Below are 55,879 nucleotides of genomic sequence, written 5' to 3'. Positions count from 1 at the left end.
ACCACCCGCAACCGGCGTGCCAGCGATGAGTCGGGGAGGTCGTAGCGGTCGTGCCAGGTCTTCCAGTCCATGGCGGGACCGTACGTTCGCAAGGCCCGCCCGACCACCGGATATCGCCCGGACGATCACCACCGGACATGGCCCGGCCGATCAACGCCGACGATGGCAGAATGCCCGCCATGACTGATGCCGTGAAGGGCCCCGCGAGCTATTTCCCGTCGATCGAGAAGAAGTACGGCCGCCCGATAGCGGAGTGGCAGGAACTCATCCGTTCCTCTCCCCTGACCAAGCACATGGAGATCGTCAACTGGCTCAAGTCCGAACACGGTCTGGGGCACGGACACGCCAACGCCCTGGTCGCGCACACGCTCGCCGAGGACAAGGGCGCCTGACCGCGGGCACCCGTCAGGGCTGCGACCGCTCGGCCTCCACGAGGATGTTCTCCCTTCCCCAGGCGCCGAGCGGCGCCAGTGCCTCGTTGAGCCCGACCCCCAGCGGGGTCAGTGAGTACTCGACGCGCGGCGGCACCTCCGCATGCACCTCGCGGTGCACGATGCCGTCCTCCTCCAGCTCCCGCAGATGTGACGTGAGCACCTTCTCCGTCACCCCGGGCACCATCCTGCGCAGCTCGCCGAAGCGGCACACCCGCTCGTTGAGCGCCCAGAGGATCAGCACCTTCCACTTGCCGCCGATCACGTCCATCGCGGCGTCGATCCCGCAGACGTACGCCCCCGGCCTCCGTACGGTCCCCATGGTCCAGCCCTCCCACCTGCTCGCTCACCCGGCGGTAACCACCCACTTCGAAGTGCGTACTTGATCACTTCCGGGCCTGCGACAAGCCTAATCGGCATGACCGACAACACCTTTGAGAAGTCGCCGCTCACTCTCCTCGGGCTCGGTGCCATGGGTACCGCGCTCGCCCGCGCCTGGCTGGCCGCCGGGTATCCGCTCACCGTCTGGAACCGCAGCCCCGGCCGTGCCGTGCCACTCGCCGCCGAAGGCGCAACCGTCGCCGGGACCGCTGCCGAGGCGGTGGCGGCGAGCGGGCTCGTCGTCGTGTGCCTGCTCGACGACGCCTCGGTCGACGAGACCCTGACCGGCGTCGACCTGGCCGGAAAGGATCTGGTCGACCTCACCACGTCCACCCCCGCCCAGGCCCGCGCCCGCGCCGCCTGGGCCCGCGAGCGCGGGGCCCGCTTCCTGGACGGCGGGATCATGGCGGTCCCGCCGATGATCGGCGCCCCGGGGTCCGGCGCATACGTCTTCTACAGCGGCTCCCGCGCCCTCTTCGACGCCCACCACGACGTCCTGGCCGTGCCGGCCGGCACCTCCTACGTGGGCGAGGACGCCGGATTCGCCGCTCTGCACGACGTGGCGCTGCTGAGTGCGATGTACGGGATGTTCGCCGGGATCTCCCACGCGTTCGCCCTGATCCGCAAGGAGGACATCGACCCGACGACTCTCGCCCCGCTGCTCGCCGACTGGCTCGTCGCCATGACGTCCTCCGTGCACGCGTCCGCCGCCCAGCTGGCCGACGGCGACTACGCACGGGGCGTCGTGTCCAACCTCGCCATGCAGGTCGCGGGCAGTGCCACGCTGCTGCGCACGGCGAAGGATCAGGGGGTCAGCAGCGAGCTGCTGACCCCCTATCTGGCCCTGATGGAACGCCTTCTCGCGGACGGGCGGGGCAACGAGAGCACGACGGGCGTGGTGGACCTGCTGGTCCGCTGACGCGCCCGTGTGCGTACGGTCGGCGCATGACATCCGACCACGCGGCCGATCACGGCCGACGCCCCGGCCCCGGCCTCGATCTCGACGCCTACCTCGCCCGCATCGGCTGGAGCGGGGAGCGTCGGCCGACGGCGGAGGTACTGCGCTCCGTGCACCGTGCCCACGCGCTGGGCATCCCGTTCGAGAACCTGGACCCGGTCCTGGGCAGGGCGCCCTCGCTCGCGCTCGCGGACCTGGAGGCGAAGCTCCTTCGGGGCGGGCGCGGCGGGTACTGCTACGAGCAGAACACCCTGCTGGCCGCCGCGCTGACCACGCTCGGGTTCGAGATCACCCTGCTCTGCGCACGCGTGGTGCTGGGCGCCGGGCCCGGGGACGTACGGCCGCGGACCCACATGCTGATGCTGGCACGGGTGCCGGGCGGCCCGACCCCGTATCTGGCCGATGTCGGCTTCGGCGCCACCGGCTCGCTGCTGGAGCCGATCCCCCTGGTCGCGGGCGCGGAGCTGCACGACACCCCGCGCCGCCACCGGCTCGTGAACACCCCGCACGACGGGCCGCTGGAGCAGTGGGAGCTCCAGGCGCACACCGTCGGCCAGGGGTGGGAGAGCCAGTACGCCTTCACCCTGGAGCCCTTCGAGGCACCGGACTACGAGGTCATCAACTGGCACATCGCGACCAACCCGCGCTCCCCGTTCCAGCACCAGGTGTACGTCCAGCGCACCACCCCGGACGCCCATCTGTCGCTGACCGGCCGCACGCTCACGGTCACGGCGCACGACGGCACCCGCGAGGAGCGGCTGCTGGCGGACGGCGACGAGGTGCTCCACGTGCTGGCGGTCGACTTCGGTATCCGGCTGCCCCCGGGCACGCGGCTGCCCGAGTGACGTCACGGGGCGCACGACCGCCCCCGGTGGCGCGAGGAGCCGAGAGCGGGCCCCTCCGGGGGCGCGCCTCCCACCCGGGCCGGGGCGCACGCGCTCTCCGCGACGCCCACCCCTCGAACACTTCCGCTCACGTGGCGCATCTCACCCGTCCGTCTCCGTCACGTCCCCGTTCCGGCCCTTTCCAAGCCCCGCCCCCGTCCCCCACCGGCTTTCTCACGGTCCGGGGACGGCGGACGCATGGCTATGGAAGTCCGGCGACGACGCGCCGCGCACCCGGGTGGGGCAACCGGGGGCGGAAGGCCGGGCGGCGCGCGAAACACGGTCGTAAGCTCCCAGACATGCAGGTCATCCAGTCCACGAAGCTCGCCAATGTCTGTTACGAAATCCGGGGCCCCGTGCTGGAGGAGGCGATGCGGCTGGAAGCAGCCGGTCACCGCATCCTCAAGCTGAACACCGGCAACCCTGCCGCGTTCGGGTTCGAGTGCCCGCCCGAGATCCTCGAAGACATACTGCGCAACCTCGCCGGGGCGCACGGTTACGGCGACGCGAAGGGGCTGCTGTCCGCGCGGCGGGCGGTGATGCAGCACTACCAGACCAAGGGGATCGACCTCGACGTCGAGGACATCTACCTGGGCAACGGCGTCTCCGAGCTGATCCAGATGTCGATGCAGGCGCTGCTCGACGACGGCGACGAGGTCCTCGTACCGGCTCCGGACTATCCGCTGTGGACCGCGGCGGTGTCGCTGGCCGGCGGTACGGCCGTGCACTACCGGTGCGACGAGCAGGCCGACTGGATGCCGGACCTCGCCGACATCGAGCGGAGGATCACCGACCGCACCAAGGCGATCGTGATCATCAATCCGAACAACCCGACGGGTGCGGTCTACGACGACGAGATGCTGCGCGGGCTGACGGAGATCGCCCGGCGCCACAACCTGGTCGTCTGCTCCGACGAGATCTACGACCGGATCCTGTACGACGGAGCGACCCACACCCCGACCGCGACGATCGCCCCCGACCTGATGGTGCTCACCTTCAACGGGCTCTCCAAGAACTACCGGGTGGCCGGGTACCGGTCCGGTTGGCTGGCGGTCTGCGGCCCCAAGGCGCACGCCTCCTCGTACATCGAGGGGCTGACGATCCTCGCCAACATGCGGCTCTGCGCCAATATGCCGTCGCAGCACGCCGTGGCCACCGCCCTCGGCGGCCGGCAGTCGATCGACGAGCTGGTGCTGCCGGGCGGCCGCATCCTGGAGCAGCGCGATGCCGCGTACGACCTGCTGACCTCCATTCCGGGTGTGACCTGCGTGAAGCCGAAGGGGGCGCTGTATCTCTTCCCGCGTCTCGACCCCAAGGTCTACAAGATCAAGGACGACCGGCAGATGGTCCTCGACCTGCTGCGGGCGGAGAAGATCATGGTCGTGCACGGCACCGGGTTCAACTGGCCGGAGCCCGATCACTTCCGCGTCGTGACGCTGCCCTCGACCGAGGATCTGACGGACGCGGTGACCCGGATCGCGCACTTCCTGGACGGGTACGGACAGCCGTGACGGGTGGCCGGTCGTTCCCTGATTCATCTCGGAATCGATTGCGGACAACTTTAGACTGAATCCAAGCTAGGATGGTCCCACAGCAACACCAGGAGGCCATCCATGTACGAACCGATCCGCACCAAATCGGTCCACACACCGGCCGACCACGCCGACGACTTCCCGCACCGTTCCCGCGAGGAAGAGCTGGACATCCAGCTCGCCGGACACCTGGCCGCGCTTCTCGCGGTCACCGACGAGCTGGACCTCGGCGCGGCGGGCGACCGCATCGCCGAGCAGGTCGCCAGGCTGCGCGGCGCGCCGCCCGCCCGGCACGCCGGTCGAACCGACGCACCCGCGCTCACGCTCCACCGCCGTGCGCACGCCCTCGCGGGCCGGGCACTGGTGGTGGCCGCGTCCCGTGCCGACACGGCCGTCGCGATCCTCGCGGCCGAGCGCATGGACGCGCACACGGCGGCGGTCGACGCCGCCACCGCCGCCCCGTCGCGCCTGGTCGGCGCCCTCTGACGGCCCCGGTCCACGGGCCGTCGAGGCGCGTGGGCCGGGTGCCACCCATCCGTGCCCCGGAGGCAGGACACCGGAGCGACCCGCTCCCGTCCCGCCTCCGTTGCGTACTGGGATGATTGCTTCACCTCCCGTCCACCCAACTCCGCCTGGAATGTGGGTTTCCGCGAGCAGGCTTCGCGTGTGAGACGCATCGTGGGAATCGTCCTGGCGGTGCTGCTGATCGGCGGAGTGGCAGTAGCCGTCGCAGTGGGCCGCGACACCGGGGACACGAGCACGGCAACGAAGACCGTGCGTGGAGTGATCGGATCGGAGAAGGCCGAGTTCTTCGCCGATCCCGACGTGGTGAAGGCCCTCGCCGCCAAGGGCTTCACGGTCAAGGCGGAGACATCCGGGTCCTGGGCCATGGATCGACTCCCCCTCAAGGGCTATGACTTCGCCTTCCCCGGCTCGCAGGCCCCGGCCGACGAGCTGCGGCGCAGGTTCTTTGTCGAGGGCGGGCCGCTCAGGCCGTTCTACTCGCCACTGGTCGTCGTCGCGCACCGCGGCGCCGCTCAGGTGCTGGCGGACAACGGACTCGCGACGCTGAACGGAAAGGCCGGCGGGAAGCTGCTCATGGGCCCGTACCTCGAGGCCGCGCGGGCGGACCGGTCCTGGCAGCAGCTCAAGGGAGCCGGAAAGCATGCCGAGTTGACCGGGACGGTCTTCATCACCAGCACCGACCCCGTCTCGTCCAACTCCGGCGCGCTCTACCTCGCCGCGGCCTCGTACGTCGCCGACGGCGGCCGGGTCGCCGCGGACGAGGCCGCGATCGACCGCACCGCACCCCTGCTGAAGAAACTGATCCAGGTGCAGGGCGCGCAACAGACCAGCAGCGACGCCCCGTTCAGGGACTTCATCAGCGGCGTCGGAAATCCGCTGGTCCTGGTGTACGAGTCGCAGGTCGCCTCGCTGCTGATGCAGAAGCAGGAGGCCGGGGACCTGGTTCTCCTCTACCCCGACACGACCGTCTCCAGCGATCACACCCTCGTCCCGCTGACCGGCTCCGGCCGGCGCCTGGGCGAGCTGCTCTCCACCGACCCGGAGCTGCGCAGGCTCGCCGTGCGGCACGGGTTCCGGCCCCAGGGTGCCGCGGCCGAGTTCACCGCCGCCACCAAGGGCCACACCGACTGCATCGACCAACAGCTGACCGGGGTCCGTCAGGCGCCCGTGCCCACCGCCACGGTGTTGCGCGCGATGGCCCAACGGATCCGCGGCTGATGATCCACGCCTCCCGGGAGATCCCACCCATGACCCAAGAGCCCCAGCCGACCGCCCTCACCCCGCCCGACGGGGCAGCCCCGCCGCTCGTCCTCACCCCGCCGGAGCCGGTCGCCCCGGTCCGCGCCGAGCAGGCCGCCGGCCTCGTACCGGTCGACGATTCGGTACGGGCGGAGATGACCCGCCGCGCCACCGAGTACATCGGCGGCCTCGCCGGGCTCGACGCCCGGTCGCCCGAGTTCTCCACCCGGATCGGGGAGATCACTTCCCTGGGGCAGACCGACATCCGCGGTGCCGCCCAGCAGTCCAACCGGATGCTGGACCGCACCGTCCGCTCGCTGTCCGGTTCCGCGGAGGGGGACGCGCAGACCCGGGTCGGCGCCTCCCTCGTCGAGCTGCGCCGCACGGTCGAGGACCTCGACCCGCGCGACACCCCGGGCCGCGGCGCCCGTCGGCTCCTGGCCAGGCTCCCGGGCGGCAACAAGCTCCGCGACCACGTCGCCAAGTACGCGTCCGCCCAGTCCACCCTGAACAGGATCGTGGGCTCGCTGCGCGGCGGGCAGGACGAGCTGCGCCGGGACAACGCCGCCCTGCACACCGAGCGCACCCGGCTCTGGGAGACCATGGGCAAGCTCCAGGAGTACGTGGTCCTCACCGAGGCACTGGACGGCGCCGTCGAGCAGCGCATCGCGGCGACCGCCGCCACCGACCCGGTGCAGGCGGACGCGCTGCGGGCCGATGTGCTCTTCCCCGTGCGGCAGAAGCACCAGGACCTCCTGACCCAGCTCGCGGTCTGCGCGCAGGGGTACCTCGCGATGGACGTCGTGCGCCGGAACAACGACGAACTCATCAGGGGCGTCGACCGGGCCGCGACCACCACCGTCTCCGCCCTGCGGATCGCCGTGATGCTGGCATCGGCGCTGGAGAGCCAGCGCAAGGTGACCGAACAGGTGCAGGTGCTGCGCTCCACGACCGAGGACCTGATCCGCGGGAACGCGGAGATGCTCGCCGGCCAGAGCGGCGAGATCCAGCGCATCGCCGCCGATCCGGCGGTGGGCGCGGAGACTCTGCGTACCGCGTTCCAGCAGATCTACCGGACGCTCGACGCCATCGACACGTACAAGGTGCAGGCGACCGAGTCGATGGCGGCGACCGTGGAGTCGCTGACCGCGGAACTCCAGCAGGCCGGCGCCCACTTGGAGCGCAGCCGGTCCGCCGGCGCCCTTGAGGGCGGGAGTCTCGGATGACGGGCCGTCCCCGGCGGCGGCTGAGACGGCTGCGGCGCCGGATCACGCGCTCGCTCGCCTCGCTGCTGGCCGTCGCCGCACTCGTCCCGCTCGCCGCCTGCTCCGCGTCGGACGGCGGCCCGACGAAGGACGACGGCGCCCCGCGCCCCGGTACGCTGCGCGTCCTCGCGTCCAGCGAACTCTCTGACATGAAGCCGCTGTGGGAGCAGGCGCGGAAGGCGACCGGGATCACCGTGCGGCCCACCTGGACCGGCACGCTCGACGCCGTCGAACTGCTCGCGTCCGGCAAGGCCGACGGCGCCTACGACGCGGTGTGGCTGTCGTCGAACGACTCTCTGCGGCTGCACCCGGACGCGGCCCGGCGCATCACGTCGGAGACCCCGCTGATGGCTTCGCCGGTCGCCCTCGGGGTCCGCCCGGCCGCCGTGGAGCGACTGGGCTGGAAGGATTCGGACGTCACCTGGTCGCAGGTGCACCGGGCGGTCGCCGAGGGCCGGCTGACCTACGGAATGACCGACCCGGTCCGTTCCAACTCCGGTTTCTCCGCGCTGGTTTCGGTCGCCTCCGGACTCTCGGGCGCACAGTCCGCCCTGACCGACGCCGATGTGCGCGGGGCGAGCGGGAAGCTGAAGGAGTTCTTCGCGGGGCAGCGGCTGACCTCCGGCTCCTCGGGCTGGCTGGCCACCGCGTACGCCCGGCGCGGCACGGTCGACGCCCTGATCAACTACGAGTCGGTGCTGCTCTCGCTCAACCGCGACCGTGGCACCGGGCTGACCGTGATCCGTCCCCGCGACGGGGTGGTGACCGCCGACTACCCGCTCAGCGCACTGTCCGACGCCGGACCGGAGGCGAAGGATTCGGTGCGCGCGCTGGCGGCCTACTTCCGCACCCCGGCCGTTCAGCGGCAGGTGACCCGGCAGACGTTCCGCCGGCCGGTCGTGCCCTCGGTACGGCCCGCCGCGCCGCTCGCCGCCGAGGCACGCCGTGAACTTCCCTTCCCCGGCTCGCGGTCGGTCGCCGACGGGCTGCTCCACTCCTACGAGAACAAGCTCCGCCGGCCCTCGCGCACCGTGTACGTCCTGGACACCTCCGGCTCGATGGAGGGGGAGCGGCTGCGGCGGCTGAAGGCGGCGCTGACCGGACTGACCGGGGACTTCCGGGAGCGGGAGGAGGTCACGCTGCTGCCGTTCGGCTCGTCCGTGAAGCAGGTCCGCACGCACACGGTCGACCCGGCCGATCCGCAGCGGGGCCTGGCGGCGATCAGGGCGGACACCGCCGCGCTGACGGCCGGCGGCGAGACGGCGATCTATTCGAGTCTGCGGTCGGCCTACGAGCAGCTCGGCGACGGCACGGAGTCCGCGTTCACCTCGGTGGTACTGATGACGGACGGCGAGAACACGGCGGGTGCCACGGCCGACGGCTTCGCCTCCTACTACCGGTCGCTGCCCGCCGCTCGGCAGGCCACTGCGGTCTTCCCGGTCGTCTTCGGCGACTCGGACCGCGGCGAGCTGGACCGGATCGCCACGCTGACCGGCGGCCGGCTCTTCGACGCGACGAAGGACCAGGGGCCGGGCTCCCTGGACGGGGCGTTCGAGGAGATCCGTGGCTACCAGTAGGACGCGGGGCAGGTCCGCCGGCAGGGTCCTGGCCTATGTCGAATCGCGGAAGAACCTGACCGGGAGCGCCTGCGGGATCGTCGGCCTCGCCCTGACCTTCACCGGGCTCGCGGGGGCGTACTGGCCGGTGGTGGTGGTCGGGCTGTACGGAGCGGGCGCGCTGATCGCACCCCCCGAGCGCCCGCCCGCTCCGGACTTCCCCGATCCTTCGTCCCGGCTGGACGCGCTGCGGGACGACTTCGGGACCCTGCGGGCGTATCTGGACGAGGTGGAGCTGCCGCCCGCCGCGGCCGGCCGGCTCACCGAACTGACGGAGCTGCTGGCGGGGTTGCTCGCCCCCGGCTGGGTCTCCCAGACCCTGGCCACCGATCCGGAGGGCGTCCACGCCCTGTCGCGCGCCGTGCACCAGGACATCCCGGAGTCGGTCGACACGTTCGTACGGACCCGCTGGTGGACGCGGATCGCGCCCGGCACGGAACCGCCGGAGCGTCATCTGGAGCGGCAGCTGGCGCTGTTGCACCGGGAGGCGGAGGTGTTGGCGACGACGCTGCGGGAGGCGGAGGCGCGACGGCAGCAGACCCACACCCGGTATCTGGAGGACCGGGGGCACAACGGGTAGCGCGGTGGGGCGGCGGCCCGGGTGACGAACCGGGCCGCCGTTCGCGCGAGCGGGACGGCGCCAGCGTCGCCGCGATGCGTCCATGGTGCCGGGTCTCGTTCAACTGAGTCCCCCACAGGCCCGGTTGGCCCTCCGGCCTCGGCGAGACCGGAGGCGATGTGAGGGGACATCGAAGCGTTGTGGAGATGGTGCGCGCAAGGATACGGCGATGCCTGGACGTTCTTTATAAAAGGGGCGGGAAAAGGCGGCCCCCGGAACCGTGAGGGGATTCCGGGGGCCGTGCCGCGGCGGGTCGTCGACCCCACAGGTCAGGGCGGATGTCCAAGGACCCGGCCGCGGGGTGCGTGGGGGCGCACCCGCGCGGGGTGCGCCCGCAGGCGTCAGCCCAGGCGCTGGACCAGCGCGCGGTACTCGTCCCACAGTTCCTTCGGCGCGTGGTCGCCGAAGGTGTTGAGGTGCTCGGGGATCAGCGCCGCCTCCTCGCGCCAGACCTCCTTGTCGACGTCGAGCAGGAAGTCCAGGTCCGCATCGGAGAGGTCCAGGCCCTTGGTGTCCAGGGCGCCCTTGGCGGGCAGGACACCGATCGGGGTCTCGACGCCCTCGGCCCTGCCGTTCAGGCGCTCGACGATCCACTTCAGGACGCGGCTGTTCTCACCGAAGCCGGGCCACACGAACTTGCCCGCGTCGTTCTTGCGGAACCAGTTCACGTAGTAGATCTTCGGGAGCTTCGACTGGTCCGCCTTGTCCGCGCCGACCTTGACCCAGTGGGCCATGTAGTCGCCCATGTTGTAGCCGCAGAACGGCAGCATGGCGAACGGGTCGCGGCGCAGCTCGCCGACCTTGCCCTCGGCGGCGGCGGTCTTCTCGGAGGCCACGTTGGCGCCGAGGAAGACGCCGTGCTGCCAGTTGAAGGACTCGGTGACCAGCGGTACGGCCGAGGCGCGGCGACCGCCGAAGAGGATGGCCGAGATCGGCACGCCCTTCGGGTCCTCCCACTCGGGCGCGATGATCGGGCACTGGCCCGCCGGGACGGTGAAGCGGGCGTTGGGGTGGGCGGCCGGGGTCTCGGACGCCGGCGTCCAGTCGTTGCCCTTCCAGTCGGTGAGGTGGGCCGGAGCGGTCTCCGTCATGCCCTCCCACCAGACGTCGCCGTCGTCGGTGAGTGCGACGTTGGTGAAGACGGAGTTGCCCCACATGGTCTTCATCGCGTTGGCGTTGGTGTGCTCGCCGGTACCGGGCGCGACGCCGAAGAATCCGGCCTCGGGGTTGATCGCGTAGAGACGGCCGTCCTCGCCGAACCGCATCCAGGCGATGTCGTCACCGATCGTCTCGACGGTCCAGCCGGGGATCGTCGGCTCCAGCATGGCGAGGTTGGTCTTGCCGCAGGCGCTCGGGAACGCGGCGGCGATGTACGTCGGGGCCGCGGCCTCGTCCTGCGGCGGCGTGAGCTTGAGGATCAGCATGTGCTCGGCGAGCCAGCCCTCGTCGCGCGCCATGACGGAGGCGATGCGCAGCGCGTAGCACTTCTTGCCGAGCAGGGCGTTGCCGCCGTAGCCGGAGCCGTACGACCAGATCTCGCGGTCCTCGGGGAAGTGCGAGATGTACTTGGTGCTGTTGCACGGCCACGGAACGTCCTCCTGGCCCTCTTCCAGGGGCGCGCCCAGCGTGTGCACGGCCTTGACGAAGAATCCGTCGGTGCCCAGCTCGTCGAGGACGGCCTGTCCCATGCGCGTCATGGTGCGCATCGAGACGGCGACGTAGGCGGAGTCGGTGATCTCGACCCCGATCGCGGAGAGCGGGGAGCCGACCGGGCCCATGCAGAACGGCACGACGTACATCGTGCGACCGCGCATGGAGCCGCGGAACACCCCGTTCTCACCCGTGAAGACGGCCCGCATCTCGGCGGGGTCCTTCCAGTGGTTCGTCGGACCCGCGTCCTCCTCCTTCTCGGAGCAGATGAACGTGCGGTCCTCGACGCGGGCGACATCGCTCGGGTCGGACGCGGCGTAGTACGAGTTCGGGCGCTTCGTCTCGTCCAGCTTCGTGAACGTGCCCTTGGCCACGAGCTCCCCGCACAGGCGCTCGTACTCGGCCTCGGAGCCGTCGCACCAGACCACCCGGTCCGGCTGGGTGATGGCTGCGATCTCGTTCACCCAGGCAACGAGTTCCTGGTGGTGGGTGGGGGCAGTGGGGGGAGCCGCGATGTCGCGCGCCACGATCGCTCCTTGATGAGGGTGTCTGTTTGGTAGTTGCCCCGTGGGGGCTGCGACCCGGATGCTTCGACCCCTTCGAATCTCGTTGGCGCTCATCCGGTGCCGACCGCACTCATTTGATCATCCGACCGTTTCGCCCATATGTCCAGGGGGCCGCACACGTGAGCATCACCACTCGCGACCGCTACCTACGGTCCCGTAGGTACGATGCGGGAATGACTGCTGCCGCCGCCGCGCCCGAGCCCGCCGGGCTGGAATCAGCCGAGTCCGACACCGCCCCGCCGAAACCACGGATGCGTGGCTGGCTGCACGCCGGGATGTTCCCCGCCGTGATCGTCGCGGGGATCGCGCTGATCGCGCTGACGGACAGCGTCCGCGGCCGGATCGCCTGCGGCATCTACGTCCTGACCGCGTGCCTGCTGTTCGGCGTGAGCGCCCTCTACCACCGCGGCACCTGGGGCCCGCGCGGCGAGGCGGTGCTCCGCCGGCTCGACCACGCCAACATCTTCCTGATCATCGCGGGCACCTATACGCCGCTGACCCTTCTCCTGCTCCCCGAGGCGACCGGGACGCCGCTCCTGTGGGCGGTCTGGGCCGCGGCGGCCGCGGGCATCGCCTTCCGGGTGTTCTGGGTCGGCGCGCCGCGCTGGCTCTACACGCCCTGCTACATAGCGATGGGCTGGGCCGCGGTGTTCTTCCTGCCGGACTTCATGCGGACCGGCGGGATCGCGGTGCTGGTGCTGGTCGTCGTCGGCGGACTGCTCTACAGCGCGGGCGGCGTCATCTACGGCATCAAGCGGCCCAATCCGTCACCGCGATGGTTCGGCTTCCACGAGGTCTTCCACTCGCTGACCCTGGCGGCCTTCGTCGTGCACTACGTCGGCATCTCGCTGGTGGCCTACAACCACAGCTGAGCACCCCTCCACCCCTCCCCCGCAATGGCCGTGGCTCGAAAGCCGCGGCCATTCGCCATGCCGGGACCCCGACGCGTCGCGCACATTGACACCCGCAATCTTTTGAGAGTTACTTTCATTTGACTTTGACTCTCGAAGGAGCGTTCCCATGAAACGACGCTGGTGGGCCCTGGGCGCGCTGGTCGCGAGCATGCTCGTCCTCGGATTCGACATGACGATCCTCAATGTGGCGCTGCCGACCATGGCCGGACAGCTCGGCGCCACCACCGGTGAGCAGCAGTGGATGGCCGACGCCTATGTCGTCGTCTTCGCCGCGCTGATGCTCCCTGCCGGACTGCTCGGGGACAGGTTCGGCCGTCGCCGGATGCTCATCACGGGCCTCGGCATCTTTCTGATCGGCTCGCTCATCGGCTCGCTGGCCGACGCCGTACCGGCCGTCGTGACCGCCCGCTGTGTGATGGGCATCGGCGCGGCGCTCGTCATGCCGCTCGCGCTGGCCGTGCTGCCCTCGCTGTTCGGCCGGCGCGAGGACCGGGTCAGGGCCGTCGGCATCGTCTCGGCCGCCTCCGCGCTGGGGCTGCCGCTCGGTCCGATCCTCGGCGGCTGGCTGCTGGACCACTTCTGGTGGGGCTCGATCTTCCTGGTCAACATCCCGATGGTGGCGATCGGCATCGCTGCCTGCCTGTTCCTGCTCCCGGAGACCAGCGACCCGGCTTCCCCGAAGGTCGATGCCGTCTCCACCGCCCTGGCCGCGACCGGTCTCGGCACGCTGATCTACGCGATCATCGAGGCACCCGGGCGCGGCTGGGGCGACCCGCTGGTGCTGGGCATGCCGGCCGCCGGTGTCGTGCTGATCGCCGCGCTCGTCGTTCGGGAACGCGGCGCCGGGCGCCCGATGCTCGACATGTCCCTGCTGCGGCAGCGGCCGTTCCTGCTGAGCACGCTCGCGGCGACCCTGGTGATGTTCGTGATGTCGGGGCTGATGTTCATCCTGCCCGGCTACCTCCAGGCGGTCCTGGGCCACGACGCCTTCGGCACGGGGGTGCGGATGCTGCCGATGATGGGCGGGCTGATGGTCGCCGCGAAGACGGGCGCCCCCGTCACCCGGCGGTTCGGGGCGCGCGCCACGATGACGGCGGGCCTGGTCGTGCTCGCCTTCGCCGCGCTCCTCGGCAGCCGCACGACGGTCGACAGCGGCTACGGCTTCACGGCACTGTGGCTCTCCGTCGCGGGGGTCGGCTTCGGCTTCGCCGTCGTTCCCGCGATGGACGCCGCGCTGGCCTCCCTGCCCGCGGACCGTGCGGGCAGCGGATCGGGGCTGCTGATGACCGTACGGCAGACGGGCAGCGCCCTCGGGATCGCGCTGCTCGGCAGCCTGCTCGCCGGTGCGTACAGCGGCCGGCTCGACACCACCGGCGTACCGGCCACCGCGGCGGACACGGCCGGGGAATCGGTCGTCGCCGCCCATGCCGTCGCGGCGAAGCTCGGCGCGCAGCGGCTGGCCGACTCCGCGGACGCGGCGTATCTCCACGGCATGAGCGTGGTGCTGCTCGTCGTCGCTGCCACGTCCCTGGTGTCGTCGCTGCTGGTCGGGGCGTTCCTGACGAACCTTCCCACCGAGTCCCGGGAGGGGACGGACGTGGCCCCCGCGCCCGTCGATGCCTGACAATGGCGACCATGGCCGCCACCTCTCGTACCCCTTCCGTTTCCGCCCCCGGGACGCCTCCCGCGATGGGGCTGCGCGAGCGGAAGAAGCTCAAGACCAGGATCGCGATCCGCCGGGCGACGTACCGGCTGATCTCCGAGCAGGGGTACGACGCGACGACGATCGAGCAGATCGCCGAGGCGGCCGAGGTGTCACCGAGCACCGTCTTCCGGTACTTCGCGACCAAGGAGGACATCGTCCTCACCGACGAGTACGACCCGATCATGGAGGCCGAGCTGCGCAACCGGCCGGCCGACGAACCCCCGCTGGAGTCGCTGCGGTTCATCATGGCCGAGTCGCTGACGGCGTTCCTCGCGAGCGAGAATGAGGAACTGCGGCAGCGCACCCGGCTGATGGTGGAGGTCCCCGCCATCCGGGCGCGGATGACGGAGACCATGTCGGACATGGCGAAGGTGCTGGCCCGGGTGCTCGCCGAGCGCAGCGGCCGCAGCCCCGACGACCTGGAGGTCAGGGTGTTCGTCGCGGCGGTGCTGGGGGCGCTGCGCGAGGTGGCGCTGTACTGGGGCGAGCACGGTCAGGAGGGCGACCTGATCGCGATGATCAACCAGGCGCTGGACACGCTCGAAGGCGGGCTGACGCTGTAGCCGGGGCTTCGCCCTCGGTCCCCTCCTCGCCCCGTTCCCCCGGACCGCTCCGTCCTCAGTCCTCCGCCGGGACGGCCCTCAGGCTCCGTGCCAGTTCCCGCGGGTCCGTGGTCGGGGCGTCGCAGACGAAGTGCCTGCACACGTACGCCGTCGGTGCCCCGCCCACCAGCGGCCGGTCCGCCAGCAGCGGGAACTCCGTCCCTGCCGTCTCCCCCGCCGCCACCACCGCGCCGGGCGCCCGCCCCAGCAGCGCCGTACGGTGCAGTTCGCCGCCGACCGGCCCGGCGACCGCGACCTCGCGCGGCCCGTCGAGCAGCGCCTCGGCGACCGCCAGCCCCCAGCCGATGAATCGGGGAACGCGCGGGCCGAGCGCCTTCACCACACCCAACGCCCCTTCCGCGGCGGCGCGATGGGCCTCCGAGCCGGTGTGCGCGGCGTACGAGAGCAGCGCACCGGCCGCCGCGGTCCAGCCCGCAGGGGTCGCACTGTCGGTGGGGTCCTGCGGGCGGCGGATCAGCCGCTCGGCGTCGTCCGCCGTGTCGTACAGCTGCCCGCCCTCACCGGTGAAGTGCTGGAGCACGATGTCCAGCAGGAACCCGGCGAACTCCAGCCAGACGCCCTCGCCGGTGACCGCGGCCAGGGCGAGAAAACCCTCCGCGACATCGCCGTAGTCCTCCAGGACCCCGGCGTGCCCGCCGGACCGCCCGTCCTTCGAGGTACGGGACAGCCGGGCGACGTCGCCCATGTGGACCCGGACCAGCAGATCCGCCGCCTCGGTCGCGCGTTCGACCAGATCGGGGCGGTCGAAGTACGCCCCCGTCTCGGCGAGCGCGGCGATCGCCAGACCGTTCCAGGCGGCGACCACCTTGTCGTCCCGCCCGGGGCGGGGACGCAGCTCACGGGCGGCCAGCAGCCTGGCCCGCACATCGGCGGCCCGGTCCGCGTCCACCGCGGCGCCGGTCCGTGCGAGCCGCAGGACCGAGGCGCCCTCCTCGAACGTGCCCTCCCGCGTGACACCGAAGTACTCGGCGGCGAAGGCCGCGTCCTGTTCGCCCAGGACCTCCCTCAACTGCTCGGGCGTCCACACGTAGTACGCGCCCTCGACATGCCGGCCGGCTCCGTCCTCGCTGTCGGCGTCGAGCGCGGAGGCGAAACCGCCCTCCGCCGTGCGCAGCTCGCGCACCATGAAGTCGGCGGTCTCCAGGGCGACCCGGCGGGCGAGTTCCGAGCCCGTCGACCGCCACAGGTGGGCGTAGGCCCGGCAGAGCAAGGCGTTGTCGTAGAGCATCTTCTCGAAGTGCGGAACAACCCATTCCCGGTCCACCGAGTAGCGGGCGAAGCCGCCGCCGAGCTGGTCGTACATCCCTCCCATGGCCATGGCCGCGCAGGTGTCGGCGGCCATGTCGAGGGCGCCCTCCGCCCCGGTGCGGGCATGGTGGCGCAGCAGGAACTCGATGATCATGGACTGCGGGAACTTGGGCGCACCGCCGAACCCGCCGTGCTTCTCGTCGTACTCCCGGGTGAGCCCGAGGAGCGCCTGCGCCAGCTCCGGTTCGCCCGGCAGCCCTTCGCCGCCGTGGGCGAGGGAACGCTCGGTCAGGTCGTGGACGATGCGTCCGGCGACCTCGGTGACCTCGTCGGGGCGCTCGGTCCAGGCCGTGGCGACGCCTTCGAGCACCTGGTGGAAGGAGGGCATGCCGTGGCGCGGCTCGGGCGGGAAGTACGTACCGAAGTAGAAGGGTTCCGCGTCGGCGGTCAGGAACACGGTCATCGGCCAGCCGCCCTGGCCGGTCGCGGCCTGCACGGCCTCCATGTACACCGCGTCGACGTCGGGCCGCTCCTCGCGGTCGACCTTCACCGGGACGAAGTGCTCGTTCAGATAGGCCGCGACCCGGTCGTCCTCGAACGATTCGTGCGCCATCACATGGCACCAGTGGCAGCTCGCGTATCCGACGCTGAGCAGCACCGGCACGTTCCGCCTGCGTGCCTCCTCGAACGCCTCGGGCGACCAGGGCCACCAGTCGACAGGATTGTCGGCGTGCTGGAGGAGGTACGGGGACGTGGTCTGCGCGAGTCGGTTGGGCATACCTCCATCCTTCCGCACCCGACTCCGTCCCGCTCATGCGCCACAGTGGCAGCACGGAAACAGGGGTGGGGAAGTGCCGGCTCGGCGCTCGCACGGCCGCCCCGGGGTGGGCCGTGGTGGCGCGGCCGGCACTCGGTGATCACGGACGGCGGGAACTCGGGCGCACTCGCGAAGGGACGGCTGACCGGCGAGACCGAGCCGGTCGGGCAGCTGCCCCCGGGCCGGCTCCGGGCCACGTGGGGAGGCGGGCCCGGAGATCAGTGGTTCAGGAGGTGCCCAGGTCGATGACTCGGATGTTGTCGTGCTGGACCACGCGAGTCGCAGGATCGCCCGCTTCTGTCGAGGAAGCGGGGCGGTACAGGCCCCACTTGATGTAGCCGAAGGTCGTGGGGTTCTCCGGGTGGAAGGTGTTGACGGCGGTGTACGTCTTCTTGAGCGTGAAGCCCGACTCCCCCGGGAGCTGGGCGGACACCTTGTAGTACCCGGTCCTGTCCTCGGCCCAGCGGACGTCGATGCGGAACCGCATCCACTTGTTGATGGAGTCGCGGAAGTCCTCGACCACCGGCGCCTGCAGGTTGAGGAGCGGGGAGCGGAACGCGATCTCGTTGCGCTTCGCCATCATGTAGAACGACGGCTTGTTCCCGCCCGCGTGCTTGCCCTGGAAGATGATGTCGCCGGCGCTGCCCTTGCCGGTCTCCCAGTCCTTGAGCATGACGCTGAACTCGTAGCGGTGCACGTCACCCACGTGGATGAGCGACTTCTGCAGTTCGTTGTCGGCGCTCTCGCTGCGCGGTGCCCCGTCGGAGACGTAGTCCGCGTCGTTCAGCGTCACCTTGTGCGAGATCGAGCGTGAGCTCCGGTCGCCGCCGCTCTCGACCTCGGAGGCGTCGGGAGCCTTGGCGTGAGTCGTGGTCAGGCCCGGGATGCCGGAGTCGAGGGTGCCGGACTCGTAGGTGACGTCGAGCAGTTCAAACGCCCCGGGCGGCAGGGCCGGCTTCTCCTTGCGGGCGCCGGTGTCATTGGGCCGAGCGTCCTGCTGGAGTGCCGTTTCGAAACGGTGCCCGGCCTCCGGCGCCGCGGAGGCGGTCGTGGCGTATCCGGTGCCGACGATCGTGGCCGTGCAGACGGCGATGCAGATCCTCTTGTGCGCATTCTTCATGGAAGCTCCCTGGGATCGGTGGGAGGAAGAGCCGAACATCCTGTGGGGGACGAGCAAGGTGTGTTCACGGGCCGGGTGGATCTCGTTCACTGCGCGACCCGTCGTACGGAGGGAAGGCACCTCTCCTTTCTCCTTCTTCGGGGACACGGGCGGGCGCACGCGCCCGCCCGCAGCGTCAGTACGTCAGTACCGGTGGTGGTCGGTGATCTGGACGAGGTTGCGGCCTCGCATGGTGTAGAGACGGCCGTGCTCGTCATGGGCGATGTGCGAGCCGCTGTACCAGGCGCCGTCGATGTCGGGGACGACGACGGAGACGGCGAAGGTCCTGGGGTGGAAGCGGAAGACGGAGCGAAGCCATCGGCCTGGTCGAACGCGCCCACGAACACGGCCTCACCGTCCCCGACGACCTCGCCGTCATCACCTACGACGACGAAGTGGCCGCAGCCGCCGACCCTCCCCTGACCGCCGTACGCCCGCAGAAGCACCGGCTCGGTGTCCTGGCCGCCGAAATGGCCCTGGCCCGCGCCGGCGATCCGGTGGAACGCCCCGTCCACCGCGTCCAGTTGTGGCCCACCCTGATCGTCCGCGCATCCTGCGGAGGCACCGCGCCCGTCTCCGCCCCGACGAACCGGTGACCGCCGCGGGCACTGCGTCCTCTCCGCGGTTCCCGGGCGCGCGGTGAACGTCCTTCCCGCCTCGGGCTGTACGGGACGTGATGTCGCCGAAGGGCAGCGCGACCACACGTTCAGGACCGGTACCCGTGGCAGCTCGCGCATCCGACGCCGAGCAGCACCGGCACGTTCCACCTGCGTGCCTCCTCGAACGCCTCGGGCGACCGGGGCCACCGGTCGACAGGTGGTCGGCATGGCGGAGGAGGTACGGGGAAGCCTCACGGTCCAGGCGATTCGGCATACCCACATACTCTTTCGGGCCCGGTGGATCGCCTCGTTCTCTCGCGCTGACGCGCCGTACGCAGGAGACTGAGCGGCGCTGCCGGCCGAGGCAGCTGCAATCGTCGTATCCGGAGGGGGACGCACATGCGGGACAGCCATCGGGCGGAAGCCGAACGGCTGTTGGTACGCGCCGTTGAGGAAGAGGTACGGCGATCGGGCGGGCGGGCCGACGCAGGAACGCTGATGTCGCGCGGACGGGCAGCGCTCGATTCCCTGGCGGCGGGCGCGGACGACGAGTACGCCGCGTATCTGCGGGCGCTGGACGCGGCGGAGGCCGGAAAGCAGCCGCTGTCACGGCTGTTCAGCCGGGCGACCCTGGGAACTCCCCTGCTGGTCACCGGAGTTGCCGCGGTCGCCGCCGTCGGCGCGGACGTCGCGTTCGGCACGGCGACGGGACCGGCCCTCGGCGCGGGCGCCGTCGTCGCGGTCGCGGGGGCCACGGCGACGGTCGCCAAGGTCACCGCCTCGCACTGGCCCGCCGCCCATCGGCGGGCGGGTGCGCTCGGGCAGCCCGGTGGTGCCGAACAGCTGCGGCTGCAGTGGCTGGCGGCGCTGGAGGTACGGGGCATCCGCCCCTTCCTCGACCAGCAGCGGATGCTCAGCCCCTCGTCCCGCACACCGGCGAAGAAGGTCCCCGCGCAGTCGCGGACCGCCCCGCAGCTGCGGGGCGGGGACCGGAGCGCCGCCGCCCGCATGCGCGCGGTCCTGGAGCAGTCGTTCGGCCATCTCCCTGCTGCGGAGGGGCCGTTCGCCGGGCGGCGGACCGAGCTGGCACAGATCGCGCAGTGGGTGCGCGAGGCCCGCGCGTCGACGGAGACCAAACCGACCGTCGTGGTCCTGCACGGCGCGCCCGGCGCCGGACGCACCACGCTCGCGGTACGGGCGGCGCGCAGCCTGAAGGACCAGTTCCGGGGCGCCTGTGTGGTGGACCTGCGCGGCAATGTGGCCGGGGAGGCGCCGCTGCCCACCCGGGACGCGCTGCTGCATCTGCTGAACCGGCTGGGCGCGCCCCGCGAGCAGCTGCTGTTCCGTGAGAGGGCCTCCGCCGAACAGCAGGTGCGGCGGCTGAGCGAGCTGTACCACCAGCACCTGACCGGCACCCCGGTGACGATCGTCCTCGACGACGCCGGCGACGCGGCCCAGGTCAGCACCCTGGTCCCCGAGCGCTCCGACAGCCTCGTCCTCGTCACCTCGCACGAACCCCTGGAGCTGCCCGCGGACATCCCGGCCCGGGTCCATCAGCTGCCGGTCGGCGCGCTGGACGCGGCGGGCGCGGAGGAGCTGCTGCGCGAGGCGGCCGGGGCGGAGGAAGCGGGCCCGTACGACTCCCGGTCGACGGACACCGTCGCCGAGCTGTGCGGCGGGCTGCCGCTGGCGCTGCGCATAGCGGGCTCCTCGCTCGGGCCGCGCACCCGCAGCGCCCTCGCCGCCGATCTCGCCGCGTACGGGCCGGTCGCGCCGGTCGAGCGCGCGCTGTGGCTGCGCTACACCGACCAGTCCGAACAGGCGCGGCGGCTGCTGCGCCGGCTCGCGCTGGCCGGGCGGGCGAGCCTCGGCGCCGCGGCGGCGGCCGCGCTGCTCTCGACCGACGAGCAGGAGGCCGAGCGGCTGCTGACGGACCTGGCCGGAGCCGGGCTCCTGGACCATGTACGGGGCTCGCGCTACCGGCTGCACGACCTCGTACGGGGCTTCGCCCTGGCCCGGCTGCGGGACGAGGAGGAGGCGGCGGACCGGACCGCGGCCCAGGAGCGGCTGATCCGGAACTACGCGGACCTGGCCGGTGCCGTGATCCGCATGGTGGACGGCAAGATGTCGACCCGGGCCGGACAGTTCGGTTCGCACGGGTTCGGTTCGCTGGACTCGGCGCTGCGCTGGCTGGACGACGAGTCGAGCTTCATCACCTCGGCGCTGCGGCACGCGGAGGGCGTCGACCAGGCGGCCGTACTGGATCTGCTGGGCGCACTGTGCGACTACTGCCTGCTGCGCGGCGACCTCTACCGACTGGGCGAGATCAGCGAGTTGACACAGGCCGTGGACAAGGGGCTGCTGGAGCGGTCCGTGCAGTGGCGCACCGGCATCGCGGCCCGTCAGCTCGGCGAGCTGGACAAGGCGCGCACCACGCTGTCGTCGGTGGTCGGGCTGTACCGCGAGGCGCAGAACGAGGCGGGCACGGCGCTGGCACTCTGCTCGCTCGGCATCACCCTGCACCACCAGGGCAATCTGACCGAGGCGGCGGCCCGGCTGCGGGAGGCGATCGAGCTCCAGTCCTCCGACGAGCAGGCCGCGGACCGGGCCTGGTCGCTGCATGCCCTGGCCGCCGTCGAACGTGACCGGGCCCGCCTGGCGGAGGCGCTGACCCTCCTGGACTCCGCGCTGATCCTGCACCGGGAGGGCGAGTCGCTGCACGGCGAGGCATGGACGCAGTTCCAGCTGGGCCAGACCCTGCTGCGGATGGGCGACGTGGACCGGGCGAAGGACGCCCTGCGCACGGCCCTGGATCTCTACAGCCGCACCCGTGACGAGCGCGGCGAGGCCTGGGCGCTGACCCAGCTGGCCCGAGCCCGGCTGCTCGACGGCGACCCGGTCTCGGCGGCCGAGGAGCTCCAACTGGCCCTGGCCCGCCACCGCGACAACGAGGACGCGCGCGGCGAGGCGTGGACGCTGTACTACCTGGGCCAGGCCCTGGAGGAGAACGGCGACACCGACCAGGCGGTGCGGCAGCTGGAGCGGGCGCGCACCATGTTCTCCCGGATGCGGGACGTGTACGGGCTGGCGTGCGCCCGGCACCACTCGGGCCGGGTCACCCGCGACCAGCTCGCCGCCCGGACCGGGAACCTGCGCAATTCCGGCTTCGCCCGCCAGCTCCTGATGGACGCCCGCGCGGACTTCCGGCGCATCGGGGTCGCCCACGGCGAGGCCTGGACCTGTCTGGAGCTGGTCCTGATCGACGCGGGCAACAACCGCGCCGCCCAGGCGCTGGAGCTGTGCGGCGAGGCGGCGGAGCTGTTCGACTCCTACGGCGACGCGCGGGGCGGGGACTGGGCCCGCTTCCTGCGCTGCACGCTGCTGCCCTACGCGTCACCGGGGGGCAGCGAGGTGGGCACGGTGGTGGCCCAGCAGGAACTGGCCGACCTGCTCCGGGCCGGTCACCCGACGCGCGACGGGAAGCTGGAGGACTGCGCGGAGGCGTTCACCGTGGTGCTGAACCGCGGAGTGGACCTGGAGGACGGCTGGCAGGCGTGGCGCCTGGGCATGACCCCGACGCGCCACGCCCGGGAGGTCATGGGCGTGCCGGTCCCGCCGAGGGCGTGACGGCACACCGGACGCCGTCTCGTCCTCGGCCCCTGTGGTGGCCGTCCCGGGGCGGGACGGCCACCGGACCCCGTGGGCGCCGGTCGCCTACTTCCGCTTCGCGGAACCCGCTCCCACCGCGGCGTCGGGCACCGCCTCCGGATCCGGGGCCTCCACGAAGTCGACCTTGCCCATGTGCCGGTTCATGGACTTCATCAGCAGCCACACGCCGCCGGCGAGCGCCGCGAAGACGATGAAGCCGAGAACGCCGGGAGTCACCTTGTTGTCGTCGACCTCCTTGGCGAGAGGGACGAGATGGGTCAGTGCCTGGGTCGCGTACATATCAGGCATTGTCGCGGATGCCCGCGAAGAGGTCGCTCTCGGGGAGGGAGGTGTCGACGAGAGACTTCGCCAGCTCGTACTCCTCGGTCGGCCAGACCTCCTTCTGGATCTCCATCGGAACGCGGAACCAGCCGCCGTCGGGGTCGATCTGCGTCGCGTGCGCGATCAGCGCCTTGTCGCGGATCTCGAAGAAGTCCGCGCACGGGACGTGCGTGGTCAGCGTCCGCTCGTCGCGCTCGAACTCCTTCCAGCGCTTCAGCCACTCGCCGTACGGGGACTCCAGACCACGGGCGAGCAGTGCCTCGTGGAGCGCCACCGTGCGCGGCCGGTTGAAGCCCTGGTTGTAGTAGAGCTTCTGCGGCTGCCAGGCCGGGCCGAACTCCGACTCGGGGAAGGTCTCGGGGTCCGCCGCGCCGTCGAACGCGATCATCGTGATCTTGTGGGTCATGATGTGGTCGGGGTGCGGGTACCCGCCGTTCTCGTCGTAGGTCGTGATGACCTGCGGCCGGTGGGCGCGGATGCTGCGGACGAGACGCCCCGCCGCCTTCTCCTCGTCCTCCAGTGCGAAGCAGCCCTCGGGCAGCGGCGGCAGCGGGTCGCCCTCGGGCAGACCCGAGTCGACGAAGCCGAGCCACTCCTGTCGGACGCCCAGGATCTCCCGGGCCTCGTCCATCTCCTTCCGGCGCACCTCGTGGATGTTCTCCTCGATGTAGGCGTCGCCCTGGAGCTTCGGGTTGAGGATGGAGCCGCGCTCGCCGCCCGTGCAGGTCACGACCAGCACGTCCACCCCCTCGGACACATACTTGGCCATCGTGGCCGCGCCCTTGCTCGACTCGTCGTCGGGGTGGGCGTGAACGGCCATCAGTCGCAGCTGCTCAGTCAAGACTCGATCCTCAGTGATTGGTCGCCATTGAGTGGTGCGTCACGAAGCGACGCCGGTGTGGGGTGGCGGTCGATAGGCGGGTGGGAGGCTTCTATAGTGACCGAACCGGGGGGCGGAAAATTCCTCGATCCCCGGCACGGGAGGAACGATCATGACGGCGGTGCGCGAAGCGCTTCCGGAGAACCGCTACGGCCGCTCCGCCGACCGGCGCGCGGACCGCAAGCTCAAGATCATCGGTTCGGTGCTGGGCGTCGCTCTCCTCGGTGTGATCGGCTGGATCGGTTACGACTACGTCGGCGGCCAGGGGATCAGCGCCGAGGTGATCAAGTTCAAGGTCGTCTCGGACGAGCGGGTCGATGTGCACCTGGAGGTGCGCAAGGGCAAGGACACCAAGGGCTACTGCACCCTCCGCTCGCAGCACGAGGACGGCAGCGACGTGGCCCGCAAGGACTTCCGCTTCGACGACCCCACGGATCGCATCGACCGCGTCCTGTCACTGCGCACGACGTCCAGGGCGACCAACGTCGAGCTGCTGGGCTGCACCGACGACGGCGGGGCGGCGCGCTGACGACGACGGGGCCGTGCGCCGGCCGCCGCACGCCGGACCCGAATCGCTGTTGATGCCGCTGACCTGCGCAAACGCAGTACCGGCGGTTAACCTTCTCCCCCTTTTCCTGGGGAATTGTTAGGCTCGTGGTTTCGCCCACCCGTAGGGGCACATGCTTACGGGTAGGGCGATGCTTTGTATTCCCAGTACCGACGAGGAGCACCCTGTGACCCAGACCAGCGAAAACGTCACCTGGCTCACGCAGGAGGCGTACAACCAGCTCAAGGCCGAGCTGGAGTACCTGTCTGGTCCCGCGCGCACGGAAATCTCCGTAAAGATCGCGGCGGCCCGTGAGGAGGGTGACCTCCGGGAGAATGGCGGGTACCACGCGGCCAAGGAGGAGCAGGGCAAGATGGAGTTGCGGGTGCGCCAGCTCACCCAGCTCCTGGAGCACGCGAAGGTCGGCGAGGCGCCTGCCGACGACGGCGTGGTCGAGCCCGGCATGGTTGTGACGATCGCCTTCGACGACGACCCGGACGACACGATGACCTTCCTGCTCGCCTCCCGCGAGTACGCGAGCTCGAACATCGAGACGTTCTCCCCGCAGTCGCCGCTCGGCACCGGCGTGAACGGCAAGAAGATGGGCGAGAACGCCGAGTACGAGCTGCCCAACGGCAAGACCGCCACCGTGAAGATCCTCGCGGCGAAGCCCTACACGGGCTGATTCCGCACCCCACCGACGCGGGGGAGCCCCCGGCCCGACTTCGAGATGCACGGGCCGGGGGCTCCCCCGCGTGTGCGGCATCCCACACACGCGGGGCGGCACACACCCGCGACGGCCGGGCGGCGCCCGACCCCGACGCGGCGGACGTGCTCAGCTCATCACCAGATAGCCCGCGTCGCGCAGCGCCGCCGAGACCTCCTCGCAGTGCTCCGGCCCCTTCGTCTCCAGCTGCAGCTCCACCTCCACCTCGGTGAGCCCGAGCCGGGGATCGGTCCGCACATGGCCGATGTCGAGCACATTGGCGTCGACCACCGAGAGCACGCCCAGCATGGTGGCCAGCGAGCCCGGACGGTCGGCCAACCGCAGCCGCAGGCTCAGATAGCGTCCGGCCGCGACCATGCCGTGGGTCAGGATGCGCTGCATCAGCAACGGATCCACGTTGCCGCCCGACAGGAGCGCGACCACCGGCCCGCGGAACGACTTCGGATCGCTCAGCAGCGCCGCCACCGGGCTCGCGCCGGCCGGTTCCACCACCAGCTTCGCCCGCTCCAGACAGAGCAGCAGCGCACTGGACAACTCGTCCTCGGAGACCGTACGGACCTCGTCGACCAGCTCCCGGACCAGCTCGAACGGCACATCGCCCGGACGCCCCACCTTGATGCCGTCCGCCATCGTCTGCAGCGGGCCGACCGACACCGGGTGTCCCGCGGCGAGCGACGGCGGATAGCAGGCCGCACCTGCCGCCTGCACGCCGACGATCCGCACCTCCGGCCGGATCGCCTTGACCGCCACCGCGACCCCCGCGGCAAGCCCCCCGCCGCCGATCCCGACGACGACGGTGCGCACCTCGGGACACTGTTCGAGGATCTCCAGGCCGACCGTGCCCTGCCCGGCGATGATGTCGGGGTGGTCGAAGGGATGGATGAAGACCGCGCCGGTCTCGTGCGCGTACTCCTGGGCGGCGGCCAGCGTCTCGTCGACGACATGGCCGTGCAGCCGGACCTGCGCCCCGTACTGACGGGTGGCGGCCACCTTCGGCAGCGGCGCCCCGACCGGCATGAAGACCGTCGACCGCACGCCGAGCAGCGCGGAGGCCAGCGCGACCCCCTGCGCGTGGTTTCCGGCGCTCGCGGCGACGACCCCGGCCGCCCGCTCCACCGGGGACAGACCGGCGATCCGCACGTACGCGCCCCGCAGTTTGAACGAACCGGTCCGCTGCAGGTTCTCGCACTTGAGGTGGACCGGCGCGCCCACGAGCTCCGTGAGGTGGCGGCTGCCTTCCATGGCGGTCATCCGGGCCACACCGGAGAGCATCTTCTGCGCCCCGAGGACGTCGTCGAGGATCAGCGGAGGAAAGTGGCCGGACGCGCGGAAGTTCATACCGTAAGTCTTGCAGCTCGGCAGGGCGCCGAACGCCTCGTACGGTCCCGTACTGCGCCGTTGTCCACAGGTTTGTGCAGCGCTGGTACGCGTTGCCCCGTGGCCGCGTACTCTGTCCCCCACCCATCCGAAACCGCACGAAGAGAGCCCCCGGCCATGCCCCCTCAGGACATGACGACAGCTGCGTCTCCTTCCGGGGGCGCCGCCCCCACATCCACGGATTCCGACCACGTGCTCGACGCGCTGCAGCACCAGGTCGCGGTATTCGCCCGCCGCGCCGAGCAGACCCGCCTCGGCGGCGTCGGCCAGGTGCGCAATTCGATGGACCGGGCCGCCTATCTGCTGCTCAACCGGCTGGACCGGGAGGGCCCGATGGGCGTCAAGGCACTGGCCGCGGGCATGGGGATCGATTCCTCGACCGTGACCCGGCAGGTCGCACCCCTCGTCGACACCGGCCTGGTCAAGCGGACCTCCCACCCGGAGGACGGCCGGGCCGTCGTGCTCCAGCTGTCACCGCGCGGCCAGGCCCGGCTGGACGAGGTCCGCGGCTCCCGGCGCGAGCTCATGACACAGGTGACGGACGACTGGACCGCCGAGGAGCGCGAGACGTTCTGCGCGCTGCTCACCCGGTTCAACACCGCGCTGGCCGCCCGGCAGGCCACGCACCAGGCGCCCCCGGCCGGTTAGGGTCCTCCGTTCGGATCCGCCGGACCAGCGCGTGGGGTCCGGCGGATCCGGACAAGAGGCCCTGGTTCCCGCCCGGCGGACGCCGCGGCGCCCGAGGCCGTACGGGCCGCCGGCCGCACGCCTCTTGACCGGAAGCCCCCACAACGGCTCGGATGAGCACTGTGCGAGAGCGCCAGGCGGGCCGGGAGCGGCGCCGCGCCCAGGAGTTCGAGGCCTTCGTGGCGGGCGCGGCCGGCCGACTGCTGCACACTGCCACGCTGCTCACCACCGAGCCCCTGCTGCCGCCCGGCGCGAACCCGCGGGCCCAGCGGATGCTCATGGCCGCGCTGGCCCGCACCTACGCGCAGTGGGGGCGGCTGCGGGGCGAGGACCCCTACGACCGCACCCGGCGGGAGCTGGCCGTGCGGTTCGCCCACGAGGTCTGGCGGCACCATCGGCCGCGCGGCGGACCGCTGGGCCGGCTGACACCGCAGGAGCGGCTCGTTCTGGTGCTGCGGCTGTACGAGGGGGTCGCGGAGGAGCAGGCCGCGGCCCTGCTGGGACTCCCGGTGGAACGGATCCGGGCGATCTGCAACCGCTCCGTGGCCACGATGCTCGGCACCCGCCGGCCCACCGCGCGGTGGGGGCCGCAACGCCCGCTGGAGGCGGCGCCGTGAGCCGGGGCGGCAACCGGGAGGACGAGGTCCGGCGCATGCTGGACGGCCCGCACCCACAGGTGCCCGCCGACCTGGCACGGCGGGCCGCCGAGCGCGGCGGCCGACTGCTGGGCCGACGGCGCCTGGTCCGCAGGCTGGCGCTGCTGGTGGCGTTCGCCGCGGTGGTCGCCTTCACGGTGTGGGCGGTGCGGGTGCAGCCCTGGCAGGTGCCGCCCGCCGAGACGACGCCGCTGGACGGCTGGTGAGGGCCGGACCGGGGCGAACTATCCTGGAACGGGGCGACACGGGCAACCGGCCGAGGAGGCTGCGATGACCAGGAAAGTCGCCGACTGCCGCAAGTATCCGAGCGTCTCGAACTGCTCGCTCACCATCTCGGGCGAGGAGGAAGAAGTCGTACGGGCCGCGGCCGAACACGCGGTCTCCGTCCACGAGCACACCGACGGCCCGGAACTGCGCGTACAGATCCGGGCATCGCTGGACGACGAGAAGGTCGACGCCTGAGCGGGGCCGGGCGGGTCCGATCCCTCGGACCCGCCCGGTCATCCGTTGTACGGCGTGACCCGAACGGGACAGCCCTCAGCCGAGTGCCTGGACCAGATCGGCGATCAGGTCGTCGGCGGACTCGATGCCGACGGACAGCCGGACGAGGTCGGCCGGCACCTCCAGCGGGGAACCGGCCGCCGAGGCGTGCGTCATGCGGCCCGGGTGCTCCACGAGGGACTCGACACCGCCCAGCGACTCACCGAGGGTGAACAGCTTGGCCCGGTTGCAGACGTGGACGGCTGCCTCCTCGCCGCCCACGACGCGGAAGGACACCATGCCGCCGAAGGCCTTCATCTGCTTGGCGGCGACCTCGTGGCCGGGGTGCTCGGGGAGCCCCGGGTAGAGGACCTGGGTGACCTTGGGGTGCCGGGTCAGCAGATCGGCGATCTTGGTGGCGTTCTCGCTGTGCCGGTCCATGCGGACCGCGAGGGTCTTGATGCCGCGCAGCACCAGCCACGCGTCGAACGGTCCGGCGACCGCGCCCATCGCGTTCTGGTGGTACGCCAACTCCTCTGCCAGTTCGGGGTCGTTGACGATCAGCGCGCCACCGACGACGTCCGAGTGACCACCCATGTACTTCGTGGTGGAGTGGACCACCACATCGGCGCCCAGGGCGAGCGGCTGCTGGAGGTAGGGGCTGGCGAAGGTGTTGTCGACGACCAGTCGCGCACCCGCCGCGCGGGCCACACCGGCGATCGCGGCGATGTCGGTGATGCCGAGCAGCGGGTTGGACGGGGTCTCCACCCAGATCGCCTTGGTGCGCGGGGTGATCGCTGCCCGTACCGCCGCCACGTCCGACGTGTCGGCGACCGAGAACTCCACGCCCCACCGCGAGACGACCTTCGCGAACAGCCGGAACGTCCCGCCGTAGGCGTCGTTCGGGATGACCACGTGGTCGCCGGGGGTGAGCAGCGTACGGAGCAGGCAGTCCTCGGCGGCGAGGCCGGAGGCGAAGGCGAGTCCGCGGCGGCCCCCCTCCAGGGCAGCGAGATTGTCCTCCAGGGCGGTACGGGTCGGATTGGCGCTGCGGCTGTACTCGTAGCCGCCGCGCAGTCCGCCCACGCCGTCCTGCTTGTACGTGGACACCTGGTAGATGGGCGGAACAACGGCGCCGGTGAGGGGATCGGCGGTGTTTCCCGCGTGGATCGCGAGAGTCTCGAAGCTGTGCTGGTCGCTCATGGGGCCCGAGCGTAGTTCGTCGCGAGGGCGCTCACCGGGCTACCGGGCCGTCCGGTGACAATGGGGGCATGGAGATTCTCTGGTTCCTGATCGCGCTGTGCATGCTCGCCGCGGTCGTCGGCCCGTTCGTGTTGCGCCGCCGAGGCGGTATCCGGCAGGTCGCGCCCGGTTCACCGGACGCCGCCGACCCGGACACCTACGGCTTCGCGCGCGAGGAGGACCTGGACGTCCGGCTGCCGGGCCCGGACCAGGATCTCCTCGATGTGCTCGACGTCGTGCAGCGCTCCCAGGACTGGCGGGCGGCTTCGCAGCTGCTGGCCGGCACGCCCAAGGAGGGCGAGGTCCGGTGGCAGCGGGTGCAGGCGTTCGCCGGTGCCGCCTCGCTGGAACTGGCGCAGCAGCCCGGTGTGGGCGGCGCGTGGCTGCGCACGTGGCGGGCCGAGGCGCCGAAGGACGCGGGCGGCGCGGCGGTGCACGCCGAGTTCCTGGTGCAGCAGGCATGGCGCTCGTCGACCGCGGGGACGGACGACTTCCGGATCATCCTGGAGGAGGCCCGCACGGTCTGCGGCGAGGCGGCGCTGCTGGCGCCCGGTGACCCGGTCCCGTACCTCGTCGAACTGGCCGTCGGCCGCGGACTCGGTTACTCCCACGAGGAGTTCGACCGGCTCTGGGCGAAGATCATCGACCGGGCCCCGTCGCACATGGGCGCCCATATCGCCGCGCTGCACTACTGGTGCGAGAAGTGGCACGGATCGCGCGAGGAGGCCGACCGCTTCGCCACCACGGCCGCCGCCCGCGCCCCGCAGGGCTCGCTGCTGGCCGCGCTGCCGCTGTTCGCGGTGTACGAGCATCTGCCCGAGGTCAATCTCGTGCAGGGTTTCTACCGGAGCGCGGTGGTGACCAAGGCGGTCGAGGGCGCCCTGTTCGCGGTGCACGCGGCCCGTCCGGACGATCCGATGCTCGCCCATGTCCGGCACCTGCTGGTCCTCTTCCTCGTCCGGATGGAGCGCTGGTCGGAGGCGATGGACCAGCTCGTCCACATCGACGGTCACGTGGGCGCACTGCCGTGGACCCAGAACCCCGACCCGGCCGCCGCGTACGCGGTCTACCGGGCGCTGGCGGTGGCCGGCTACGAGGCGAACGGCGGCAGCCCGGCGACGCTGCCCCGGTAGCCGCGCGCCCCGGCGCCCGGCACCCGTTTCCCGGGTGACGACCGGGGGCGGCGCGTCCTGCGCGGCCCCCGGTCGCCGGCTGCCCCCGATATCGCGTTGCCGCGTCCGTCCACCGGACGACATACTCCGATTCCCCACGCGCACCACGACCATCACCGTTGCCGCCAACCACCCTTTCCGTGGGGGGAATCCGTCCGATGACCCCGACTCTGCGCGCCGTCCGCGCCGTTGCCCTGCTCGCCGGTTTCCACCTGCTGGGCGTCCTCCTGCTCGCCGCCCTCTGCGTCGCCGACTGGGCCGTTTTCCGCTGGACGTGGCTTCCCGTCGCCGTGATGTTCCTCGCCCGCACCTCGGTGCCCGCGTTCTCGATCGTGCGCAGCATGTCCCTGCCGCGCACGCCGGAACACGAGGACGTACGCGGGCTGCGCGTCGACGACTCCCGGCAGCCCCGGCTCTGGGCCATGGTCCGCGACCTCGCGGACCGGACCGGCACCCGCGCACCCGACGACCTCGTGCTCACCGCCGAGGTGAACGCCTCGGCGGTCGAGCACACCCGGTACCTCGGCCTGGTCGCCGGGCGACGCCGACTCCTCGTCGGCGTACCGCTGTTGGCCGGAATGTCCGAGGCCCAGCTGCGTTTCGTCCTCGCGTACGAGATGAGCCGCTACGCCCATTCCGACACCCGCCTCGCTGCCGTCGTCACACTCGGCCGGGACCGAACCGCCCGCGCCGTCGCCCACTTCCGGGAACAGGCGGACAAGGCCGTCGCCAGGGAACGGGAACGCCAGGAGCGGAAGGCCGCGAGGGCACGCGCCAAGGGCAGGAAGCCCAGGAAGATCGACCCGGGCCACGCCGGCGCCTCGTACCGCTTGCTGGCGGCGCGGTACCAGAGGTACCAGCGTTTCTGCACACGCGTCACGATGTCCGACATCGGCCGCGCGAAGGCCGCGGCCGACGTCGCCGCCGCGCGGATCGCGGGCCGCGACGTGAGCGCGTGCGCGCTGCGCGAGTTCCAGATCCTCGGCCGCACGCACGAGGAGTACATGGACTCGTACGCCCTGCTCGGCGTGGAGGCCGGGCTGCTGCCCCTGCCCGGCCAGGTCCTCGGCGGCCTCCGGCATGTGCTGGCCGCGCGCAGGTACGAGCTGGACGAGATGCGCGACTCCCTGCCGCCCGGAGCGGGCACCTCTCGCACGCACGGGTTGTTCACGGAACGCATCGCCCGGATCGAGGCGCTGCCGGACGACGGGCGCGCGCCGGCGCCCGTGGCACCGGCCCTGGACCTGCTCGTCGACACCGAGCGCACGCTGGCCGCTGTCGAGGAGCAGGTGCTGGCGCCGGAGCTGCTGCGACTGCGCCGGGTCGACTGGCCGGATCTGCTGCACGAGTCGGCGGCGGCGCACGAGGAGACGACGGCGCGGTACATGGTCAGGGCGGTCGCCTCGGTGACCGGCGGCGACGGCTCGGTGGCCGAGGCGCTCGACGCCGTGGACGCGGGCGCACAGTGGCAGATCGCCGACCGTCTCCACGAGTCCGCCAAGGCCCGGCAGGCGACCGGTCGCGCGGCCCGCGAGTTCGCCAGGCACGCATTCCGCTTCGGGCTGCGGAAACTGGCCGAGGCCGAGTACGTACGGCAGGGACGTGCCCGCTGGCGGCTTCCCTGGACCGACGACGGGGCATCCCTGGAGCTGCCGCCGGGCCACGCGGAGCTGCTCCCGGCGGCGCTGGACGCGTCGGTGGCGGATGTCCCGGACACGCAGCCGCTGCGCGCCCTGCTCGACCCTGCCCTCCGCCCCCTTCCCCGCATTTTTGAACCGGAGCCCTCCACGACGGCACCCTGGCTGCTCCTGTCGGCCACCGCTCTGCGCCAGCACCTCCGGGCGAAGGCCCGGAAGAAGGTGCGCAGGACGCCGCCGTGGACCGCCCCCGAGCCGCACGACAAGAAGATCCCCGACAAGAAGCTCCTCGCCGAGGAGGTCCGCGACGAGGAGATCCGCACGGCCCTCCGTTCCGGCGACTGGCGGGCGGGTGCCGCCTTCCTCCGCAAGGCGGGCCGGAACCGGCAGGAGCGTTTTCGGCGCGCCGCCGTCCTCCAGGACGAGGCCGCGGCCGACGACGCCTGGCTGCTGGTCTGGCGCGCCGAACGCCCCGAGGACGCGGGCGCGGCCCTCGTGCACGCCGGCGCGTTGATCGGCGTCGCGGCGCAGGTGCACGGTACGCGTCCGACGCAGGACCCCACGTGGGAGCAGTCCTCCGTCTTCCGCCAGGTGATGGCCAGGGCCCGCGAGGCATGCCACGAGGCCCAGGCGCTGGCGGGCGACGACCCGTGTCCGTACGTCGCCGAGATCCCCTGCGCCCTCGCCCTCGGCTACGACCGGGCCGAGTGCCGTGCCCTGTGGGCGAAGATCGTCGCGCGCGGCGGGCCTCACCTCGCGGCCCACGACACGGCGCTCCGGTACTGGTGCCACCGCTGGGCCGGCTCGTACCGGCAGGCCGGGTACCTCGCACACGAGGCGGCGAGGCGGAGCAGCCCCGGCCGGCTGCTCTCGCTGCTCCCGCTGTACGCCGCGTTCAAGGAGGAACGGAGCAGTTCGGAAACGGACCCGGACGAGTACTACAAGAGCCCGGAACTGATCGCCGCGGCCGACGCCTGCCTGGCCGACGTGGCTGCCGCCGCCGCGGCCGACGACGGGGACCGGCGACTGGTCAGGGCCCGCCACATGCTCGCCTGGACGCTGTACTGGCAGGACCGGTACGAGGAAGCGATGGAGCAGTTCCGCCTGATCGACTGCCCCGTCGCCGACAACGTCCCGTCGCCGTACGCCCCGTGGTCGTACTACAGGTCTCCGAAGAGCTTCTTCACCACATGCCATGAGTACAGCGCCCTGAAGGTCGCAAAGGACGACTGACCGCGACCGACCGCCATGGACGCGTCGGGGCGGTGGGGGCGCCGGAATCTCCGGCGCCCCCACCGCGTTGTACGCACCGTAGAACCCAGCCCCCGGAGGAGCCCCCGCATGTTCCTGCACCGCCGTACCCCGCAGCTCCCCACCCCCGAGGAGGCCCTGAAGGGCCGCCCCACCCCCGAATTCACCGTCCCGTCCCGCCACACGGTCCTCGGCAACGCGCTGCTGGGCCCGTACCCGGAGGGTCTGGAGGTCGCGGACTTCGCGCTGGGCTGCTTCTGGGGTGCCGAGCGCAAGTTCTGGCAGACGGACGGCGTCTGGACGACACTCGTCGGCTACCAGGGCGGCTACACCGAGAACCCCGCGTACGAGGAGGTCTGCTCGGGCCTGACCGGCCACACGGAGGCGGTCCGGGTCGCCTTCGACCCGAAGACCGTCTCCTACGCGGAGCTGCTGAAGCTGTTCTGGGAGTCCCACGACCCGACGCAGGGCTTCCGCCAGGGCAATGACGTGGGCACGCAGTACCGCTCGGCTATCTACACCCACTCCCCCGAACAGGCGGCGGCGGTGACGGCCTCCCGCGAGGCGTACCAGAAGGTCCTCACGGGCTCCGGCTTCGGCGAGATCACCACGGAGATCCTCCCGGCCGAGGGCCGCACGTTCTGGCCCGCCGAGGCATATCACCAGCAGTACCTCGACAAGAACCCGGCGGGCTACTGCGGGATCGGCGGGACGGGCGTCTCCTGCCCGATCGGGGTGGCACCGGCCGAAGGGTGAGCTTCGGGCCTCTACGGCTCTTCACGACGACATGGCCCGACGCAGCGGGCGGTCCGGCGCCGTACTGCCCGTGCGCTGCCGGGCCGACCGACCATCGATGGCGCTCAGCCCATGCCGGCTGCGACAGCGACCACGAGGAGAACGCCCACGCCGCTGGCCCCCCGACGTCAACTCACCTCACTGCGTGGGCAGTCGGTAGGCTTCACACGTGATCATCAACGGTGCCTTCCGCTTCGCCGCCGCGACTTTGTTGATTCTGACGGCCACCGCAGGATGCGCCGAGTCCACGAGCCGCACGCCTGCCGGCGCGTCGGCGGCAGCCTCCACGCCTGCCTCAGGACCCGCAACCGCCGCGCCGAGCACACCGACCGTTGCGGAGCCGGCAACCACCGCGCGGGACGGAGCACGCCAATTCGCGCAGGCTCTGGCACGAGGCGACACGGCATTGGCCTGCGGGCTGGCCGATGCCCGACTGCGTTCCTATGCGAGCACCATCGGAGGGTCGTGCTCCGAGGCGCTCGCCGAGCTTGCAACAGATGACCGATACGTCTTCACCCAGACCGCCTGCGTGAACGCGCCGAACAGCTACAAGGCCGGTGGAGACCCCCAGGACACCCCGGATTCCGTCCGTGTCGACATCGATTGCGCCGAGGGATACACCTGGCTCCGCGTCGACCGGGTGGGTTCCATCTGGCGGGTCACGGAGTTCAACGCTCCCTGACAGTCGTCGGGCGCAGTGGCCCGATCCGCGGTCGTGGTCGCATCCGCGGTCCGCATGGAGCGTGACGGCGCCACGGCGCGGGCGGCCGACTCGGCGGCGCCCGGCGAGGTACTGCGGGATCGGCGGGACGGGCGTCTCCTGCCCGATCGGTGTCGCCGCCGCACCGACGACCGAGGACCAAGGACCGAGGACCGAGGACCGAGGACCGAGGACCGATGCGACAGTGCCCGGTCCGGTGATCCGGTCCGGGCACGCGCCCGGTGGTGTCAGTGGCGACTGCCATGCTTGCGTCATGTCTGAAGCGACCGCGCACGACTATCTCTGGTTCGGCCGGCACTTTCCCTTTCTGGCCGAGGCGTACTGCGTCACGCTGGTGCGCGGACCGGCTCCCGATGCCCTGCTGAAGCGGCTGGGCGCGACGGAGCTGCGCCGCGTAACCGGCGTGGACGATCTCACCGAGCCCGCGTACGAGGCCTGGGACACGCATGACGGAGACCGGTTGTTCGCCGGTGTGACCGGGGTCGGCGAGTGGGCCGTGATGATCGAACCCAATGGCTACCTCGGAATCAGCGACGAGTTCCTCGTTCCGCTCTCGCGCGGGACGACGGCCGTGTCGCACTTCCGCAACGTCAACGCCGTCGATCACTTCAACTGGTACGAGGACGGCGAGCGACGACTCCACTTCGAGCCGCTCTTCGCCCACTCACGTGACGGCAGCGATCCCGACGGTTCCTTGGACACCATGCGGGCGGCGGGCTTCGATCTGAGTGAGGACGACGAGCGGAGCTACGAGCTGCACACGGAAGCCGCCTTCGCACTCGCCGAGCGCCTGACGGGCGTACGGCTCACCCGCGAACTGCTCGACGCGTCCGAGTTCGTGTGCGGGGCCGTGCCTCTGCCCACGCCCTGACGACCGGCATCGAGCGTCACCCGGGCCGGGGCGCTGCCCGAACCCGGGTGGAACCGGATGAAGGCCGGCCACCGCCTGCGGCCGATCACCGCATTCCCTCGGCGATCGGGCACCGGACGAGGAGGGGTTCTCCACCGCTGACCGGGCCTGACGGAGACCTTTCGGCGCCGCGCGCTGTCGGCCGCCCGGCACCGCTCGGCCCGGCCGTGGAGGACGGCCGGGCCGAGTGGTCGTTCAAGGGGCCGACGGATCAGATGAGGCCCTGCGCGAGCATCGCGTCCGCCACCAGTTCGAAGCCGGCGATGTTGGCGCCGACCACGTAGTTGCCGGGGCTGCCGTAGCGCTCCGCCGTGGTGTAGCAGGAGTCGTGGATGTGGCGCATGATCTCCGCGAGGCGCTCCTCGGTGTGGGAGAACGTCCAGGAGTCGCGTGAGGCGTTCTGCTGCATCTCCAGGGCGCTGGTGGCGACGCCACCGGCGTTGGCCGCCTTGCCGGGGGCGAAGGCGACGCCCGCCTCCTGGAGGACGCGTACGGCCTCCGGCGTGGTGGGCATGTTGGCCCCCTCGGCGACGGCCTTCACACCGTTGCGCACGAGGGCCAGCGCGTCGGCCTCGTGGAGTTCGTTCTGGGTGGCGCAGGGCAGGGCCACGTCGCAGGGGACGTTCCAGACGCCGGTGCCGGCGACGTACCTGACGTGTTCGCCGCGCCGCTCCGCGTACTCGGAGATCCGGCCGCGGCCGGCCTCCTTGATCTCCTTGAGCAGGGCGAGGTCGATGCCCTTCTCGTCCACGACGTAGCCGTTGGAGTCGGAGCAGGTCACCACCGTCGCGCCGAGCTGCTGGGCCTTCTCGATCGCGTAGATCGCGACATTGCCCGAGCCCGAGACGGCGATGCGCTGCCCGTCGAGGGACTCGCCCCGGCTGCGGAGCATCTCGGCGGTGAAGAGGACGCAGCCGTACCCGGTCGCCTCGGTACGCGCCTGGGCGCCGCCCCAGCCCAGGCCCTTCCCGGTGAGGACTCCGGACTCGTAGCGGTTGGTGATCCGCTTGTACTGGCCGAACAGGTAGCCGATCTCCCGGCCGCCGACGCCGATGTCACCGGCGGGGACGTCGGTGTACTCCCCGAGGTGCCGGTGCAGCTCGGTCATGAACGACTGGCAGAACCGCATGATCTCGGCGTCGGAACGGCCCTTCGGGTCGAAGTCGGCGCCGCCCTTGCCGCCGCCGATGGGCATGCCGGTGAGGGCGTTCTTGAAGATCTGCTCGAAACCGAGGAACTTCACGATGCCGAGGTTGACCGAGGGGTGGAAGCGCAGTCCGCCCTTGTACGGACCGAGCGAGCTGCTGAACTCGACACGGAAGCCGCGGTTCACATGGATGTCGCCGGAGTCGTCGGACCACGGCACGCGGAAGATGAGCTGGCGCTCCGGCTCGCAGACGCGCTCGATGATCCGGGCGTCGACGAACTCGGGCCGCTGTGCGAGGACCGGGCCGAGGGTCTCCAGGACCTCTCGTACCGCCTGGTGGAATTCCTTCTCGCCCTGGTTCCGGCGGAGTATCTCCGCGTACAGCGGCTCGATGACGCGGCTCTCGGTGGCGTGCGAGGTCGCGGAGTCAGGGGTGACCGGCATCTGATCAAGACCTTCCGTGGGTCGGCAGTGCGCGCGAAGGTGCCCCCGTCCCGAGGGGCACCAGCGGTCCCCCTCCCCATTGAGGGCGTCGCCCGGTATCGCGCGCTCTGCGGCTCACGAAAGCGACGTACAGAACCGTTGTGGCATACCGATTGTCCCAGTGACCCGGAAAGATGCGCCACGGTATCCGCATAGTGGGCCCCCGGCCGTGTCCGAGTTCATGCGTCGGCCGGGCGGCGCAGCATCCACAGGCCCGCTCCGGACGCGAGGACGACCACGCCGGAGACCGCGCTCAGCGCGATCTGCAGGGCGCCGTCGCCCACGAGGAAGTTCAGGCAGACGTTCGCGGCGATCGCCGCGCAGAACACGATCCAGAGCAGTGCCTTCATGGTGATCCTCCGTGGTCGGGGTGGTGTCGCGTGATGGCTCCATCCTTCCGGCGCACGCCCGTCGCGACGAGGGACCCGCCTCCCGGAACCATGGTGTAGCCGGCTGCACCATGTGGTGCGGAGAACCGGAGCCCGCTGTCCGGACCGACCGCCGTGCCCGGCGACGCTCCCGGCCGCCTTCCGCGAGCGCGGACGGCCCGCACGCTCACCTCGGCGGCCGGCGCCGAGGGCGGGTGCCCGCGTGCCGGCTCAGCACTTTCCCTGCCGGGGAAATCCGTACGAGGAGTCGATCCGGTACTCGTCGGCCGCCCGCACCTTCAGCCGGGTCCACTCGCCCGCCCGCTCCACACAGCCGGTGTCGGCCCGGAGCCAGGGCGAGCAGGCGACGCGCAGGATCACCGATCCGGGCGCGCGGGTCCGTACGACGAGTCCGGCGCCGTCGCTGCGGACGACGGACGAGCCGGCGCCCGACACCACGGGCGTCGCGTCCCGTCTCGGCGGAGGGGTGCACGGGCGGTTCCGTTCCGTGGCTGAGCAGGCGGCGGCCGTGCATACGCCAAGGGCTGTCCCGTAGGGCCTCTCGTCCGGATCACGCCGGGCTCACGTGCCCCGGTCGCCGAACCGGCCTGATCCGGACGCCCCCGGATTCGGCGTGGCAGAAACTCGCCCGTGTGCGAGCAGGGGCGTGAGTGCGCATCCGAGGCACGCGGGAACGCACGATCGGACATGATGCCGTCATGACGACGCCACGGGGGCACAGACGTACCCCGAGCTGTTCCCGGCCGAGGACCGCACCGGCCGCCCGCCCACCGCTGGAACACGGGTACCCACGGCCTTCGGGACCCCACGACCGCCCGGTGCTGCCGCCCGTCCCCGGGCAGCGCGCCGCGCCGCGCGTCCCGCCGCGGGTGGGCGACATGCGCCGCTATCTCGCCGTCGGCCTCGACGGCTACCTCTGCCTGGTCACCGGCGGCTTACTCGCCCGGCCGTACGTGGTCACGGCCGACATCGCGGAGGCCGTCGGGCTGCTCCTCGGCCCGACGCTCGCGTTCTCGTTCCTCAATCACGTGGTCCTCACCGCGCTCGCCGGAGGCGGCGCGGGCAAGCTCATCATGGGGATACGGGTGATCAGACTGCCCGACGCCGGCCGCCCGGGGCCCGGCCGGCTGCTGCGGCGCTGGCTGTACGGACTGGGCCGGCTGCCGCTGCAACCGTGGTACGCGCTGCGCGCGTTCCTCACGAACTCCGGTCCCCTTCCGCTCAGCGCCCTCTGGAGCAGCGGGCACACCGATCCGACGGGACTGCGCCAGGTCCGCCGCAGCGACCTCACCGCCCACCGGAACGCCGCCGCCCACCACTGAAACCGAACCGGCCGGAACCCATGGCCGGTCAGGACCCCGACCTCACCGGCCCGGACCGGTCGGATCCCTCAAGTCCCCCCTCAGGCCGCCGCGTTCTCCGTGACGGTGACCTTGCCCTTGCGGATGGTCGCCAGCCGTGGCGCCCGCCGGGCGATGGCGCTGTCGTGCGTGACCATGATGAAGGTCAGTCCGTGCTCCTTCCACATGGTCTCCAGCACCTCCATGACCTCGTCGCGCATCGACTCGTCGAGGTTGCCGGTGGGTTCGTCGGCGAGCAGCACCTGCGGCCTCTTCACCAGCGCCCGGGCGATCGCCACCCGCTGCTGCTGGCCCCCGGACATCTCGCCGGGCAGATGGCCGAGCCGTTCACCGAGTCCGACGGAGTCCAGTGCCTCGGCGGCCCGCCTGCGTCGCTCGGACGCCTTGCCGCCCAGCGGTACGAGCGCGGTCTCGACGTTCTCCTGGGCGGTGAGCGTCGGGATGAGGTTGAAGCTCTGGAAGACGAAGCCGATGTTCTGCGCGCGCACCTTGGTGAGCTTGGCCTCGCCGAGCTTCGCGAGGTCCACACCGTCGAGTTCGACGCTGCCGCTCGTGGGGCGGTCCAGGCCACCGAGCATCTGCAGCAGCGTGGACTTGCCACCGCCGGTGGGGCCCTGGATGACCAGCCGGCCGCCGTCCTCGATGGTCAGGTCCACACCGGCGAGCGCGTGGACGGTGGCCTTGCCGCGCGTATAGCGCTTGGTGACGTCTCTGAGCGTGTACATGGGTCAACTCCTGCTGGAACAAAGGGGGGTGGGACGTCGGGTGGGCTATTCGACGCGGCGCAGGGCGTCGGCGGGGCGCAGCCGGGAGGCCCGCCAGCCGCCGAACGCACCGGCGATCAGCCCGCCCGCCACGGCCAGTGCGACGGCGATCAGGATGATGGAGAGCGAGACGGGCGCGGTCAGCGCGACGTCGAGCGTCCTGGCCGCGCCGGGGCCGCCCGGACCGCCCATGAACCGGCCGCCCGCCCCGCCGCCCATTCCGCCGCCCGAGGAGCCGAGCTGTGCGGTGAGGGTGGGGCTGATGGCGGTCACGACGTACGCTCCGGCGAGCCCGACGGCGATGCCGAGCACCCCGCCCAGCAGTCCGTTGACGAGGGCCTCGCCGACGACCTGGCGGGTGACCCGGCCGCTCTTCCAGCCGAGCGCCTTCAGGGTGCCGAACTCCCGTACCCGGCGGCTGACCGCCGAGGAGGTGAGCAGTCCGGACACCAGGAAGGCGGCGGCCAGAACCGCGATCGACAGCCACTTGCCGACGCCGGCGGCCAGGTCGGACGCGGTGGAGAGGGAGCCGGAGACGGTGTCGGCGAGATCGGCGGAGGTGGTGACGGTCGTGTCCGGGACGTTCTTCTGGATGGTGGACTTGACCTGGTCGATCTGCTGCGAGTCCGCGGCCTTCACATAGACCGTGGTGACCTTGTTCTTCGAGTCGGCGAGGGTCTGCGCCCGCTTCAGCGGGATGTAGAGGTTGGCGGCCGCGTCACCGCTGTCGGCGGTCGCGACCCCGACGATCGTGAACTCGGTCCCGTGGATGGTCACGGTCTTGCCGACGTCGAGCTTCTTCTCCTTGGCGTACGCGGAGTCGACGACGGCGACCTTCGCGTCGGTCTCGGACGTCTTGAACGTACGACCCTTGGTGATCTTCGAGGAGGTCAGCGGGCCGAGGGTCTGCTTCGTGACATCGGTGCCGTACACGGAGTAGGAGTTGACGTCGAAGGAGGCACCGCCGCCCCTGACCTCGCCCTGAGGCTGCGCGCCGCCGCCCTGCCCGCCGGGACCGCCCCGGTCGTCCTGGCCCCCCGTGCCGCCCTGCTGCTTGAACTCGCCACGCCTGAACTGGCCGTCGACCTTCATGACGTTCAGGCTGAGTCCGCCGACGGCGTCGGCGACACCGTTCTGTTTGCCGATCGCGTCGACGGTGGAGGAGGCCAGCGCCTGGAAGCCCTGCACCAGGACCCGGTCGCTGCTCTGTGTCGAGTCGTCGTCGTTGCCCTTGGCGTCGAACTCGAACTTCGGGCGTCCGCTGCCGGAGCCGGGAGCGACAGCGGCCTTGGTGACCGTCATGTCCGTACCGAGGCCGTACAGCGACTGCAGGACCTTGTCCTGGGCCTTGGTCATGCCGGAGGAGACCGAGCTGACGACGATGACCAGCGCGATGCCCAGGGCGAGTCCCGAGGCGACGACCAGCGCCGCCTTTCTGCGGCGGCGCAGTTCGCGCCGGAGGTAGGTGAAGAACATGGCGCGAAGCTACGGACCGGTCGTGATGGTGGGTTAAGGCCACGATGAGAGCCGGATGAGAACACCTGCGTACGCCGAAGGCGGCGGCGCCGCGGATCCGAGTGGATCCGGGTGCCGCCGCCTTCGTACGGGATTCGGGACTGCGGGAGGGGTGGTGCGTGCGGGTCAGGCCTGGGAGCCCGCCGTCCACTCCGCCCAGCTCATGTTCCAGCCGTTGAGACCGTTGTCCGGGGTGATGTTCCGGTCCGGGGAGTTCTTGACGACGACCACGTCGCCGACGAGGGAGTTGTCGTAGAACCACGCGGCGGGCTGGCTGGCGTCGTTCGCGCCCTTCACGTCGGCGAGACCGACACAGCCGTGGCTGGTGTTGGCGCTGCCGAAGATCGACCGCGCGCCCCAGTAGTTGCCGTGGATGAAGGTGCCCGAGGTGGAGAGCCGCATGGCGTGCGGCACGTCCTTGATGTCGTACTCGCCCTTGCCGTCGCCGTCGGTGAAGCCGACCGTCGCGCCGTTCATCCGGGTCTCCTTGAACTTCTCGGAGATCACCATCTGCCCGTTGTACGTGGGGTTGGCGGAGGAGCCGGAAGAGATCGGGATGGTCTTGATCGTCTTGCCGTCGCGGGTGACGGTCATCATCTTCGTGTTGGCGTCGACCGTCGAGACCTGGTTGCGGCCGACCTTGAAGGTGACGGTCTTCTGCTGCACACCGAAGACGCCGTCCGCGCCCTCGACGCCGTCCAGCGCCAGCTTCAGCGTGACGGTGGAACCGCCCTGCCAGTAGTTCTCCGGGCGCAGGTCGAGACGCTGTGCGTTGAACCAGTGTCCGACGACCTGCTGGCCGCTGCTGGACGTCACGGTGATCCCGGCCTGGACGGCCTTCTTGTCCGTGATCGGCTTGTTGAAGTTGATCGAGACCGGCATGCCGACGCCGACCGTGGAGCCGTCCTCGGGGGTGAAGTTGCCTATGAAGCTGTTGGCGGGCGACACGGTGGTGAACGAGGAGTTCTCGTGCGCCTCGCGGCCCTTGGAGTCCTTGGCCGTCGCGCTGATCTTGTACGTGGTCGAGCGCTCCAGCTGGACGTCCGGCTTCCAGCTCTTGCCGTCGGCGGCGAGCGTGCCCTTGACGGCCGCACCGGCCGACGTGGTCATGGCGACCTGGGACAGCGTGCCCTTGGCGACAGTGACCTTCGCGTCGTTGTTGATGCTCGCGTTGGTCGCGCCGTTCTTCGGCGAGATGGCTATCTGCGCCTCGGACGCGTCCTGGGCCGCCGCCTTGTCGACCTCGGAGGCCTGCGAATTCTTCGAGCCCTCGGAGCTGCCGCTCGCGTCACCGTCGTTGCAGGCCGTGAGCACCAGAACGCCGCCGAGCAGTGCGGACGCGGCCATCAGGCCCCTGCGCCGCTTGCTTCCCGTCATCACACGCTTCTCCATCGTTGCCGAATCCCCAAAAACCCCGAGCGGACCCGCCGTCGCCCGGCGAAACCCGTCAATGTTCCTAGAACCCATGGAAGGGGTCCTTCGTTCCACATCCAAGAGAGATGTGGGGAACAACACTCACCGACGCATCCGCGGCGGTGGTGGTTCCCGCTTCCGATCACGTATGTGCGAGACCGGTGCGCACGACGGCCCCGGCCCACGGAGAGCGGGCCGGGGCAGGTGCTTCACACCTGCCGGACCCGTGGCTCCGTACCGCCGCTCACGCCGTTGTGCCCGCCGTCGTCCTCACCCATTGTGCGGGACGCCGTCGTCCACCTCGTCGACGTCGTCCATCCCGTAGTCCTCCTCGCCGATCTCCTCGTCCTCGTCGAGGTCCCAGCCGTCGGGGGCGTCCGGGTCGTAGTCGACGGTCTCGCTGCTCCAGGACGCCTGGGCGAGTTCGACTCCCGGCACCTCGCTGACCAGGTCGAACGGATCGACGAGGGAGGCGAGGGCCTCCGCGCCGTCCTCCCGTACGGCCTCCTCGGCCCGTACCCGCTCCTCGGCGGCCTCCCCGCCGGGCTCCCCGTACTCGGCGGCGATGGACTCCAGCGCGGTGCCGCTGAGGGCGTCGGGGTCCGTGATCTCCAACACCATTTCGACGCGAAGCCGAACAAATTGCGATGTCCCAGAAGTGCTCATGTGCCGGAGCGTAGGCTCCCCGCCCCCGCGACTTTCCCGCGACCCGCTGCTTTCACTAGCATCGGTGCACAGGCCTAACTCACGGCTGTGACAAGGGGGATCTATTCCGTGGCCGCTGCTCGCCGCCCGCTCCTGACCGCCACCGCCGCGGGCACGTTGCTGGCCGCCCTGTGGTTCGTCCCGTCCGCCAACGCGACGGACGAATCGGCCGGCGCCCCGGGCGCCCGGAGCCGACCGGCGACCGCCGCCGAGGACACCGCCACGGGCCCGAGGCTCGCCGACACCGGCACCGGGGTCGACACCACCCCGTATCTGATCGGCGGCACGGCGTTCCTGGGCATCGGCGCGGCGTTCGTCGCCTGCTCGGTGCGCCGCGCCGATTCCTCGGTGCGGCGCGCCGACGCCCTGTCCGCCTGAACGGGCCAGGGTTCTTCCAGGCCCTTCCGCCAGGCCGACGGTGCTCTTCTAGGCCAGCGGTCCGGTCACCGGCTCGACCGCCGCGACCAGCTTTCCGGTACGGACGAACGCGTCCGCCGCGGCCAGGTCCGGCGACAGGAAGCGGTCCGGCCCCGGCCCCTGGACACCCGCCGCACGCAACGCCTCGACGACCGCCTGCGAGGCCGGGGCGGGCGTGAGGCCCTGTGCGGCGCGCAGTTCGATGGCACGGGTCGCCGCGTACAGCTCCACGGCGACGATCCGGGCGAGGTTGTCGACGGCGGTACGGAGCTTGCGCGCCGCCGACCAGCCCATGGAGACGTGGTCCTCCTGCATCGCGGAGGACGGGATCGAATCGGCCGAGGCGGGGACGGCGAGCCGCTTCATCTCACTGACCAGGGCGGCCTGGGTGTACTGGGCGATCATCAGACCCGAGTCCACCCCGGCGTCGTCGGCGAGGAACGGCGGCAGCCCGTGCGAACGGTTCTTGTCCAGCAGCCGGTCGGTACGGCGCTCGGTGATCGAACCGAGGTCGGCCGCGACGATCGCCAGGAAGTCGAGGACGTAAGCGACGGGGGCGCCGTGGAAGTTGCCGTTGGACTCGACCCGGCCGTCGGGGAGTACGACGGGGTTGTCCACGGCGGAGGCCAGTTCGCGGTCGGCGACGGTCGCGGCGTGGTCGAGGGTGTCGCGTCCGGCGCCGTTGACCTGAGGTGCGCAGCGCACGGAGTAGGCGTCCTGGACGCGGGGGGCGTCGTCCTGATGGTGGCCCGTGAGGCCGGAACCGGCGAGCACCCGCAGCATGTTGTCGGCGCTGGCGCCCTGGCCCGGGTGCGGGCGGATGGCGTGCAGTTCGGGGGCGAGGACCTTGTCCGTGCCGAGCAGCGCCTCCAGGGAGAGGGCGGCGGTGATGTCGGCCGAGGTGTAGAGGTTCTTCAGGTCGGCGAGGGCCATGACGAGCATGCCCAGCATGCCGTCGGTGCCGTTGAGGAGGGCGAGGCCCTCCTTCTCGCGCAGCTCGACCGGGGTGATGCCATGGGCGGCGAGCAGTTCGCCGGCGGGGCGCACGGTGCCGTCGGGCCCCTCCGCGTCGCCCTCGCCCATCAGCGTCAGCGCGCAGTGGGAGAGCGGGGCCAGGTCGCCGGAACAGCCGAGCGAGCCGTACTCGTGGACGACGGGGGTGATGCCCGCGTTGAGGACGTCGGCCATGGTCTGCGCGACCTCGGGGCGCACCCCGGTGTGCCCCGAGGCGACCGTCTTCAGCCGCAGGAACATCAGGGCGCGGACGACCTCGCGCTCGACCCGCGGACCCATGCCCGCGGCGTGCGAACGGACGATGTTGCGCTGGAGCTGTGCCCGGAGGTCCCGACCGATGTGCCGGCTGGCCAGCGCCCCGAAGCCGGTGGAGACGCCGTAGACCGGCTCGGGCTTGGCGGCGAGCGCGTCCACGATCTCGCGGGCGGCGGCGAGCGCGCCCACGGCGTCCGCGGAGAGCTCGACGCGGGCGTTGCCGCGGGCCACGGCGATGACGTCCTGGGCGGTGGTACCGGACGTCCCCACCACGACTGTATGCATATCCATATTCAGAAGCGTACGGATTGAATCCCTTCATGTCACTAGTGGTCGCGCGGTTGACCCCTTACCCGTCCGGTCACACGGTCAGGGGCGACTGCCACGCAGGTGGCGGCGGTCGTGCGGGGACCTGGGCGGCGCGTCGGCCAGCCGCAGCACCTCCCCGTCGCGCCCCGCCACCACCGGCTCCGTGGAGCGGGCCGCCTTCGCCCGGTACTGGGCCGCGTCCGCCAGCCGGAAGAGCCGTCGCGCCGACACCTCGGGGCCGATCGGATCACCGGTCGACGCGATCCCGCACGCCACCCCGTCACCGAGCTCCAACTCGGCCGCCCGTTCGCAGAGTTCGGTGGCCACCCGGATCACCTCGTCCGCTTCGGGGCCCACCGCGAGCAGACAGAACTCATCGCCGCCGAGCCGGGCCGCGAGCGCACCGGGCAGCATGGCGCCGCACCGGGACAGCACCGAGCCGAAACGTTCCAGCAGGCGGTCCCCGACGGCATGGCCATGGGTGTCGTTGACCCGCTTGAGACCATTGAGGTCGCAGACGACCAGACTGACCACCGCCCCGTCCGCCCGGTGCCGCTCCACCGCCTCGTCGAGGCGCACATCGACGGCACGGCGATTGGCCAGCCCGGTCAGCGGATCGGTGAAGGCGAGCCTGCGGACCTCTTCGAGCCGTTCGGTCTGGGAGATCCCGGCGGCGACGACCGCGGCCAGCACGGTCGCGAAGTCCGCGTCCTCCCGGCCGAACACCGGCTGCCCCACCGGGCGGGCCACGTACAGCTCACCCCAGGCCCGCCCGTGCAGCACGATCGGCGCGACCACGCAGCAGCCGCGCCCGCGCCGCCGCAGGGCCGCCACCCGCTGCCGGCGGTATCCGCGCCCGTACCCCCGCACCCCCACGCACGGTGCCCCGCCCACCGGACCGTCGGCGGTCTCGACCCAGGCGTCCGGCTCACCGCCACCGGCCCACCGTTCGTGCAGGAACTCGGTGATCTCCGGGAACTCGTGCACCGGATACGTCTCCTCCTCGGGGAACTCCTCCTCCCCCTCGGCCCGTTCGCCCGCGTTCACCAGAACGCGCAGCCGCCCGCGCCCCCGCTCCCAGACGGAGAGCGCGGCGAAGCTGCCGCCCAACGCCTCGCACGCCCCCAGCGCAGCCGCTCGCCACGACGCCCGCGGGGTGTGTGCCGCCGCCATCGTCTGCGCGAGCGAAACCACGGCCCGCAGCCGCACATCATCACCCATCGCTACAGCTTATGTAGTTTTGTGGTGATTTGATCAGTTTGCGACCTCGCTCATGCTCGCTGCGTGTCTCTTTGAACGCTCAACGTCACTCGCCGGGCCAGTTCGGCTTCCTCTTCTCGTTGAACGCGGCCACTCCCTCGGCCCGGTCGCCGGAGAAGGCCACCGACCGCCAGGCGGCGTCCTCGACTTCGAGACCGGCCCGCAGATCCAGGCCGTGCCCCAGGCGCAGCGCGCGCTTGGCGGCCCGCAGCCCCACCGGGGAGTTGGCGGCGATCCGCCCCGCGAGCGCCAGCGCGGCCTCCCGGTCCCGTCCCGCCTCCACCAGTTCGTCGACCAGTCCCGTCTCACGCGCCTCGGCCGCCTCCACCCGCCGCGCGGTGAAGACCAGCTCGGCGGCGCGTGCCGCGCCGATCCGCCGCGGCAGCAACTGCGTGCCGCCGCCGCCCGGGATGACACCGACCGACACCTCGGGCAGCCCCACCACGGCCGTGCGGTCGGCGACGATCAGGTCGCAGGACAGGGCCAGCTCGAATCCGCCGCCGAGCGCGAAGCCGTGCACGGCAGCGACGGTCGGCATCGGCAGTTCCAGTACGCCGGTGTACGCGGCGCGGGCCGTCGGGCGCTGACGCAGCAACTCGGCGTCGGTGAAGGAGTTGCGCTCCTTCAGGTCCGCACCCACGCAGAAGGCCCGTTCGTGGCTGGAGGTGAGGACGGTGACCCGTACGCCCGGGTCGGCGGCGAGCGCGGCGCAGGCCGCACCGATCGAGCGGGCCATGTCCGTGGACACCGCGTTCATCGCTCCCGGCCGGTCGAGGACCAGCTCGGCGACGTGCTCCTGCCCCTCGTGGACCCGTACGACGACGAATTCCCCGAACCGCTGCTCGGACGTGACGGTCATGACTGGCACCCCTCCGGTTAACGATCGTTACCGGAGGGATCCTATGGGGCTCCCCGCACAGTGGTCCGGGCGCGTTCGGGCCCGGTGCCTCTCGTGCGGATCACGCCGGGCTCGCGTGCCCCGGCCCCGCACCCCGCCGCGTCGTCGCGCGCCCGCCGGGGATCACGGGACAGCCCTCAGGACGTGCCCCGGCGTGCCAGCAGCCAGGGCTCCACCACGCCGAGGCCGCGCACCGGGCGCTGCCACATCGGCTGCAGCCCGTAGCGGTACTTGGGCAGGGACGGCTCCATGCCGTCCTGGCGCTCCTTCTCGGCCGCGGCGGCCTCCTCCGCCGCCTGCGCCTCGGAGGCCGGCGCGTCGCCGGTACGGGTCAGCTCCTCCGCGAACGCCCCGTCCACCAGCACGGCGTCCTTCGGGGCTATCGAGGTCAGCCGGCTCGCGAGGTTCACCGTCGTACCGAAGACATCGCCCATTCGGGTGGTGACCGTGCCGAACGCGATGCCCACCCGCAGCGCCGGCATGGTCTCGTCCTGGGTCATCGCCTCGATCAGACGCAGCGCGATCTCGGCCGCGGTGCCCGCGTCGTCGGCGGCGAAGAGGACCTCGTCGCCGAGGGTCTTGATGAGCCGACCGCCATGGGCGGCGACCAGGTCGGCCGAGGTGGTCTCGAACGCCTCGACCAGCTCGCCGAGCTCCTCCTCCTCCAGCCGCCGGGTCAGCCGGGTGAATCCGACGAGGTCGGCGAAGCCGACGGCCAGGCGCCGGTCGACCATCTCCTCGTCGTCGGCGGCCTGCACGACCCGGCCGGTGGCGGCGGCGAGCTGGCGCCGCCACACGTACACCAGGAACTCCTCCAGCTCCGGGAGGAGCAGCTCCACCAGCGGGTACGTGACCTCGGTGCGGGTCATTCCGGGCTCGGGCGGTTCGGTCAGCCCCTCCAGGAAGGAATCGATCTGCCATTCCGCCAGCCGGGCGGTGGTCTGCCCGGTGGACCGGGCCACCTGGATGGCCATCGGCTCGCTGAGCAGCCCCGCCTCGACGAGTCCCGCGAGCCGGCGCAGCGCCAGCACATCGGCCTCGGTGAGCGCCCTGGCCTGCCCGATGTCGGCGAAGCCCATGGCCCGCCAGAACCGGGAGGCCAGATCCATCGAGACACCGGCGGTACGGGCGGCCTGGAACGGCGTGTAGCGACGGTCGGCGCCCAGGATCAGCTGTTCCAGCCGGATCGCGAGGGGATCGTCGGTCGGTTCCGCCGTGTGGTCGACTTCGTGATGCGGTGTCGGGTGGACCGAGCGTTCCGGGGGCTCCGCGCCCGCACCGGAGGTCGTGTCGTCGACGGTCACCAGCCGCCTCCTGCCCGTTCCCTGCGCACTGCCCTGCCGATCTGTCGGTGGATCGCCTCAACGATACGGCAGGTGTGCCGTGGCTCACGTCCCCATGGCCTCCGGGAATGTTCCCGGACGGGCCGGTGGGCGTGGGCGGTTTCCGCCGGTGGGGGCATTCCGGGAGGGCGAGGACGCATGCCCGGGTACGGGTCGGGGCGGGCCGGGGCGGTCGTCGTGCCACCGCCTCAGACCAGGCCGCCGCCGACGCCCCGCAGGTGCACGATGTCGCCCGCCGACACGGGCTCCTGGAGACCGTCGTCGGTGGACAGGATCAGGCGGCCGTCGCCGTCGACCGCCACGGCCTCGCCGGTGAGCGTGCGGTCGCCGGGCAGTTGGGCCCGTACCCTGCGACCGAGGGTCGCGCAGCCCGCCGCGTACGCCTCCTGCAGTCCGCTCGCCGCCGCGTCGCCCTCCGCCGCGCGCCACTCGCCGTACCAGTGCTCCAGGGAGCGCAGTACGCCCCGCAGCAGCGTCTCCCGGTCGGTGGAGACCGCTCCGGCCAGGGCCAGCGAGCCCGCCGTGGCGGCGGGGAGTTCGTCGGCGCGCAGGGACACGTTGAGGCCCATGCCGACGACGACGCCGTTCCCGGCGCGCTCGGCCAGGATGCCGCCCGCCTTGCGCTCCTCGCCCGCCACTGTCACGAGAAGGTCGTTGGGCCACTTCAGGGCCGTGTCGACGCCCGCCGCGCGGGCCAGGCCCGTCGCCGTCGCGACGCCGGTGAGCAACGGCAGCCAGCCCCACCGCCGGACGGGGACGTCGTCGGGCGTCAGGAAGACGGAGAGGAACAGGCCCGAACGGGCCGGGGCCGTCCAGGTGCGGTCGAGGCGCCCGCGCCCCGCGGTCTGCTCCTCGGCGACCAGCACGGCGCCTTCGGCGAGGCCCGACGCCGCACGCGCGGCGAGGTCGGAGTTGGTGGACCCGGTGGTCTCCACGACGTCGAGCGAGGTCCACAGGCCGCCCGGCCGCACCAGCCCGCGGCGCAGCGCGGGGACGTTGAGGGGCGGCCGGTCCAGGTCCGACCAGCGGCTGTGAGGCGCATCCGAAGGTGTCATGCAAGCCAGACTAGGTGTGGTAAACGACGCACTGCCGAACCGTATCCGCGCCGATACCCTACGGATCAGTAGGTGTTCAGTACCTGATCAGCAGCACAGTCGTCCCCGTGACCAGGCAGGGAGCCGCCACCCGATGTCCGAGCCGGAAGAGATCGACATCCACACCACCGCGGGCAAGATCGCGGACCTGCAGCACCGAATCGACGAAGCGACGCACGCGGGCTCCGCGCGCGCGGTCGAGAAGCAGCACGCGAAGGGCAAACTGACCGCCCGCGAGCGGATCGACCTCCTGCTGGACGAGGGTTCCTTCGTGGAGCTCGACGAGTTCGCCCGGCACCGCTCCACCAACTTCGGCATCGAGAAGAACCGCCCGTACGGGGACGGTGTCGTCACCGGCTACGGCACGGTCGACGGCCGCCCCGTCTGCGTGTACTCGCAGGACTTCACCATCTTCGGCGGCTCGCTGGGCGAGGTCTACGGTGAGAAGATCGTCAAGGTGATGGACTTCGCGCTGAAGACCGGCTGCCCGATCATCGGCATCAACGACGGCGGCGGCGCACGTATCCAGGAAGGCGTGGCGGCACTCGGCCTGTTCGCCGAGATCTTCCGCCGCAATGTGCACGCCTCGGGCGTCGTCCCGCAGATCTCGCTGATCGTCGGCCCCTGCGCGGGCGGCGCGGTCTACTCCCCCGCGATCACCGACTTCACCGTCATGGTCGACCAGACCTCGCACATGTTCATCACCGGCCCCGACGTCATCAAGACCGTCACCGGCGAGGACGTCGGTTTCGAGGAACTCGGCGGCGCCCGCACCCACAACACCACCTCCGGGGTGGCGCATCACATGGCGGGCGACGAGAAGGACGCCATCGAGTACGTCAAGTCCCTGCTGTCGTACCTCCCTTCGAACAACCTCTCCGAGGCACCGGCCTTCCCGGAGGAGGCGGACCTCGCCACGACCGACGAGGACCGCGAGCTCGACACCCTCATCCCGGACTCGGCGAACCAGCCGTACGACATGCACTCCGCCATCGAGCACGTGCTGGACGACGGCGAGTTCCTGGAGACCCAGGCCCTGTTCGCCCCGAACATCCTCACCGGCTTCGGGCGCGTCGAGGGCTATCCGGTCGGCATCGTCGCCAACCAGCCGATGCAGTTCGCCGGCTGCCTGGACATCAACGCGAGCGAGAAGGCGGCACGCTTCGTCCGCACCTGCGACGCCTTCAACGTGCCCGTCCTGACCTTCGTCGACGTCCCCGGCTTCCTGCCCGGCGTCGACCAGGAGTACGGCGGCATCATCCGCCGCGGCGCCAAGCTGATCTACGCGTACGCGGAGGCGACCGTCCCGCTGATCACGGTGATCACCCGCAAGGCGTTCGGCGGCGCGTACGACGTCATGGGCTCCAAGCACCTGGGCGCCGACATCAACCTCGCCTGGCCGACCGCGCAGATCGCCGTGATGGGCGCGCAGGGAGCGGTGAACATCCTGCACCGCCGCACCATCGCCGCCGTCACGGACCCCGTCGAGGCAGAGGCCACCCGTGCCCGGTTGATCGCCGACTACGAGGACACGCTGCTCAACCCGTACGTGGCGGCCGAACGCGGCTACGTCGACGCGGTGATCATGCCGTCCACGACCCGCGCCCACATCGTCAAGGCGCTGCGCCAGCTGCGCACCAAGCGGGAGTCGCTGCCCCCGAAGAAGCACGGCAACATCCCCCTCTAGAAAGGGTCCTGACCATGATCAAGGTCGTACGGGGCAACCCGACCCCGGAGGAGCTGGCCGCCGCGCTCGCGGTGGTCCGGGCGCGCGCCGCGGCGCCGCTGTCCGAGGTGTCGCCCGGCGCCGCGGCGGTGCCCGGTCAGTGGTCCGACCCGGGGCGCATCGCCCGGCGCGCACGCCATCTGCCGGGGCCGCGGGCCTGGGCGCGGACGTACTGGCCCGGATGACCGCGGAACGGTGACCCGGTCCCCGCTCCGCGCACACCGGGCCGTCACCCGTCCGCACGTGTTTTCGGAGGTCCGGGCCCTTTCGGGTCCGGACCTCGGTGCGTACGGACGCGATCTGGCCCGTACGTACCAGGGCGCCTGAGTATCCGTACTCAGGCGCGCCGTCCGGCCCCGCAGCAGGATCGGTCCATGCTGTGGTCCGACCCGGAGAACAAGCCGCCGAAGGAACTGCGCGACGCCCAGGACATGATGCGGCGCGCGGGGCTGGTGCTTGCGCTCGCGATGGTGGTCGCGATGTTCGTGCTCGGGACACGCTGAGGGGCTTCTACGATGGCGCGTATGACTGATCAGCGCCGTCTCGTGCTCGCCTCCGCCTCCCCCGCCCGTCTCGGCCTTCTGCGGCAGGCCGGATTCGCACCCGAGGTGATCGTCAGCGGGGTGGACGAGGACGCGCTGAGCGCCGCGACACCGGCCGAGCTGGCGCTCGTGCTCGCCGAGGCCAAGGCCGCCGCGGTGGCCGGCCGGCCCGAGGCGGCGGGCGCCCTGGTCATCGGGTGCGACTCGGTGCTCGAACTCGACGGCGAGGCGCTCGGCAAGCCGGCTGACGGCGAGGAGGCCATCGCCCGCTGGAAGTCGATGCGCGGCCGGGCCGGAGTGCTGCGGACCGGCCACAGCGTGATCGACACCGCGAGCGGACGTACGGCCTCGGCGACCGCGTCCACGACCGTCCGCTTCGGCGAACCGACGGACGCCGAGATCGCTGCCTACGTGGCCACCGGCGAGCCGCTGCACGTCGCGGGCGCCTTCACGCTGGACGGCCGCTCGGCGCCGTTCGTCGACTCCATCGAGGGCGACCACGGCAATGTCATCGGGCTCTCGCTTCCGCTGCTGCGCCGGCTGCTGGGCGAGCTGGGGATCTCCGTCACCGAGCTGTGGGTCCGCGGCTGAGCCGGAGCGGCCGCTTCGCCGGCCCGTCCGGTTCGGCCGTTCGGGTCGGACCGGAGCCTCGGGGGACCTGACGGTCCGGTTCGGCCGTTCGGGTCAGACGGGAGCCGGAGCGTTCGGCTCGGCGTCCTCGTCCTCGGCGGGCCGGCCGCTCCCGGACCCGGGGCCGTACGCCACAAGCGCCAGCACGATCAGCCCGAGCACCACCATCAGGCACGCGAACGCGGCCCAGCCGACCAGTCCCACCGTCAGCGCGCCCAGCACCCCGTGCACCACGGCGCAGGTGATGAGGGCGATGCGGCCGATGCGGCCGGGAGCCCGGTCACGGATGCCGGCCAGCAGGAGGACCAGCCCGCACAGCAGCAGGTACAGCCCGAAGACACCGCCCATCGCCCAGGTGCCGTTGACCATGGCGGAGGGTTCCAGCCCCGCCAGCGACATGTCCTGGTTGTCGACGACCGTCGCCAGGATGCCGTTGACGACCACGATGCCCACGGCCTCCACGAACAGCACGATCGCCGTCACGAACGCCACCGGTCTGCGCACCACGGTGCTCACCCCCTGTTACCTGCAGTACGTGCGATAGCGAGGACCCTACTAATGGGTAACGCCCGGGACAAGGGCCCGGGCGCCCATCGGTTCCGCCCCGCGCTCCTGACGCGCACCCGTACACCGCCCCCGCACCCTCCTTGTCGCGCCCCTCGTGCGTCGAGCAAAGAATCGTTCGCCCATTAGTGGGGACTCGACAAAGAAACGCCGGGCGGGGCTGCTTGCACGAACAGAGACCTGGACCACACCTCGTGGCTACTGTGCGGTCATGAATCCGGGCGTACCGTGGTGCCACAAGGGATTTCGCGACTTGAGCAAGCCTCGAATCACACTCCGTGTGGGCAAGCTCACCAATGGGGACGGGTCGTAGGGCCGTGTCGGTAGTCCCTAAACTCAGCTTGTTTCAAGGAGGGAGCCATCGTGCGCAAGGTGCTCATCGCCAACCGTGGCGAAATTGCTGTCCGTGTTGCTCGGGCATGCCGGGATGCCGGGATCGGGAGCGTGGCCGTCTACGCCGACCCGGACCGCGACGCTCTGCATGTACGCGCGGCCGACGAGGCATTCGCCCTGGGCGGTGACACCCCGGCCGCCAGCTATCTGGACATGACCAAGGTGCTCCAGGCCGCCAAGGACTCCGGGGCGGACGCGATCCACCCGGGCTACGGCTTCCTGTCGGAGAACGCCGAGTTCGCCCAGGCCGTGCTGGACGCGGGTCTGACCTGGATCGGCCCGCCGCCGCAGGCGATCCGGGACCTCGGCGACAAGGTCGCCGCCCGGCACATCGCACAGCGTGCCGGCGCCCCGCTGGTGGCCGGCACGCCCGACCCGGTCGAGGGCTCCGCCGAGGTCGTGGCGTTCGCGAAGGAGCACGGGCTGCCCATCGCGATCAAGGCCGCCTTCGGTGGTGGCGGTCGCGGGCTGAAGGTGGCGCGCACGCTGGAGGAGATCCCGGAGCTGTACGACTCCGCGGTCCGTGAGGCCGTGGCGGCGTTCGGCCGCGGCGAGTGCTTCGTGGAGCGCTACCTCGACAAGCCGCGCCACGTGGAGACGCAGTGCCTGGCCGACACCCACGGCAACGTCGTCGTCGTCTCCACCCGTGACTGCTCGCTCCAGCGCCGCCACCAGAAGCTGGTCGAGGAGGCCCCCGCCCCGTTCCTCTCGGAGGCACAGAACGCGGAGCTGTACGCGGCGTCGAAGGCCATCCTCAAGGAGGCCGGATACGTCGGTGCGGGCACCGTGGAGTTCCTCGTCGGCACGGACGGCACCATCTCGTTCCTGGAGGTCAACACCCGGCTCCAGGTCGAGCACCCGGTCACCGAGGAGGTCAGCGGCCTCGACCTCGTCCGCGAGATGTTCCGCATCGCCGACGGCGAGGAGCTCGGCTACGACGACCCGGCCGTGCGCGGGCACTCCTTCGAGTTCCGGATCAACGGCGAGGACCCGGGCCGCGGCTTCCTGCCCGCCCCGGGCACCGTCACCGTCTTCTCCCCGCCGACCGGCCCCGGTGTCCGCCTCGACGCGGGCGTGGAGTCCGGTTCCGTCATCGGGCCCGCCTGGGACTCGCTCCTGGCGAAGCTCGTCGTGACCGGCGCGACCCGTGAGCAGGCGCTGCAGCGGGCGGCGCGTGCGCTGGCCGAGTTCCATGTCGAGGGCATGGCCACCGCCATTCCGTTCCACCGCGCCGTCGTCGCCGACCCGGCGTTCACCAGTGACCCGTTCCGGGTCCACACCCGGTGGATCGAGACCGAGTTCGTCAACGACATCAAGCCGTTCACCGCCGCCGCCGACGTGGAGGCGGAGGAGGAAACCGGCCGCGAGACCGTCGTCGTCGAGGTCGGCGGCAAGCGTCTTGAGGTCTCGCTGCCCTCCTCGCTGGGGATGAGCCTGGCCCGTACCGGACTCGCGGCGGGCGCCAAGCCCAAGCGCCGGGCGGCGAAGAAGTCCGGCTCCGCGGTCTCCGGCGACACGCTGGCGTCCCCGATGCAGGGCACCATCGTCAAGGTCGCCGTCGAGGAGGGCCAGGAGGTCCAGGAGGGCGATCTGGTCGTCGTCCTGGAGGCCATGAAGATGGAGCAGCCGCTCAACGCGCACCGCTCCGGCACCGTCAAGGGACTCGCCGCCGAGGTCGGCAGCTCGATCTCGTCCGGCGCCGTGATCTGCGAGATCAAGGACTGAGCGACGCGGCCGGCCCGTCGTCGCACCGGGGCCCCGGGGGGGGGGGGGGGGGCCCCCCCGGGCCCCCCCCGGCGGCCGCGGCCGGGGGGGGGGCCCCCCCCGCGGGGGGGGGCGGGGGGGGCCCCCCGC

54 protein-coding genes and 1 pseudogene (1 of these 55 cut by a window edge) are annotated in these 55,879 nt (G+C 71.5%); 32 read left to right on the top strand and 23 right to left on the bottom strand.

All coding sequences use genetic code 11. From position 1 onward, the window contains the following. Positions 1 to 71, bottom strand: the 5' portion of a protein-coding gene (locus ACIRP2_RS10520; protein ID WP_404248491.1) for a class I SAM-dependent methyltransferase. 592 nt of this gene lie to the left of the window's left edge; 71 of the gene's 663 nt are visible here — the first part of the coding sequence; the start codon lies at positions 69 to 71; its stop codon lies off the left edge, out of view. Positions 72 to 179: 108 nt separating this feature from the next. Here ACIRP2_RS10520 and ACIRP2_RS10515 point away from each other — a divergent pair, with 108 nt between their 5' ends. Further along, complete coding sequence (locus ACIRP2_RS10515) at positions 180 to 392, top strand: DUF4287 domain-containing protein (protein WP_404248489.1); 213 nt, start codon at positions 180 to 182, stop codon at positions 390 to 392. 13 nt (positions 393 to 405) lie between these two features. On the opposite strand, the gene ACIRP2_RS10510 is transcribed toward ACIRP2_RS10515, so the two are convergent. Further along, entirely contained in the window at positions 406 to 753 is a 348-nt protein-coding gene (locus ACIRP2_RS10510) for a winged helix-turn-helix transcriptional regulator (protein ID WP_404248487.1), read from the bottom strand. A gap of 96 nt (positions 754 to 849) precedes the next feature. On the opposite strand from ACIRP2_RS10510, the gene ACIRP2_RS10505 reads away from it, so the two are divergent. The 8 genes from ACIRP2_RS10505 (at position 850) to ACIRP2_RS10470 (ending at position 9,411) form a co-directional block, all read left to right on the top strand. Continuing rightward, on the top strand, positions 850 to 1,731 hold the full coding sequence (locus ACIRP2_RS10505) for an NAD(P)-dependent oxidoreductase (protein WP_404248485.1): 882 nt from the start codon (positions 850 to 852) through the stop codon (positions 1,729 to 1,731). A 26-nt stretch (positions 1,732 to 1,757) separates the two neighbouring features. Next, complete coding sequence (locus tag ACIRP2_RS10500) at positions 1,758 to 2,615, top strand: arylamine N-acetyltransferase (RefSeq protein ID WP_404248483.1); 858 nt, start codon at positions 1,758 to 1,760, stop codon at positions 2,613 to 2,615. A gap of 338 nt (positions 2,616 to 2,953) precedes the next feature. Beyond that, positions 2,954 to 4,165 carry a pyridoxal phosphate-dependent aminotransferase gene (locus ACIRP2_RS10495; RefSeq protein ID WP_404248481.1) on the top strand — a complete coding sequence of 404 codons (1,212 nt, stop codon included), beginning with the start codon at positions 2,954 to 2,956 and terminating at the stop codon, positions 4,163 to 4,165. A gap of 102 nt (positions 4,166 to 4,267) precedes the next feature. Further along, entirely contained in the window at positions 4,268 to 4,672 is a 405-nt protein-coding gene (locus ACIRP2_RS10490; RefSeq protein ID WP_376218652.1) for a hypothetical protein, read from the top strand. Between the two features lie 153 nt (positions 4,673 to 4,825). Further along, complete coding sequence (locus ACIRP2_RS10485) at positions 4,826 to 5,929, top strand: hypothetical protein (RefSeq protein ID WP_404248479.1); 1,104 nt, start codon at positions 4,826 to 4,828, stop codon at positions 5,927 to 5,929. 29 nt (positions 5,930 to 5,958) lie between these two features. Further along, positions 5,959 to 7,176 (top strand): toxic anion resistance protein, encoded by a 1,218-nt coding sequence (locus tag ACIRP2_RS10480; RefSeq protein WP_404248477.1) that lies wholly within the window; start codon positions 5,959 to 5,961, stop codon positions 7,174 to 7,176. Beyond that, positions 7,173 to 8,792, top strand: coding sequence for a substrate-binding domain-containing protein (locus ACIRP2_RS10475; protein WP_404248475.1), 1,620 nt, complete (start codon positions 7,173 to 7,175; stop codon positions 8,790 to 8,792). Before ACIRP2_RS10480 ends, ACIRP2_RS10475 begins: the two co-directional genes overlap by 4 nt. Continuing rightward, the gene (locus ACIRP2_RS10470; protein ID WP_404248473.1) at positions 8,779 to 9,411 is read left to right on the top strand and encodes a hypothetical protein; all 633 of its coding nucleotides are present in this window, start codon (positions 8,779 to 8,781) and stop codon (positions 9,409 to 9,411) included. Before ACIRP2_RS10475 ends, ACIRP2_RS10470 begins: the two co-directional genes overlap by 14 nt. 380 nt (positions 9,412 to 9,791) lie before the next feature. Here the strand turns inward: ACIRP2_RS10470 and ACIRP2_RS10465 are convergent, their stop codons facing one another. Beyond that, positions 9,792 to 11,627, bottom strand: coding sequence for a phosphoenolpyruvate carboxykinase (GTP) (locus ACIRP2_RS10465; protein WP_404248471.1), 1,836 nt, complete (start codon positions 11,625 to 11,627; stop codon positions 9,792 to 9,794). 212 nt (positions 11,628 to 11,839) lie between these two features. Between ACIRP2_RS10465 and ACIRP2_RS10460 the strand changes: the two genes are divergently transcribed. From ACIRP2_RS10460 to ACIRP2_RS10450, 3 genes are all read left to right on the top strand, one after another. Beyond that, on the top strand, positions 11,840 to 12,538 hold the full coding sequence (locus tag ACIRP2_RS10460) for a hemolysin III family protein (RefSeq protein ID WP_404248469.1): 699 nt from the start codon (positions 11,840 to 11,842) through the stop codon (positions 12,536 to 12,538). A 148-nt stretch (positions 12,539 to 12,686) separates the two neighbouring features. Beyond that, complete coding sequence (locus ACIRP2_RS10455) at positions 12,687 to 14,204, top strand: MFS transporter (protein WP_404248467.1); 1,518 nt, start codon at positions 12,687 to 12,689, stop codon at positions 14,202 to 14,204. A gap of 11 nt (positions 14,205 to 14,215) precedes the next feature. After that, complete coding sequence (locus ACIRP2_RS10450) at positions 14,216 to 14,848, top strand: TetR/AcrR family transcriptional regulator (protein ID WP_404248465.1); 633 nt, start codon at positions 14,216 to 14,218, stop codon at positions 14,846 to 14,848. A 55-nt stretch (positions 14,849 to 14,903) separates the two neighbouring features. On the opposite strand, the gene ACIRP2_RS10445 is transcribed toward ACIRP2_RS10450, so the two are convergent. Together ACIRP2_RS10445 and ACIRP2_RS10440 are read right to left on the bottom strand one after the other, a co-directional pair. Beyond that, entirely contained in the window at positions 14,904 to 16,934 is a 2,031-nt protein-coding gene (locus tag ACIRP2_RS10445) for a thioredoxin domain-containing protein (protein WP_404248463.1), read from the bottom strand. Between the two features lie 265 nt (positions 16,935 to 17,199). After that, positions 17,200 to 18,093, bottom strand: a complete 894-nt coding sequence (locus tag ACIRP2_RS10440) for a heparin lyase I family protein (protein ID WP_404248461.1) — start codon at positions 18,091 to 18,093, stop codon at positions 17,200 to 17,202. 356 nt (positions 18,094 to 18,449) lie between these two features. On the opposite strand from ACIRP2_RS10440, the gene ACIRP2_RS10435 reads away from it, so the two are divergent. Beyond that, a complete protein-coding gene (locus ACIRP2_RS10435; protein WP_404249446.1) occupies positions 18,450 to 18,728 on the top strand; it encodes a substrate-binding domain-containing protein in 279 nt (92 codons plus the stop codon). 125 nt (positions 18,729 to 18,853) lie between these two features. On the opposite strand, the pseudogene ACIRP2_RS10430 reads toward ACIRP2_RS10435, so the two are convergent. Next, a pseudogene (locus ACIRP2_RS10430) lies at positions 18,854 to 19,005 on the bottom strand (DUF255 domain-containing protein); the annotation flags it as partial. A gap of 125 nt (positions 19,006 to 19,130) precedes the next feature. Between ACIRP2_RS10430 and ACIRP2_RS10425 the strand changes: the two are divergent. Continuing rightward, positions 19,131 to 22,358, top strand: coding sequence for a tetratricopeptide repeat protein (locus tag ACIRP2_RS10425; protein WP_404248459.1), 3,228 nt, complete (start codon positions 19,131 to 19,133; stop codon positions 22,356 to 22,358). Positions 22,359 to 22,445: 87 nt separating this feature from the next. On the opposite strand, the gene ACIRP2_RS10420 is transcribed toward ACIRP2_RS10425, so the two are convergent. Both ACIRP2_RS10420 and mca read right to left on the bottom strand, forming a co-directional pair. Then, positions 22,446 to 22,679, bottom strand: coding sequence for a hypothetical protein (locus ACIRP2_RS10420; RefSeq protein ID WP_351080374.1), 234 nt, complete (start codon positions 22,677 to 22,679; stop codon positions 22,446 to 22,448). 1 nt (position 22,680) lies between these two features. Further along, a complete protein-coding gene (mca, locus tag ACIRP2_RS10415) occupies positions 22,681 to 23,562 on the bottom strand; it encodes a mycothiol conjugate amidase Mca (protein ID WP_404248457.1) in 882 nt (293 codons plus the stop codon). A 151-nt stretch (positions 23,563 to 23,713) separates the two neighbouring features. Here mca and ACIRP2_RS10410 point away from each other — a divergent pair, with 151 nt between their 5' ends. Both ACIRP2_RS10410 and greA read left to right on the top strand, forming a co-directional pair. After that, positions 23,714 to 24,130 (top strand): DUF4307 domain-containing protein, encoded by a 417-nt coding sequence (locus tag ACIRP2_RS10410; RefSeq protein ID WP_404248455.1) that lies wholly within the window; start codon positions 23,714 to 23,716, stop codon positions 24,128 to 24,130. A 205-nt stretch (positions 24,131 to 24,335) separates the two neighbouring features. Further along, complete coding sequence (greA, locus tag ACIRP2_RS10405) at positions 24,336 to 24,833, top strand: transcription elongation factor GreA (protein ID WP_351080379.1); 498 nt, start codon at positions 24,336 to 24,338, stop codon at positions 24,831 to 24,833. A 150-nt stretch (positions 24,834 to 24,983) separates the two neighbouring features. Here greA and ilvA read toward each other — a convergent pair whose 3' ends face one another. After that, the gene (gene ilvA, locus ACIRP2_RS10400; RefSeq protein WP_404248453.1) at positions 24,984 to 26,213 is read right to left on the bottom strand and encodes a threonine ammonia-lyase; all 1,230 of its coding nucleotides are present in this window, start codon (positions 26,211 to 26,213) and stop codon (positions 24,984 to 24,986) included. Between the two features lie 156 nt (positions 26,214 to 26,369). Between ilvA and ACIRP2_RS10395 the strand changes: the two genes are divergently transcribed. The 4 genes from ACIRP2_RS10395 (at position 26,370) to ACIRP2_RS10380 (ending at position 28,057) form a co-directional block, all read left to right on the top strand. Further along, positions 26,370 to 26,900 carry a MarR family winged helix-turn-helix transcriptional regulator gene (locus tag ACIRP2_RS10395; RefSeq protein ID WP_404248451.1) on the top strand — a complete coding sequence of 177 codons (531 nt, stop codon included), beginning with the start codon at positions 26,370 to 26,372 and terminating at the stop codon, positions 26,898 to 26,900. A 161-nt stretch (positions 26,901 to 27,061) separates the two neighbouring features. Beyond that, entirely contained in the window at positions 27,062 to 27,556 is a 495-nt protein-coding gene (locus ACIRP2_RS10390; protein WP_404249444.1) for a sigma factor-like helix-turn-helix DNA-binding protein, read from the top strand. Beyond that, positions 27,553 to 27,801, top strand: a complete 249-nt coding sequence (locus ACIRP2_RS10385) for a hypothetical protein (protein WP_404248449.1) — start codon at positions 27,553 to 27,555, stop codon at positions 27,799 to 27,801. The genes ACIRP2_RS10390 and ACIRP2_RS10385 overlap by 4 nt, the downstream gene beginning before the upstream one ends. Before the next feature lie 64 nt (positions 27,802 to 27,865). After that, positions 27,866 to 28,057 (top strand): DUF1059 domain-containing protein, encoded by a 192-nt coding sequence (locus ACIRP2_RS10380; protein ID WP_404248447.1) that lies wholly within the window; start codon positions 27,866 to 27,868, stop codon positions 28,055 to 28,057. 75 nt (positions 28,058 to 28,132) lie between these two features. On the opposite strand, the gene ACIRP2_RS10375 is transcribed toward ACIRP2_RS10380, so the two are convergent. Next, positions 28,133 to 29,278, bottom strand: coding sequence for a cystathionine gamma-synthase (locus ACIRP2_RS10375; protein ID WP_404248445.1), 1,146 nt, complete (start codon positions 29,276 to 29,278; stop codon positions 28,133 to 28,135). Between the two features lie 68 nt (positions 29,279 to 29,346). On the opposite strand from ACIRP2_RS10375, the gene ACIRP2_RS10370 reads away from it, so the two are divergent. The 5 genes from ACIRP2_RS10370 (at position 29,347) to ACIRP2_RS10350 (ending at position 35,764) form a co-directional block, all read left to right on the top strand. Beyond that, complete coding sequence (locus ACIRP2_RS10370; protein ID WP_404248443.1) at positions 29,347 to 30,450, top strand: hypothetical protein; 1,104 nt, start codon at positions 29,347 to 29,349, stop codon at positions 30,448 to 30,450. A gap of 197 nt (positions 30,451 to 30,647) precedes the next feature. After that, positions 30,648 to 33,359 (top strand): M48 family metallopeptidase, encoded by a 2,712-nt coding sequence (locus ACIRP2_RS10365; protein WP_404248441.1) that lies wholly within the window; start codon positions 30,648 to 30,650, stop codon positions 33,357 to 33,359. A 108-nt stretch (positions 33,360 to 33,467) separates the two neighbouring features. After that, on the top strand, positions 33,468 to 34,133 hold the full coding sequence (gene msrA / locus ACIRP2_RS10360) for a peptide-methionine (S)-S-oxide reductase MsrA (protein WP_404248439.1): 666 nt from the start codon (positions 33,468 to 33,470) through the stop codon (positions 34,131 to 34,133). A 208-nt stretch (positions 34,134 to 34,341) separates the two neighbouring features. Then, positions 34,342 to 34,854: a hypothetical protein gene (locus tag ACIRP2_RS10355; RefSeq protein WP_404248437.1), complete on the top strand. Its 513-nt coding sequence runs from the start codon at positions 34,342 to 34,344 to the stop codon at positions 34,852 to 34,854. Between the two features lie 292 nt (positions 34,855 to 35,146). Beyond that, positions 35,147 to 35,764 (top strand): DUF6461 domain-containing protein, encoded by a 618-nt coding sequence (locus tag ACIRP2_RS10350; RefSeq protein WP_404248435.1) that lies wholly within the window; start codon positions 35,147 to 35,149, stop codon positions 35,762 to 35,764. A gap of 250 nt (positions 35,765 to 36,014) precedes the next feature. Here ACIRP2_RS10350 and gdhA read toward each other — a convergent pair whose 3' ends face one another. From gdhA to ACIRP2_RS10335, 3 genes are all read right to left on the bottom strand, one after another. Beyond that, entirely contained in the window at positions 36,015 to 37,394 is a 1,380-nt protein-coding gene (gdhA, locus tag ACIRP2_RS10345; protein WP_404248433.1) for an NADP-specific glutamate dehydrogenase, read from the bottom strand. A gap of 218 nt (positions 37,395 to 37,612) precedes the next feature. Continuing rightward, positions 37,613 to 37,783: a hypothetical protein gene (locus ACIRP2_RS10340; RefSeq protein ID WP_404248431.1), complete on the bottom strand. Its 171-nt coding sequence runs from the start codon at positions 37,781 to 37,783 to the stop codon at positions 37,613 to 37,615. Between the two features lie 249 nt (positions 37,784 to 38,032). Further along, positions 38,033 to 38,260: a hypothetical protein gene (locus ACIRP2_RS10335; RefSeq protein WP_404248429.1), complete on the bottom strand. Its 228-nt coding sequence runs from the start codon at positions 38,258 to 38,260 to the stop codon at positions 38,033 to 38,035. A 380-nt stretch (positions 38,261 to 38,640) separates the two neighbouring features. Between ACIRP2_RS10335 and ACIRP2_RS10330 the strand changes: the two genes are divergently transcribed. Next, positions 38,641 to 39,144: an RDD family protein gene (locus ACIRP2_RS10330; protein WP_404248427.1), complete on the top strand. Its 504-nt coding sequence runs from the start codon at positions 38,641 to 38,643 to the stop codon at positions 39,142 to 39,144. Between the two features lie 80 nt (positions 39,145 to 39,224). Here the strand turns inward: ACIRP2_RS10330 and ACIRP2_RS10325 are convergent, their stop codons facing one another. From ACIRP2_RS10325 to ACIRP2_RS10310, 4 genes are all read right to left on the bottom strand, one after another. Then, positions 39,225 to 39,908 (bottom strand): ABC transporter ATP-binding protein, encoded by a 684-nt coding sequence (locus ACIRP2_RS10325; RefSeq protein ID WP_404248425.1) that lies wholly within the window; start codon positions 39,906 to 39,908, stop codon positions 39,225 to 39,227. Positions 39,909 to 39,953: 45 nt separating this feature from the next. After that, on the bottom strand, positions 39,954 to 41,423 hold the full coding sequence (locus ACIRP2_RS10320; RefSeq protein ID WP_404248423.1) for an ABC transporter permease: 1,470 nt from the start codon (positions 41,421 to 41,423) through the stop codon (positions 39,954 to 39,956). Between the two features lie 165 nt (positions 41,424 to 41,588). Continuing rightward, positions 41,589 to 42,854: an Ig-like domain-containing protein gene (locus ACIRP2_RS10315; RefSeq protein WP_404248421.1), complete on the bottom strand. Its 1,266-nt coding sequence runs from the start codon at positions 42,852 to 42,854 to the stop codon at positions 41,589 to 41,591. A 291-nt stretch (positions 42,855 to 43,145) separates the two neighbouring features. After that, positions 43,146 to 43,541, bottom strand: a complete 396-nt coding sequence (locus ACIRP2_RS10310) for a hypothetical protein (RefSeq protein ID WP_404248419.1) — start codon at positions 43,539 to 43,541, stop codon at positions 43,146 to 43,148. Positions 43,542 to 43,649: 108 nt separating this feature from the next. Between ACIRP2_RS10310 and ACIRP2_RS10305 the strand changes: the two genes are divergently transcribed. Next, positions 43,650 to 43,958 (top strand): hypothetical protein, encoded by a 309-nt coding sequence (locus ACIRP2_RS10305; protein ID WP_404248417.1) that lies wholly within the window; start codon positions 43,650 to 43,652, stop codon positions 43,956 to 43,958. 48 nt (positions 43,959 to 44,006) lie between these two features. Here the strand turns inward: ACIRP2_RS10305 and hutH are convergent, their stop codons facing one another. From hutH to ACIRP2_RS10280, 5 genes are all read right to left on the bottom strand, one after another. Beyond that, positions 44,007 to 45,557 (bottom strand): histidine ammonia-lyase, encoded by a 1,551-nt coding sequence (gene hutH, locus ACIRP2_RS10300; protein WP_404248415.1) that lies wholly within the window; start codon positions 45,555 to 45,557, stop codon positions 44,007 to 44,009. Between the two features lie 78 nt (positions 45,558 to 45,635). Beyond that, positions 45,636 to 46,796 carry a diguanylate cyclase domain-containing protein gene (locus ACIRP2_RS10295; RefSeq protein ID WP_404248413.1) on the bottom strand — a complete coding sequence of 387 codons (1,161 nt, stop codon included), beginning with the start codon at positions 46,794 to 46,796 and terminating at the stop codon, positions 45,636 to 45,638. A gap of 85 nt (positions 46,797 to 46,881) precedes the next feature. Next, complete coding sequence (locus ACIRP2_RS10290) at positions 46,882 to 47,694, bottom strand: enoyl-CoA hydratase/isomerase family protein (protein ID WP_404248411.1); 813 nt, start codon at positions 47,692 to 47,694, stop codon at positions 46,882 to 46,884. A 176-nt stretch (positions 47,695 to 47,870) separates the two neighbouring features. After that, entirely contained in the window at positions 47,871 to 49,037 is a 1,167-nt protein-coding gene (locus tag ACIRP2_RS10285) for an adenylate/guanylate cyclase domain-containing protein (protein ID WP_404248409.1), read from the bottom strand. Between the two features lie 227 nt (positions 49,038 to 49,264). Then, a complete protein-coding gene (locus tag ACIRP2_RS10280; RefSeq protein WP_404248407.1) occupies positions 49,265 to 50,131 on the bottom strand; it encodes a biotin--[acetyl-CoA-carboxylase] ligase in 867 nt (288 codons plus the stop codon). A 133-nt stretch (positions 50,132 to 50,264) separates the two neighbouring features. Between ACIRP2_RS10280 and ACIRP2_RS10275 the strand changes: the two genes are divergently transcribed. The 4 genes from ACIRP2_RS10275 (at position 50,265) to ACIRP2_RS10260 (ending at position 53,029) form a co-directional block, all read left to right on the top strand. Continuing rightward, positions 50,265 to 51,857: an acyl-CoA carboxylase subunit beta gene (locus ACIRP2_RS10275; protein WP_404248405.1), complete on the top strand. Its 1,593-nt coding sequence runs from the start codon at positions 50,265 to 50,267 to the stop codon at positions 51,855 to 51,857. A gap of 14 nt (positions 51,858 to 51,871) precedes the next feature. Further along, positions 51,872 to 52,081 carry an acyl-CoA carboxylase epsilon subunit gene (locus tag ACIRP2_RS10270; protein ID WP_404248403.1) on the top strand — a complete coding sequence of 70 codons (210 nt, stop codon included), beginning with the start codon at positions 51,872 to 51,874 and terminating at the stop codon, positions 52,079 to 52,081. A gap of 189 nt (positions 52,082 to 52,270) precedes the next feature. Then, positions 52,271 to 52,399, top strand: a complete 129-nt coding sequence (gene mmpB / locus ACIRP2_RS10265) for a morphogenic membrane protein MmpB (protein ID WP_093900106.1) — start codon at positions 52,271 to 52,273, stop codon at positions 52,397 to 52,399. Positions 52,400 to 52,411: 12 nt separating this feature from the next. Continuing rightward, positions 52,412 to 53,029 (top strand): Maf family protein, encoded by a 618-nt coding sequence (locus tag ACIRP2_RS10260; protein WP_404248401.1) that lies wholly within the window; start codon positions 52,412 to 52,414, stop codon positions 53,027 to 53,029. Positions 53,030 to 53,122: 93 nt separating this feature from the next. Here the strand turns inward: ACIRP2_RS10260 and ACIRP2_RS10255 are convergent, their stop codons facing one another. Continuing rightward, complete coding sequence (locus ACIRP2_RS10255; RefSeq protein WP_404248399.1) at positions 53,123 to 53,584, bottom strand: hypothetical protein; 462 nt, start codon at positions 53,582 to 53,584, stop codon at positions 53,123 to 53,125. 411 nt (positions 53,585 to 53,995) lie between these two features. Here ACIRP2_RS10255 and ACIRP2_RS10250 point away from each other — a divergent pair, with 411 nt between their 5' ends. Next, on the top strand, positions 53,996 to 55,750 hold the full coding sequence (locus ACIRP2_RS10250; RefSeq protein WP_404248397.1) for an acetyl/propionyl/methylcrotonyl-CoA carboxylase subunit alpha: 1,755 nt from the start codon (positions 53,996 to 53,998) through the stop codon (positions 55,748 to 55,750). The last annotated feature ends 129 nt before the right edge of the window (positions 55,751 to 55,879 follow it).

The organism is Streptomyces sp. NPDC101194, assembly GCF_044767885.1.
GTDB lineage: Bacteria > Actinomycetota > Actinomycetes > Streptomycetales > Streptomycetaceae > Streptomyces.
The sequence above is the reverse complement of the archived record's forward strand: the minus strand, read 5'-3'. Positions and strand labels throughout refer to the sequence as shown.

Coding starts and splice junctions, on each gene's coding strand:
- ACIRP2_RS10515 (WP_404248489.1), top strand. CDS start 180: ATGACTGATGCCGTGAAGGGCCCCGCGAGCTATTTCCCGTCGATCGAG.
- ACIRP2_RS10510 (WP_404248487.1), bottom strand. CDS start 753: ATGGGGACCGTACGGAGGCCGGGGGCGTACGTCTGCGGGATCGACGCC.
- ACIRP2_RS10505 (WP_404248485.1), top strand. CDS start 850: ATGACCGACAACACCTTTGAGAAGTCGCCGCTCACTCTCCTCGGGCTC.
- ACIRP2_RS10500 (WP_404248483.1), top strand. CDS start 1,758: ATGACATCCGACCACGCGGCCGATCACGGCCGACGCCCCGGCCCCGGC.
- ACIRP2_RS10495 (WP_404248481.1), top strand. CDS start 2,954: ATGCAGGTCATCCAGTCCACGAAGCTCGCCAATGTCTGTTACGAAATC.
- ACIRP2_RS10490 (WP_376218652.1), top strand. CDS start 4,268: ATGTACGAACCGATCCGCACCAAATCGGTCCACACACCGGCCGACCAC.
- ACIRP2_RS10480 (WP_404248477.1), top strand. CDS start 5,959: ATGACCCAAGAGCCCCAGCCGACCGCCCTCACCCCGCCCGACGGGGCA.
- ACIRP2_RS10475 (WP_404248475.1), top strand. CDS start 7,173: ATGACGGGCCGTCCCCGGCGGCGGCTGAGACGGCTGCGGCGCCGGATC.
- ACIRP2_RS10460 (WP_404248469.1), top strand. CDS start 11,840: ATGACTGCTGCCGCCGCCGCGCCCGAGCCCGCCGGGCTGGAATCAGCC.
- ACIRP2_RS10455 (WP_404248467.1), top strand. CDS start 12,687: ATGAAACGACGCTGGTGGGCCCTGGGCGCGCTGGTCGCGAGCATGCTC.
- ACIRP2_RS10450 (WP_404248465.1), top strand. CDS start 14,216: ATGGCCGCCACCTCTCGTACCCCTTCCGTTTCCGCCCCCGGGACGCCT.
- ACIRP2_RS10445 (WP_404248463.1), bottom strand. CDS start 16,934: ATGCCCAACCGACTCGCGCAGACCACGTCCCCGTACCTCCTCCAGCAC.
- ACIRP2_RS10440 (WP_404248461.1), bottom strand. CDS start 18,093: ATGAAGAATGCGCACAAGAGGATCTGCATCGCCGTCTGCACGGCCACG.
- ACIRP2_RS10425 (WP_404248459.1), top strand. CDS start 19,131: ATGCGGGACAGCCATCGGGCGGAAGCCGAACGGCTGTTGGTACGCGCC.
- ACIRP2_RS10420 (WP_351080374.1), bottom strand. CDS start 22,679: ATGTACGCGACCCAGGCACTGACCCATCTCGTCCCTCTCGCCAAGGAG.
- ACIRP2_RS10410 (WP_404248455.1), top strand. CDS start 23,714: ATGACGGCGGTGCGCGAAGCGCTTCCGGAGAACCGCTACGGCCGCTCC.
- ilvA (WP_404248453.1), bottom strand. CDS start 26,213: ATGAACTTCCGCGCGTCCGGCCACTTTCCTCCGCTGATCCTCGACGAC.
- ACIRP2_RS10395 (WP_404248451.1), top strand. CDS start 26,370: ATGCCCCCTCAGGACATGACGACAGCTGCGTCTCCTTCCGGGGGCGCC.
- ACIRP2_RS10380 (WP_404248447.1), top strand. CDS start 27,866: ATGACCAGGAAAGTCGCCGACTGCCGCAAGTATCCGAGCGTCTCGAAC.
- ACIRP2_RS10375 (WP_404248445.1), bottom strand. CDS start 29,278: ATGAGCGACCAGCACAGCTTCGAGACTCTCGCGATCCACGCGGGAAAC.
- ACIRP2_RS10370 (WP_404248443.1), top strand. CDS start 29,347: ATGGAGATTCTCTGGTTCCTGATCGCGCTGTGCATGCTCGCCGCGGTC.
- ACIRP2_RS10365 (WP_404248441.1), top strand. CDS start 30,648: ATGACCCCGACTCTGCGCGCCGTCCGCGCCGTTGCCCTGCTCGCCGGT.
- msrA (WP_404248439.1), top strand. CDS start 33,468: ATGTTCCTGCACCGCCGTACCCCGCAGCTCCCCACCCCCGAGGAGGCC.
- ACIRP2_RS10350 (WP_404248435.1), top strand. CDS start 35,147: ATGTCTGAAGCGACCGCGCACGACTATCTCTGGTTCGGCCGGCACTTT.
- gdhA (WP_404248433.1), bottom strand. CDS start 37,394: ATGCCGGTCACCCCTGACTCCGCGACCTCGCACGCCACCGAGAGCCGC.
- ACIRP2_RS10340 (WP_404248431.1), bottom strand. CDS start 37,783: ATGAAGGCACTGCTCTGGATCGTGTTCTGCGCGGCGATCGCCGCGAAC.
- ACIRP2_RS10325 (WP_404248425.1), bottom strand. CDS start 39,908: ATGTACACGCTCAGAGACGTCACCAAGCGCTATACGCGCGGCAAGGCC.
- ACIRP2_RS10320 (WP_404248423.1), bottom strand. CDS start 41,423: ATGTTCTTCACCTACCTCCGGCGCGAACTGCGCCGCCGCAGAAAGGCG.
- ACIRP2_RS10315 (WP_404248421.1), bottom strand. CDS start 42,854: ATGGAGAAGCGTGTGATGACGGGAAGCAAGCGGCGCAGGGGCCTGATG.
- ACIRP2_RS10310 (WP_404248419.1), bottom strand. CDS start 43,541: ATGAGCACTTCTGGGACATCGCAATTTGTTCGGCTTCGCGTCGAAATG.
- hutH (WP_404248415.1), bottom strand. CDS start 45,557: ATGGATATGCATACAGTCGTGGTGGGGACGTCCGGTACCACCGCCCAG.
- ACIRP2_RS10295 (WP_404248413.1), bottom strand. CDS start 46,796: ATGGGTGATGATGTGCGGCTGCGGGCCGTGGTTTCGCTCGCGCAGACG.
- ACIRP2_RS10290 (WP_404248411.1), bottom strand. CDS start 47,694: ATGACCGTCACGTCCGAGCAGCGGTTCGGGGAATTCGTCGTCGTACGG.
- ACIRP2_RS10280 (WP_404248407.1), bottom strand. CDS start 50,131: ATGACACCTTCGGATGCGCCTCACAGCCGCTGGTCGGACCTGGACCGG.
- ACIRP2_RS10275 (WP_404248405.1), top strand. CDS start 50,265: ATGTCCGAGCCGGAAGAGATCGACATCCACACCACCGCGGGCAAGATC.
- ACIRP2_RS10270 (WP_404248403.1), top strand. CDS start 51,872: ATGATCAAGGTCGTACGGGGCAACCCGACCCCGGAGGAGCTGGCCGCC.
- mmpB (WP_093900106.1), top strand. CDS start 52,271: ATGCTGTGGTCCGACCCGGAGAACAAGCCGCCGAAGGAACTGCGCGAC.
- ACIRP2_RS10260 (WP_404248401.1), top strand. CDS start 52,412: ATGGCGCGTATGACTGATCAGCGCCGTCTCGTGCTCGCCTCCGCCTCC.